This window comes from Acinetobacter sp. WCHAc060025 (assembly GCF_004209355.1).
Classification (GTDB): Bacteria; Pseudomonadota; Gammaproteobacteria; order Pseudomonadales; family Moraxellaceae; genus Acinetobacter; species Acinetobacter wuhouensis.
In genome coordinates this window covers 1-57,671 of the sequence record NZ_SGSX01000022.1, presented here as the reverse complement: position 1 = coordinate 57,671, position 57,671 = coordinate 1, and the positions used below count along the sequence as shown (strand labels likewise).

General features: G+C 38.2%; 52 protein-coding genes (1 of these 52 running past the window's edge). 37 read left to right on the top strand and 15 right to left on the bottom strand.

The window, feature by feature from the left end:
* A protein-coding gene (locus EXE09_RS16220) for an SseB family protein (RefSeq protein ID WP_130117942.1) crosses the window boundary here: on the top strand, window positions 1–36 show its final stretch. The gene continues 330 nt to the left of window position 1, outside the view; only the last 36 of its 366 coding nucleotides appear in the window; its start codon lies off the left edge, out of view; its stop codon occupies window positions 34–36.
* Between the two features lie 34 nt (window positions 37–70).
* Here EXE09_RS16220 and EXE09_RS16215 read toward each other — a convergent pair whose 3' ends face one another.
* The 4 genes from EXE09_RS16215 to EXE09_RS16200 form a co-directional block, all read right to left on the bottom strand.
* On the bottom strand, window positions 71–997 hold the full coding sequence (locus EXE09_RS16215; RefSeq protein ID WP_213073892.1) for a tRNA dihydrouridine synthase: 927 nt from the start codon (window positions 995–997) through the stop codon (window positions 71–73).
* 132 nt (window positions 998–1,129) lie between these two features.
* Window positions 1,130–1,324 carry a hypothetical protein gene (locus EXE09_RS16210; RefSeq protein ID WP_068974132.1) on the bottom strand — a complete coding sequence of 65 codons (195 nt, stop codon included), beginning with the start codon at window positions 1,322–1,324 and terminating at the stop codon, window positions 1,130–1,132.
* Window positions 1,325–1,688: 364 nt separating this feature from the next.
* Window positions 1,689–1,937, bottom strand: coding sequence for a hypothetical protein (locus EXE09_RS16205; RefSeq protein ID WP_130117941.1), 249 nt, complete (start codon window positions 1,935–1,937; stop codon window positions 1,689–1,691).
* Between the two features lie 27 nt (window positions 1,938–1,964).
* Window positions 1,965–2,774, bottom strand: coding sequence for a cytochrome C assembly family protein (locus tag EXE09_RS16200; protein ID WP_068974130.1), 810 nt, complete (start codon window positions 2,772–2,774; stop codon window positions 1,965–1,967).
* A gap of 144 nt (window positions 2,775–2,918) precedes the next feature.
* Between EXE09_RS16200 and ffh the strand changes: the two genes are divergently transcribed.
* Together ffh and EXE09_RS16190 are read left to right on the top strand one after the other, a co-directional pair.
* Complete coding sequence (ffh, locus tag EXE09_RS16195; RefSeq protein ID WP_068974129.1) at window positions 2,919–4,325, top strand: signal recognition particle protein; 1,407 nt, start codon at window positions 2,919–2,921, stop codon at window positions 4,323–4,325.
* A gap of 170 nt (window positions 4,326–4,495) precedes the next feature.
* On the top strand, window positions 4,496–5,065 hold the full coding sequence (locus EXE09_RS16190) for an RBBP9/YdeN family alpha/beta hydrolase (RefSeq protein ID WP_130117940.1): 570 nt from the start codon (window positions 4,496–4,498) through the stop codon (window positions 5,063–5,065).
* Between the two features lie 173 nt (window positions 5,066–5,238).
* Here EXE09_RS16190 and EXE09_RS16185 read toward each other — a convergent pair whose 3' ends face one another.
* The 3 genes from EXE09_RS16185 to EXE09_RS16175 all read right to left on the bottom strand — a co-directional run bounded on the left by EXE09_RS16185 (window position 5,239) and on the right by EXE09_RS16175 (window position 7,612).
* On the bottom strand, window positions 5,239–5,994 hold the full coding sequence (locus EXE09_RS16185) for a membrane-binding protein (RefSeq protein WP_130117939.1): 756 nt from the start codon (window positions 5,992–5,994) through the stop codon (window positions 5,239–5,241).
* 94 nt (window positions 5,995–6,088) lie between these two features.
* Window positions 6,089–6,820 (bottom strand): type III pantothenate kinase, encoded by a 732-nt coding sequence (locus tag EXE09_RS16180; protein WP_130117938.1) that lies wholly within the window; start codon window positions 6,818–6,820, stop codon window positions 6,089–6,091.
* Window positions 6,821–6,838: 18 nt separating this feature from the next.
* Complete coding sequence (locus EXE09_RS16175; RefSeq protein WP_130117937.1) at window positions 6,839–7,612, bottom strand: biotin--[acetyl-CoA-carboxylase] ligase; 774 nt, start codon at window positions 7,610–7,612, stop codon at window positions 6,839–6,841.
* Between the two features lie 30 nt (window positions 7,613–7,642).
* On the opposite strand from EXE09_RS16175, the gene EXE09_RS16170 reads away from it, so the two are divergent.
* The 9 genes from EXE09_RS16170 to EXE09_RS16130 all read left to right on the top strand — a co-directional run bounded on the left by EXE09_RS16170 (window position 7,643) and on the right by EXE09_RS16130 (window position 19,264).
* Window positions 7,643–8,452, top strand: coding sequence for a sulfite exporter TauE/SafE family protein (locus EXE09_RS16170; RefSeq protein ID WP_130117936.1), 810 nt, complete (start codon window positions 7,643–7,645; stop codon window positions 8,450–8,452).
* A gap of 66 nt (window positions 8,453–8,518) precedes the next feature.
* Window positions 8,519–9,355 carry a PAAR domain-containing protein gene (locus EXE09_RS16165; RefSeq protein WP_130117935.1) on the top strand — a complete coding sequence of 279 codons (837 nt, stop codon included), beginning with the start codon at window positions 8,519–8,521 and terminating at the stop codon, window positions 9,353–9,355.
* Window positions 9,356–9,362: 7 nt separating this feature from the next.
* Window positions 9,363–9,842 carry a hypothetical protein gene (locus EXE09_RS16160; RefSeq protein ID WP_130117934.1) on the top strand — a complete coding sequence of 160 codons (480 nt, stop codon included), beginning with the start codon at window positions 9,363–9,365 and terminating at the stop codon, window positions 9,840–9,842.
* A 144-nt stretch (window positions 9,843–9,986) separates the two neighbouring features.
* A complete protein-coding gene (locus tag EXE09_RS16155; RefSeq protein ID WP_130117933.1) occupies window positions 9,987–10,463 on the top strand; it encodes a hypothetical protein in 477 nt (158 codons plus the stop codon).
* Window positions 10,464–10,775: 312 nt separating this feature from the next.
* Window positions 10,776–11,471 (top strand): GntR family transcriptional regulator, encoded by a 696-nt coding sequence (locus EXE09_RS16150; RefSeq protein WP_087553731.1) that lies wholly within the window; start codon window positions 10,776–10,778, stop codon window positions 11,469–11,471.
* A gap of 27 nt (window positions 11,472–11,498) precedes the next feature.
* Complete coding sequence (gene smc, locus EXE09_RS16145; protein ID WP_130117932.1) at window positions 11,499–14,951, top strand: chromosome segregation protein SMC; 3,453 nt, start codon at window positions 11,499–11,501, stop codon at window positions 14,949–14,951.
* Between the two features lies 1 nt (window position 14,952).
* Complete coding sequence (locus EXE09_RS16140; RefSeq protein WP_130117931.1) at window positions 14,953–16,002, top strand: cell division protein ZipA C-terminal FtsZ-binding domain-containing protein; 1,050 nt, start codon at window positions 14,953–14,955, stop codon at window positions 16,000–16,002.
* Window positions 16,003–16,370: 368 nt separating this feature from the next.
* Window positions 16,371–18,401: an NAD-dependent DNA ligase LigA gene (gene ligA, locus EXE09_RS16135; protein ID WP_130117930.1), complete on the top strand. Its 2,031-nt coding sequence runs from the start codon at window positions 16,371–16,373 to the stop codon at window positions 18,399–18,401.
* A gap of 71 nt (window positions 18,402–18,472) precedes the next feature.
* Entirely contained in the window at window positions 18,473–19,264 is a 792-nt protein-coding gene (locus EXE09_RS16130) for a hypothetical protein (protein WP_130117929.1), read from the top strand.
* Window positions 19,265–19,325: 61 nt separating this feature from the next.
* Here the strand turns inward: EXE09_RS16130 and EXE09_RS16125 are convergent, their stop codons facing one another.
* The gene (locus tag EXE09_RS16125; protein WP_130117928.1) at window positions 19,326–20,393 is read right to left on the bottom strand and encodes an SDR family oxidoreductase; all 1,068 of its coding nucleotides are present in this window, start codon (window positions 20,391–20,393) and stop codon (window positions 19,326–19,328) included.
* 345 nt (window positions 20,394–20,738) lie between these two features.
* On the opposite strand from EXE09_RS16125, the gene EXE09_RS16120 reads away from it, so the two are divergent.
* The 4 genes from EXE09_RS16120 (at window position 20,739) to ftn (ending at window position 25,944) form a co-directional block, all read left to right on the top strand.
* On the top strand, window positions 20,739–22,952 hold the full coding sequence (locus EXE09_RS16120; protein ID WP_130117927.1) for a TonB-dependent receptor: 2,214 nt from the start codon (window positions 20,739–20,741) through the stop codon (window positions 22,950–22,952).
* Window positions 22,953–23,288: 336 nt separating this feature from the next.
* A complete protein-coding gene (locus EXE09_RS16110) occupies window positions 23,289–23,579 on the top strand; it encodes a hypothetical protein (RefSeq protein ID WP_068974113.1) in 291 nt (96 codons plus the stop codon).
* Between the two features lie 2 nt (window positions 23,580–23,581).
* On the top strand, window positions 23,582–25,216 hold the full coding sequence (locus EXE09_RS16105; RefSeq protein WP_130117926.1) for a PepSY-associated TM helix domain-containing protein: 1,635 nt from the start codon (window positions 23,582–23,584) through the stop codon (window positions 25,214–25,216).
* 263 nt (window positions 25,217–25,479) lie between these two features.
* Window positions 25,480–25,944, top strand: coding sequence for a heteropolymeric bacterioferritin subunit Ftn (ftn, locus tag EXE09_RS16100; protein ID WP_130117925.1), 465 nt, complete (start codon window positions 25,480–25,482; stop codon window positions 25,942–25,944).
* Between the two features lie 295 nt (window positions 25,945–26,239).
* Here ftn and EXE09_RS16095 read toward each other — a convergent pair whose 3' ends face one another.
* Window positions 26,240–26,809, bottom strand: a complete 570-nt coding sequence (locus EXE09_RS16095; RefSeq protein ID WP_130117924.1) for a peroxiredoxin — start codon at window positions 26,807–26,809, stop codon at window positions 26,240–26,242.
* Window positions 26,810–27,182: 373 nt separating this feature from the next.
* On the opposite strand from EXE09_RS16095, the gene EXE09_RS16090 reads away from it, so the two are divergent.
* The 11 genes from EXE09_RS16090 (at window position 27,183) to EXE09_RS16040 (ending at window position 37,054) form a co-directional block, all read left to right on the top strand.
* The gene (locus tag EXE09_RS16090; RefSeq protein ID WP_130117923.1) at window positions 27,183–27,911 is read left to right on the top strand and encodes a hydrolase; all 729 of its coding nucleotides are present in this window, start codon (window positions 27,183–27,185) and stop codon (window positions 27,909–27,911) included.
* A gap of 215 nt (window positions 27,912–28,126) precedes the next feature.
* Window positions 28,127–29,449: an adenosylmethionine--8-amino-7-oxononanoate transaminase gene (bioA, locus tag EXE09_RS16085; RefSeq protein WP_171478639.1), complete on the top strand. Its 1,323-nt coding sequence runs from the start codon at window positions 28,127–28,129 to the stop codon at window positions 29,447–29,449.
* Window positions 29,446–30,606, top strand: a complete 1,161-nt coding sequence (locus tag EXE09_RS16080) for an 8-amino-7-oxononanoate synthase (RefSeq protein WP_171478638.1) — start codon at window positions 29,446–29,448, stop codon at window positions 30,604–30,606. The genes bioA and EXE09_RS16080 overlap by 4 nt, the downstream gene beginning before the upstream one ends.
* 19 nt (window positions 30,607–30,625) lie before the next feature.
* Window positions 30,626–31,429 carry a malonyl-ACP O-methyltransferase BioC gene (gene bioC, locus EXE09_RS16075; RefSeq protein WP_130117920.1) on the top strand — a complete coding sequence of 268 codons (804 nt, stop codon included), beginning with the start codon at window positions 30,626–30,628 and terminating at the stop codon, window positions 31,427–31,429.
* Entirely contained in the window at window positions 31,426–32,073 is a 648-nt protein-coding gene (gene bioD, locus EXE09_RS16070; RefSeq protein ID WP_130117919.1) for a dethiobiotin synthase, read from the top strand. Before bioC ends, bioD begins: the two co-directional genes overlap by 4 nt.
* A 32-nt stretch (window positions 32,074–32,105) precedes the next feature.
* The gene (locus EXE09_RS16065; protein ID WP_130117918.1) at window positions 32,106–33,113 is read left to right on the top strand and encodes a hypothetical protein; all 1,008 of its coding nucleotides are present in this window, start codon (window positions 32,106–32,108) and stop codon (window positions 33,111–33,113) included.
* Window positions 33,114–33,386: 273 nt separating this feature from the next.
* Window positions 33,387–33,833, top strand: coding sequence for a hypothetical protein (locus tag EXE09_RS16060; RefSeq protein ID WP_087553745.1), 447 nt, complete (start codon window positions 33,387–33,389; stop codon window positions 33,831–33,833).
* Window positions 33,834–34,062: 229 nt separating this feature from the next.
* On the top strand, window positions 34,063–34,404 hold the full coding sequence (locus tag EXE09_RS16055) for a YegP family protein (RefSeq protein WP_087553746.1): 342 nt from the start codon (window positions 34,063–34,065) through the stop codon (window positions 34,402–34,404).
* Between the two features lie 460 nt (window positions 34,405–34,864).
* On the top strand, window positions 34,865–35,329 hold the full coding sequence (locus tag EXE09_RS16050) for a YybH family protein (protein ID WP_068974102.1): 465 nt from the start codon (window positions 34,865–34,867) through the stop codon (window positions 35,327–35,329).
* A gap of 113 nt (window positions 35,330–35,442) precedes the next feature.
* A complete protein-coding gene (locus tag EXE09_RS16045; protein ID WP_087553747.1) occupies window positions 35,443–36,612 on the top strand; it encodes a low temperature requirement protein A in 1,170 nt (389 codons plus the stop codon).
* A gap of 37 nt (window positions 36,613–36,649) precedes the next feature.
* A complete protein-coding gene (locus EXE09_RS16040; protein ID WP_087553748.1) occupies window positions 36,650–37,054 on the top strand; it encodes an NUDIX hydrolase in 405 nt (134 codons plus the stop codon).
* Between the two features lie 131 nt (window positions 37,055–37,185).
* On the opposite strand, the gene EXE09_RS16035 is transcribed toward EXE09_RS16040, so the two are convergent.
* The 3 genes from EXE09_RS16035 to EXE09_RS16025 all read right to left on the bottom strand — a co-directional run bounded on the left by EXE09_RS16035 (window position 37,186) and on the right by EXE09_RS16025 (window position 42,512).
* The gene (locus tag EXE09_RS16035) at window positions 37,186–39,582 is read right to left on the bottom strand and encodes a glucose/quinate/shikimate family membrane-bound PQQ-dependent dehydrogenase (RefSeq protein ID WP_130117917.1); all 2,397 of its coding nucleotides are present in this window, start codon (window positions 39,580–39,582) and stop codon (window positions 37,186–37,188) included.
* A 151-nt stretch (window positions 39,583–39,733) separates the two neighbouring features.
* Window positions 39,734–40,987, bottom strand: coding sequence for a carbohydrate porin (locus EXE09_RS16030; protein ID WP_130117916.1), 1,254 nt, complete (start codon window positions 40,985–40,987; stop codon window positions 39,734–39,736).
* A gap of 406 nt (window positions 40,988–41,393) precedes the next feature.
* On the bottom strand, window positions 41,394–42,512 hold the full coding sequence (locus EXE09_RS16025; protein ID WP_130117915.1) for a CaiB/BaiF CoA transferase family protein: 1,119 nt from the start codon (window positions 42,510–42,512) through the stop codon (window positions 41,394–41,396).
* 211 nt (window positions 42,513–42,723) lie between these two features.
* Between EXE09_RS16025 and EXE09_RS16020 the strand changes: the two genes are divergently transcribed.
* From EXE09_RS16020 to EXE09_RS16000, 5 genes are all read left to right on the top strand, one after another.
* Entirely contained in the window at window positions 42,724–43,734 is a 1,011-nt protein-coding gene (locus EXE09_RS16020) for an AraC family transcriptional regulator (RefSeq protein ID WP_068974096.1), read from the top strand.
* Between the two features lie 85 nt (window positions 43,735–43,819).
* A complete protein-coding gene (locus EXE09_RS16015; protein ID WP_130117914.1) occupies window positions 43,820–44,335 on the top strand; it encodes a GNAT family N-acetyltransferase in 516 nt (171 codons plus the stop codon).
* A gap of 242 nt (window positions 44,336–44,577) precedes the next feature.
* Window positions 44,578–45,783, top strand: a complete 1,206-nt coding sequence (locus EXE09_RS16010; RefSeq protein WP_130117913.1) for an acetyl-CoA C-acetyltransferase — start codon at window positions 44,578–44,580, stop codon at window positions 45,781–45,783.
* 11 nt (window positions 45,784–45,794) lie between these two features.
* Entirely contained in the window at window positions 45,795–47,927 is a 2,133-nt protein-coding gene (locus EXE09_RS16005; protein ID WP_130117912.1) for a 3-hydroxyacyl-CoA dehydrogenase NAD-binding domain-containing protein, read from the top strand.
* A gap of 281 nt (window positions 47,928–48,208) precedes the next feature.
* A complete protein-coding gene (locus EXE09_RS16000) occupies window positions 48,209–49,204 on the top strand; it encodes a DUF2804 domain-containing protein (RefSeq protein WP_130117911.1) in 996 nt (331 codons plus the stop codon).
* Window positions 49,205–49,228: 24 nt separating this feature from the next.
* Here the strand turns inward: EXE09_RS16000 and EXE09_RS15995 are convergent, their stop codons facing one another.
* Both EXE09_RS15995 and EXE09_RS15990 read right to left on the bottom strand, forming a co-directional pair.
* Window positions 49,229–50,119 carry a metal-dependent hydrolase gene (locus EXE09_RS15995; protein ID WP_130117910.1) on the bottom strand — a complete coding sequence of 297 codons (891 nt, stop codon included), beginning with the start codon at window positions 50,117–50,119 and terminating at the stop codon, window positions 49,229–49,231.
* Between the two features lie 63 nt (window positions 50,120–50,182).
* Entirely contained in the window at window positions 50,183–51,058 is an 876-nt protein-coding gene (locus tag EXE09_RS15990; protein WP_130117909.1) for a metal-dependent hydrolase, read from the bottom strand.
* 167 nt (window positions 51,059–51,225) lie between these two features.
* Between EXE09_RS15990 and EXE09_RS15985 the strand changes: the two genes are divergently transcribed.
* Window positions 51,226–52,257 carry an AraC family transcriptional regulator gene (locus tag EXE09_RS15985; RefSeq protein ID WP_130117908.1) on the top strand — a complete coding sequence of 344 codons (1,032 nt, stop codon included), beginning with the start codon at window positions 51,226–51,228 and terminating at the stop codon, window positions 52,255–52,257.
* Between the two features lie 5 nt (window positions 52,258–52,262).
* Here the strand turns inward: EXE09_RS15985 and EXE09_RS15980 are convergent, their stop codons facing one another.
* Window positions 52,263–53,039, bottom strand: a complete 777-nt coding sequence (locus tag EXE09_RS15980; RefSeq protein ID WP_087554434.1) for a hypothetical protein — start codon at window positions 53,037–53,039, stop codon at window positions 52,263–52,265.
* A gap of 637 nt (window positions 53,040–53,676) precedes the next feature.
* On the opposite strand from EXE09_RS15980, the gene trpA reads away from it, so the two are divergent.
* From trpA to EXE09_RS15960, 4 genes are read left to right on the top strand one after another with little or no spacing between them, the layout of a single operon-like run.
* A complete protein-coding gene (trpA, locus tag EXE09_RS15975; RefSeq protein WP_130117907.1) occupies window positions 53,677–54,480 on the top strand; it encodes a tryptophan synthase subunit alpha in 804 nt (267 codons plus the stop codon).
* Window positions 54,477–55,373, top strand: a complete 897-nt coding sequence (accD, locus tag EXE09_RS15970) for an acetyl-CoA carboxylase, carboxyltransferase subunit beta (protein WP_068974087.1) — start codon at window positions 54,477–54,479, stop codon at window positions 55,371–55,373. Before trpA ends, accD begins: the two co-directional genes overlap by 4 nt.
* Window positions 55,370–56,680 (top strand): bifunctional tetrahydrofolate synthase/dihydrofolate synthase, encoded by a 1,311-nt coding sequence (gene folC, locus EXE09_RS15965; RefSeq protein ID WP_130117906.1) that lies wholly within the window; start codon window positions 55,370–55,372, stop codon window positions 56,678–56,680. The genes accD and folC overlap by 4 nt, the downstream gene beginning before the upstream one ends.
* Window positions 56,671–57,654 (top strand): SPOR domain-containing protein, encoded by a 984-nt coding sequence (locus EXE09_RS15960; protein WP_068974085.1) that lies wholly within the window; start codon window positions 56,671–56,673, stop codon window positions 57,652–57,654. The genes folC and EXE09_RS15960 overlap by 10 nt, the downstream gene beginning before the upstream one ends.
* Window positions 57,655–57,671 lie beyond the last annotated feature (17 nt).

Below are 57,671 nucleotides of genomic sequence, written 5' to 3'. Positions count from 1 at the left end.
CAAATTCTAGAAATACACAAAAATGAAGCAGAGTAAATTGAGGTGGTAAAGAGGATATAAATTAGAAAGACTAAGCTTTTAATTTTTCTAAAACTTCATCAATTTTTTTAAGACGTTTTACTTCCCCCCATAAGGCATTGGCTTCAGGATAATGTTTCGACATCATTCCAAGCCATTGCTTATAACGTCCGACCATATTCATTTCTTTTTTATAAGTACCATTTAAGAAACGGATTTGCAGACCGAGCAATTCATTCCACGTGATAAGCGCTTGATCTGTATTTTGACGGATGCATTGGGTTAAATCAGGCGTTGTGACAGCACCACGACCAATCATGAGATCTTCACAACCAGATTCAAGCTGACATTGCTTGGCATCTGCATTGGTCCAAATTTCACCATTAGCAATCACATTGATTTTTAAAGTTTCACGAATCGGATGCAATAAATCCCAAAAAGCGGGTGGGGTATAACCATCGGCTTTGGTACGCGCATGGACGGTAACCCAAGACGCACCAGCATCTTCGATGGCGTGTGCATTTTCCATAGTGAAATTACGATCAAGATAACCTAAACGCATTTTCGCTGAAACAGGTATATGAGCAGGAACAGCATCACGTACAGCTTTAACCAATTCATAAACCACTTCTGGTTCATCTAAAAGCACTGAACCGCCACGATGACGATTGACTGTTTTGGCAGGACAACCAAAATTCATATCGATCGCAGGTGCGCCGAGTTCAGCAGCACGTACGGCATTGGCAGCCAACATTTCAGGGTTATTTCCTAAAAATTGCACATGTACAGGTGTGCCTGCAGCTGTTTTGCTGTCATTTTTCAGTTCAGGACAATACGTATGGTAGATATGATCAGGCAATACAGAATCCGTCACCCGAATAAACTCAGTTACACACCAGTCAAAACTTCCCACAGACGTAAGAACATCACGCATAATTGGGTCAGTTAAGCCTTCCATTGGTGCAAGGATGAGTTTCAAAGTCACTACCATTGAATCGTAAAAAAGTGCGTTATACGCACTTTTCAAGCAACTGTCTAGTTGATTGTGATAATTCAGAACAATACATCTATGATTTATTTTTCCTTAAATGCTCATGCAATGAAAATACGTTTACTGTGTCTCGTCATTTTCCGAAATACATGAAAATTTACAATAGCTGTCATTGCTATGTGTTGAAACAATACCTTCGTAGTTTGGATCCAAATTTTGAATCGGTAAAACGTCTTCGCATTGACGACATTTTTCAGCTGTGAGGGGATTATAATTATCTTTATCATCCTGTTGAGTGTTGACTGGAATATTCATCACAAAATCCTTTTGTATAAAATATAAACACATAATTTAAATAAGACATTAAATGTATTATGTTGAATAAGCAAGAGGAAATAATGAATATATTTAGATGGTTAGCTTTTAATGATAACTAATTTGATTTTGTAGAAAATTTTATCCATAAGTTATCATCATCAAAATGTTCGATATAGAGTTGTATTTGTTGGTGTGGATACATTTGATTTTCACCTAAAATTGCTTTGCAGTCATTATAATTTACTAAACCATAAAAAATTTCACCAAATTGGACAATAACTCCAAGTGGTGGAAAAAAAGAAATACTAGTTTTTATTGATTGATTAATCTGATACTTATTTTTTAAATTTTCCCAATGGGTTTAGTACTTTTTGTTAGAATCATTCCACTTATTTTTAAACTGTTCCTGAGAAATAGGGCTGAGTTCATCAATAAAATCTAAGAAGCTACCTTCTGGTAGAAATAAGTGAGCGGGAGTTAGTGGAGAGTTAGTACTGAATATTCCATTTGCTGTTTGAAAAGTTGCTCGTATACAATATAACTCTTCATCCAACTCACAGAATGTTGTTATATCTTCTTCTTTATCATAATAATAGTAATATGTTTTCACAATTCATTTCCAAATATCAGAAACGATTTACCGATGTAAAATCATTTCCAACACAAACTTAGAGCCAATAAAGCCAATCGCCAATAAAAAGAAGCCGATAATGGTAAAGCGAATTGCTTTTTGTCCACGCCAGCCAAATTTATAATGTCCAATCAATAGCGAACCATAGACAAACCATGACACGATACTGAACGCAGTTTTATGGGCCAAATGTTGTGCGAAAAAGTTATCTATGGTGAAGAAACCAAAACTTAGAGCAACAGTTAAAAGCACAAAACCTGTAATTAACATATCAAATAATAGGGATTCCATTGCTTGATAAGCTGGTAGGAAATTTACCCAAATACGTTTTTTTTGTTTCTTTTTGAGTTCTCGGTTCTGGAACCAAATCAGTACGGCTTGAATGGTCGCCATCAGCAACACCGCATACGCAGATAAGGACAGAATAATGTGAATGTCTAAGCCCAAAGAATGTTGTTCAATAAATTGTTTTGATTTGCTAAAGCAAAAACCAAGGATTAAACCAAAGGCAGCAACAGGAATGCCGATTAAATTCAATGAAATAACAGGTCGATAAGTGCTGTATAACATGCTTAGCAATAACATTAACCCAGAGGTAAATGACATCAAATTAAAGACGTCATAATTAATCCCCAGTGGTGTAAGCATATCGTTATACAGTACACTTGCATGTAAGATCAGTCCTAAGCCAGACATGATGCCGATAAACCACGGGTTTGCAGGACGTTTTGACATTAAATGCATAAACAGATACCAAAATGATGAGGTATAGGCAATTAATGCTAAAATCGTATAAACCAAGGGTAGGCTAATCATGTCAAACCTTTTTCAGGATGATGAATAATCATGTTATAAGATATAAATTCCATGTGAACTACAGTATCCTATAGCATCTTGAGCACAAATTTTCTATTTTAAGAAAGATTTTTTTGCTACTAGCTATTTTAAGCGGATTTTGCAATGTTTGATACCTTAACAGAACGACTCACGCAGAGCCTCAGAAATGTTACTGGCTCTGGGCAGCTCACCGAAGATAATATAAAAGATACCCTACGTGAAGTGCGTATGGCACTTCTTGAAGCCGATGTTGCTTTGCCTGTAACACGTGAATTTATCGCGAAAGTTAAGGAAGAAGCATTGGGTCAGGAAGTGATGACTCAGCTTTCACCGGGTCAGGCTTTTGTGAAAATCGTCTATGACGAACTCACAAAAATGATGGGTGAGGCCAATGAAACACTAGATTTAGCGGCTAAACCACCTGTTGTTATTCTTTTAGCAGGTTTGCAAGGTGCGGGTAAAACCACAACCGCTGCAAAACTTGGTCGTTTCTTAAAAGAACGCCAAAAGAAAAAAGTTGCAATGGTTTCTGCCGACGTTTATCGTCCAGCAGCAATTAAACAGTTACAAACTGTTGCGGGTGAAGTTGGTGTTGATTTCATCGAGTCAGATGCATCAGAAGATCCAATCAAAATTGCACAACGTGCGATTGGTCAAGCCAAGATTAATTTTAACGATGTCTTGATCGTCGATACCGCAGGTCGTTTGCATGTCGATGACGACATGATGGACGAAATCAAAGCATTACATGCAGCGATTGGCCCAACTGAAACTTTGTTCGTTGTCGATGCAATGACTGGTCAGGATGCGGCGAATACAGCTAAAGCATTTAATGATGCATTACCATTGACTGGTGTAATTCTCACCAAAACGGATGGTGATGCACGTGGTGGTGCTGCGCTTTCTGTACGTGCGATCACAGGTAAGCCAATCAAATTCTTAGGTATGGGTGAAAAACTCGATGCCTTAGAGCCATTCCATCCTGAGCGTGTTGCACAACGTATCTTGGGTATGGGTGACGTACTTTCTCTTGTCGAAGAAGTTGAACGTAAGATCGACAAAGAAAAAGCCGAAAAAATGGCGAAAAAACTGCAAAAAGGCGGAAGCTTCAACTTTGAAGATATGCTGATGCAGTTTGAACAAATGAATAAAATGGGTGGCATGATGGGCTTCTTAGACAAGTTGCCTGGCATGAGTAATTCAGGGATTCAAGATGCGATTGCGCAAGCGAACCCTGAAAAGCAAGTGAAAAAGATGGAAGCAATCATCCAGTCGATGACCATCAAAGAACGCCGTAACCCAGATTTGATGAATCCGAGTCGTAAAAAACGTATTGCTGCGGGTTGTGGTATGGATGTGGTTGAAGTCAATAAATTGATCAAGCAACATGCGCAAATGGCAAAAATGATGAAGAAATTTGCTAATCCATCAGGTATGGCAAAAATGATGCGTTCATTGAGCGGTATGCAAAAACAATTCGGCGGTGGTGGTGGTATGGGACCATTGTTTGGAAATAACGATAAGAAGTAATAGCTTATAGCTAAAGTTACTCATTTAATTGAATACTTCTATCACAAGAGACGCCCAAGGGCGTCTTTTTTGTTAAATAAAATATACATACATGGTGATTAGTTTCACATATTATTGGATGAGTTTTAATTTGTTTTAATTGTATGTAATTGATAAATAAGAAAATATATATGAGAAAAGTTTTTATTGTACATGGTTATAATGCCTCACCGACTGATCATTGGTTTCCGTGGTTGAAGAGGCAGGTGGAATCAATAGGGCATCAATGTGACATACTCTATTTAGAAGATTCTGAACATCCAAAATATGATGCTTGGAAGCAGAATCTTGTTCAACAGATTCAGACCTTAAACGAGGAGGTGATTATCATTGCTCATAGTTTAGGCTGTATCGCCAGTTTAGGATTTTTATCTGAGGTATTAGCAGGAAGAAAGCTTTTTGCATTATTTTTAATTGCAGGCTTTAAGAATAAATTACCCATTTTCCCCGAGCTAAATGTATTTATAGATCAAGCACATTTTGATGAAGCTCAGTTAAGAATGGGCATTTGCCATAGAGTGCTATTTTTTTCAAATAACGATCCTTTTGTACCTGCACCTTTTAGTATTCAGTTAGGACATTTGATGAATTCACAAATGGTCGAGGTAAAAAATGCAGGGCATTTTATGGCTTCTGATGGTTTTAGTGAGTTTCCACAGCTTTGGGACAAACTATCTGTTTTATTGAAATCAGCACCTTAGCCTATATTCATGTTTTATGATTGTACTAAAATTTTAAGTAACCATCATTTTGTAAATATCAGTGAAATCAAAAAACTTATGAGAAAAATTATGACCCCCTATAGCAATACGTATATTGCGATAGAGGATTTGGCGAATAGTTTGATTTTTCTGTGTCTTCGTTTTCCAGTATTTTAGTTTTTAGTGGTATCTAACTGTTCATAAATGTTATCAATGACTTTTTGTCGCTCATCTTCATCTTCAATGATATTGCCTTGTTGGTCCCAAGCTTTGCCTGAAAGTATTGAAAAATCATAAGGATCAACGATTAGGTCAACCGCTTGTTTGCCAGTTGAATACCACAGCTTATGCGTTTTATGCTCCTCATCAAGTTTATTTTCTAAGGAAGCGAGTTGACCATTGCTGTAGTAGGTTTTAGTCTCACCCACTTCAACATCATCTGCATATTCAGTCACCATATTGAGTTGACCATTTTTATAATACAGCTCAGATTTTCCCTGTAACATGTAGTCTTTATAGTGTTCTTTGAATTCTATTTGACCATTGTCATAGTAACCAATCACATCACCATCTGTATATTTACCATCAAAACTATTTAAACCTTTTGGATCTTTAACCCAAAATGGACTGGTTTGAGGTTGACCATTACTTTGGTAGAAGTCTTGTAGTAAGAAGCGACCTTCTTGATCTCGACCCAATAATTTACGGAAATAACCATTTTCAACAGGTGTGAGAGAGTAGCCTTTATCCATAGTTGAACCACAAGCGCATTCTTCTTCGCCTGCATCGGGTGCAAAATAGGCAATAATTGCTTCAGAGGTTACGACCTTGCCTGAAACAGGTTGTGATGGTGTGCTTTGTAAACTCGTACAGCCCACCATGGTGAAGCTAAGTAAGCATGAGCTCAGGAATAAGGGAAGTTTTTTCATTAGCATTTCTCTTTATGCGCTGTTATGGCATTTATCATTTTTTATCATGAATAAAAAATAGGGCTTTTGAGCCCTGTGTAAATTGTATTTATTTTCAACTATTTTGTCGATTGATATAAAACTGCAAACCTTTGAGTAATAAATCACTTTCAATCTGTGGCTGATATTTTTCAAGAAATTTTGCAAATAGTTTGGCATCGCCACCTGTGAGAATCAATTTACGAGGCTGTTGCTCCATCACTTTTTCAATGGTGCTTAATAATCCTAAAAAGATGCCATGATGCACTGCATCAATGGTATTTCTCCCTGGACAAAGCTCTTCAAAAGCAACATCAGGGATTTTAATGCCTTTGGTGTTTTGAATCAGTGAATCACGTTGTAAATAAAGATTTGGCAAAATATAGCCACCAAGATGCTGAAAGCCTTGGGTCAAATCAATGGTCAATGCTGTACCACAACTAATGACACATAGGTCTTCATCGGCATTGGCAACTGCAAGAACTTGAAGCCAACGGTCGATTCCCAATTGTTCAATATGGTCATAACCACATTTTAAACCTGCATATTCGGCATGAACTTTGGCAAAGCTCACTGGAATATCAAGGAGTTTGAGGATTTGGATAATACGTTCATTGTTCTTTTTGTCTTGAACCGATGAAATACCGACTTTATCTAAATTTAGACTACGGAAATGTTGGATTAAGCCGAGCAAGAGATCAGCAGGGGATTGTAAGTGTAATTCCGCAGCTTGTTCTGTGATTTGGTCATTTTCAGTGATCCAATATTTAAGTCGGGTATTTCCAATATCTAACCAAAGTGCTTTCATTTGCGTACCTAAATGTCTTTATTGTTCTGCATCTGTGGATGATTCGATTAAACGTAAACGCCCTTGATATACATTCACTGAACCATTTGCTGTCAGTAAGTTGACCGAACCATCATCATGAATCCCTTTGAAAATGCCTTCAACTGAATCGTTGATTTGTTCAAAATGCACCGCTTGATCAAGAAATGCCGCATAGTGGTTAAAACGTGCAGCGAGGTTGTAGCAACCATGATTAAACCATTGTCCAGCCTGTTGAATAGCAAGATAAAGTTCACTGATCATTTGAATACGATTCGGATATTGCACACCCAATTGCACCACTGACGTGGCTTGTTGGCTGACGTCTTGCTCAGGAATGGGCAATAAATTTATGCCTACACCGACAATCGCTTGATTGGGGGAAATCGGTTCAACTAAGATGCCTCCCCATTTTCCTTGTGTGCTGTAAAGGTCATTGGGCCATTTGATTTGCAGATTTGTTAAATGCTTCAGGGATGGCATTTGTAAGATATTTAAGGCAATTTCTAGTGCTAAACGTCCATCAATGGGTGTTCGAGTTTCAAGCAATGTGCTTAAATAAATATTCCCGATCGGGGAAACCCATTCCCTTTGGTGCTGACCTCGTCCCTGCGTCTGTGTTTCACTACAGACCAGCACCGTGTTTACACCGCTTTGAGCAATATCACGGACATCATCATTGGTTGATGTTGTGGTCTGATTTAATAACAGAATTTCAGGAAGTTGGTTGGCTTGTGTAAGCAGTTGTCTAAGATGACGAGTCTCTAAATCCATGTTGAATCTGAGAAATGTAAAGGAACATTTATGGAGTTAATCATATATCTAGGTATTGGTGCAATCGCTGGATTTGCCGCAGGACTATTTGGTGTGGGTGGTGGATTAATTATTGTACCGATTCTCTATGTGGTTTTTACCCAAATGGGCTATGACCCGAATGTGATTATGCACATGGCTTTGGGCACTTCACTGGCAACGATTATTGTTACTTCGATCAGTTCTGTATCCGCGCATCATAAAAAAGGCGCAGTACTTTGGAATGTGTTTAAGAATCTCGCACCAGGCTTAGTGGTTGGTTCATTTATTGGAGCTGGTGTTGCTGATATTTTGTCAGGACAGCATTTACAACTCATTATCGGAGCGTTTGCGCTGTGGGTGGCTTTTAAAATGTTTAAAGGTGCAAATGTTCAAGTGGATGAATCTAAACATTTACCTTCTGCACCGATGCAAATGATGGCAGGTGGTGGAATTGGAATTGCTTCTGCGATTTTTGGAATCGGTGGTGGTAGTTTGACTGTGCCGTATTTAAATAAAAATGGTGTGGTGATGCAAAAAGCCGTTGCCACTTCTGCTGCATGTGGTTTACCCATTGCCATCGCAGGTGCACTCGGTTTTATGTTCTTTGGTTCGCAAGAATCCACTGAAATTAAAAATGCGATTGGTTATGTGCATATTTATGCATTTATTGGTATCAGTGTCATGAGTTTTATTACAGCAAAATTTGGGGCAAAAGTTGCACATAAATTATCTCCAGCAATGTTGAAAAAGTGTTTTGCAGGCTTGCTGACAGTAGTGGGTTGTTATTTTATTTTGAAAGGTGTTATGCCATTTTTTTAGATGGAAAATTTGTGGTTATTAGATTGTTATGCTTTAATTATATTTTAGTATAATTAAACTTTAATAATGAAACCATTAATAACAATAGGTTGTAAAACTGATCATGGAGGGATTGTTGCAGAAACAGATCCTTCTTTCCAAATTGAAGGAAAGCCAGTTCATTTAGAAGGGATGAAACATTTTTGTCCTAAGTGTAAAAAAGTTGTGTCAGCTGTTTCTTTGGGTAAAAGTTTTTTAGTTGTTGGTTCTAAAACAATTATTATGGCAGGCGATAAAACTACATGTGGAGCAACTTTCTTACCTCAACAGAGTTTAGTTGTACGAGATGCAGGGAGCGGTTCGGGTAAGGGGAGTTCGACTAGTTCTTCATCACCTATTTTTGAGACAAGCCCACAAAATGAGATGATGGAAAGTTTTTCTAAAACTCCTAAGAAACCTTTAACAGAAGAGGAAAAGATTCTTACCCAAGAAGAATGTAAAATGATTCTATTACATGTTTGGGGTAATTTAATTATTGATAGTAATAAGCTAAATAGTTTTTCGAAACTTTCTCTTACAGATAGGAAGTATATTACTGAGCATATTTATTTTAGGTCTGTAAACAAAGATGAGTCATTAAGTGTTATTACTTCAATTATGGGAAGTTTCGGTAATTTAACCTCTAAAGCAGCAGTTGCAGTAATTGAAAGAGCTATTGTCACAGATATAGCGAAGATGGAGGCTGAAAGTGCAGTTGGTAAATGGTGGAATAATGAAGTTAGGCAAAAATATTTTAAGGTTGGTTGGAGTGAAAATCCAGTTGATCGGTTTAAAGATGTAAATACGGCAATATTAATTTCTCTAAAACGTGATGAACGTTCACATATTACAAATATGCTTTCAATTGTTGATAGTGGTTTTTAAGAATAGTATGAAAAAAATAATAGTTTTTCTGATCGTTTTATTACTTATAGTCTCTTTCTATTTTTTCAGTACAAATTCAGAATATAAAAAGAACCTTACAACTACTGATGAGGTTGGACTTGCAACTGATCTGTATCTACTTAAAATGCATTCATATCCTGCTTGGTATAGTGATTACTTATTTAATAAATATGAAAAAAATAATCTTACTTTAGTTGCAGACCAAAGCCCTAAACCTTATTTACATATCATGAGTTTTATTTTTGCAATTGAAAGAAAGGAGGATTTAGACTCCACATATATTCAAAGAACGTATGATATTGAAGCTTTATTAATTTGTCATGGTTTAGATCACAAACGTCTCGAAGTTTATAAGAATAAAATTAAAGGTATGCCAACTAACGTTTATTTCCAAAAAAAATATAATAATTTTAACGATGATAGTGCGATAAAGTATTGTATTCAAAAGGCTATTAACCGGTTATAGGGGGTAGCTGAGAAACTATTGTTTATCAATCTAAATAGAAGAGAGAATATAGAGGAAACTCAGTGATTAAGTCATTTTAAGCATTATCAATATGGTTTTTGTATTTAAAACCTTCTACTTAGAAAGCTTTAGAGATCGAATTAGATGAGTAAACTTTTAAAAATTGTGCTGGTTTTAGTTTTTATTGTCACTATTTTCTTAATTTTTAATATTTTTTCATCTTATCAAAAGCAGCTCTCTGTTGAAAAAGGTGATGATACTGTTGGTGTGGCAACGACTAAATATATTTCTAAATTTGATGTTTACCCAAATTTTTTAAGCGCATATTTATTTAATAAATATGAAAGAGATAACTTATATCTAATTCAAAAAAACACACCTTATCCATACTTATTTATTTTAAATATATTATCTGAATTACCTAAGCATAGTGATGATTATAAAGTTGATCGAGTTAATGAAATTGAAGATGAACTCGTTTGTATTGGTTTATCTAAAGATCGCGTAAAAACTTATCAAGAACGCATTTTAAAATTAGGTGGAGTTAACTATTTGATTGATAAATATAGGAAATTTGATTATGAAAGTTTATTAATTCATTGTAATGACAGACGTGGTTAATGCTTATTATTGATTTAAAAAGATATATACGAATTCACGAAGATCATAATGCTGTAAAAGTTAATAATCATGGAGTTATGATTTATTAGTATTGTCCCAATGGAAATGAATTGAAAAATTATCTAGCGTATCAGTAAATTACTTAATATTTCCCGACCAACAACACTTCTTCAAAAAATAAAATTGACCTAAAATGCTTTAAAATTGTCTGACAATGTCATGGATTTGATCGAGCTAAATCGAGTAAAACTTAAAATATGACAATTAAGTATGTCTATGCTTTTGTGAAAAATAAAAAATCAAAAAGGAGATATGCATTTGGAAGAAGTGGATAGCCTCTCGGAACAAATTGCCAAACATATTAGCGAACAAATTATTAGTGGCGAGTTGGTTGAAGGGGAACGTATACAAGAACTACGCATCGCCAAAGAACTGGATGTCAGTCGAGGCTCGGTGCGCGAAGCGCTATTGCTTTTAGAAAGAACCCACCTGATTGAAATCTATCCACGCCGTGGCGCGATTGTTTCCGAAATGTCAGCACAACAAGTTCGTGCGCTATTCGATACCAGTGCATTACTCCTTGGGCAAGTTGTTTCACGTATGAGTGAAACGTGGCGCAATCATGAAGCCGAAGCCATTCAAAATATGATGAATCATCTGGTCGAACAGGTGAAACAAGGCAATACCGAAAAATTCTACGATGGCATCTTCCAATTCCTTGCTGAACAACAAGATATGGTCGGCAATCCATACTTGATGAAATTTTATAAAGAATTATTACCTTCTTTGCGCAGAAGTTATTTTTTAACGCTAAATACTTCAAGACGTGAGCTTCAAGAAGCTTTAGAATTGCTGAAGTTAGTGATTGATGCAATTTTAATCCGAAAATCACAACAAGCTACTTTATTTATGGAAGATTTTTGTCGACACTTGCGTAACTTAGTGTTGGAATCTCTGACACGGATGAAACAAATCGAACTCGCTTGGGCGCGGAGATCGCGTCGCTAAGTAGCGTTAGCAAGTAACTAGGACATTATGCGTTTAAGCAGCTTAAAACTTTCAGGCTTCAAATCGTTTGCCGATAGTACAACATTACAATTCAAAGATAACCGTACAGCAGTGGTTGGTCCAAATGGCTGTGGTAAATCCAATGTGATTGATGCCATTCGTTGGGTCATGGGGGAGTCCAGTGCGCGCCAACTGCGTGGTGGCAGTATGCAAGATGTTATTTTTACAGGAACGGCAAAACGTAAACCTGTGGGAATGGCAAGCGTAGAACTTCGTTTTGAAAATACCTACGGCAAACTGGGTGGCGCATACAATGCCTATAGCGAATTAGCTGTACGCCGTCAGGTCAATCGTGATGGTAAATCTGAATATTTTCTCAATGGCACCAAATGCCGTCGCCGTGATATTACCGATATTTTTCTGGGTACTGGCTTAGGTCCACGTTCGTACGCAATTATTGAACAAGGCATGATTAACCGTTTGGTCGATGCCAAACCTGAAGAAATGCGCGTCTTCATCGAAGAAGCTGCAGGGGTTTCTCGTTACCAAGCCCGTCGTCGCGAAACGTTACAACACTTAGAACATACCACGCAAAACCTAGATCGTTTAGAAGATATTGCGTCAGAATTAAAATCACAGCTTAAAACCCTTAAACGTCAGTCTGAATCTGCGGTTCTTTATAAAACTTTAGAAACTGAAATTCGTACTCTAAAAATCGAAATTCTATCATTCCAATGTGAGCGCAGTTCGCGGTTGCAAGAAGAATATACGGTTGAAATGAATGAGCTAGGTGAACATTTCAAACTGGTTCGTTCTGATATGAGTACATTGGAACATGATTTAACCTCGACTAATGAATTGTTCCAACGTCTGATTCAACAGTCCACGCCTTTGCAAAATGAATGGCAACAGGCTGAGAAAAAGCTTTCTGAATTGAAAATGACTTTGGAGCAAAAACAAAGTTTGTTCCAACAAAATTCAGAAGCATTGAGCAATTTTGAACAGCAAAAGGTGCAGACCAAAGAAAAGATTCAATTGATCGAGTTGCAATTGGACACTTTGCACAATCAATTGGAACAGCAGTCTGAGCAATTACACAATTCTGAATCTGAAACTCAGCAACGTAGCCAAGCGTTTAGTGATGTAAAAGCACAGCAACTCCAAGCGCAACAACAATATGAACAAGTCAAAGTTCAGGTTGAAAAGCAACAGCAACAAAAAGCGCAAATGCAGGCGCAGATTGAACAGCTTGCTAAAAATGTGGCGCGAATCGAACAGCAAAAAGATACCTTAAAAACTCAAGCCACGCAGATTCAAAGTCAGTTTCAAACTGAAGATCTAAGTCAACTTGAGCAAGAGAAGTCATCTGCGCAACAACAGATTGTGCAACTGGAACAAAAACTGACTGATACCAAAGCACAGTTAGAACAATTGCAAGAACAAATTAATCAACAGAAAGCGCAAATTTCGAGTTTGAAATCAGAAGTGCAAGTGTTGCTATCTGAACAGAAAAACTTGAATCAACTCATGGCGAAAAGTGCAGTGAAAACTGATACCAATGCTGTGCAATTGATGCAAATATTGAAGTTGAATGCGCAAGGCAAAGAACACGCGACGTTGATTGAAAAGTTTTTAGCGAAATGGCTTTCTGCGCAAATTATTGATTCAGCATCGACATTTACTGAAAGCATTGCACGTCAGCTTAAAGCTTCAAATTCACAAGATAAGATTCAACTCAACTCATTACCGTGTTTGGCAGACTGGATTGAATCTCCGCAATATTCACTGTGGAATCAAGTGGCAATTGTTGAAAATCTTGCTGATGCATTGGCAATTCAAAACCAATTAAAAGCAGGGCAAAGTCTGCTCAGTCTAGATGGTTATCACATCGGGCAAGATTGGGTCATCGGTCTATATTTCGATGAAGCTAGCCAAGCGGCGCAAGGTGCATTGAGTCATCGTATTCGCTTAGAAGAAATTGAAGCACAGCTTGAAATTTTACAGCCTCAATTACTTGAAGCGGAAAGCGTTTTACCGCAATTAAATCAGCAAATTGGTGATATTCAAAAGCAGATTCAATCTGATCAAGACGTTTTAAAAAATCAGCAAAAAAATCTACAACAATTCGATGTACAAATTGCCAAACAGCAAAGTGCATCACAAGCTTTTGAGTTGCAAAAAGTTCAGTTAAACAGCCAATTACAGCAATTGGATGAGCAACTTGAAGAAGATGCGATGCAGAAAGATGATCTTGAAATCGACATGCATTCGGTCATTCTCAAACTTGAGCAAAATTTACCTGAATACAAGACTTTGCAATACAAGCTTGATGAGTTAAATGAACAGGTTGAAGAACAACAACAGCAATTGCAGTTGAAACAACAAGATTTTGAAACCACACGTCGTTTGGCTGAACAGAATAAGCAGCAAATTGAATTATTGGAAAAAGATTTAACTTTCTCGAAAGCACAATATCAGCAAATCATTGCACAGATGGAACAGGCAAAGAAATTTGTTGATCCGATTCAATTGGAATTGCCAAGTTTAGAATCGCAATTCACAGAACAATCGCAACAAACTGAGAAGTTGCAAAAGACATGGTCTGAATGGCAAATTGAATTGAACAATGTTCAATCGAAACAGCAACAACTGACTGAGATGCGCCATTTACATCAACAAAATGATGAACAATTACGTACCAAGTTGGAAGAGAAGCGTTTATCTTGGCAATCGGCGAAATCGGATTTACAGCATTATTCAGATCAACTCAAAGAGATGAATGCTGAAATCAAACAAGGTGTGGTAATTGATCTGCCTGCGCATCAAGAAAAGTTTGAAAAAGCACAACGTCAGTTTGAAAAATTGGGTGCTGTGAACTTGGCTGCTTCTGAAGAATATGAAGAAGTATCCAAGCGTTTTGATGATTTAAGCCATCAAATGCAAGATTTGGAAAATACGGTTGGGCAATTAAAAGATGCTATGAAGACCATTGATCAAGAGACCAAAAAATTATTTATGGGCACTTTTGATCGCGTCAATTCAGAATTAAAAGTGTTGTTCCCGAAAGTATTTGATGGTGGTGAAGCAAGTTTAAGCTTGGAAGATGATTGGCAATCAGGCGTCAAATTAATGGCTCGTCCACCTGGTAAGAAAAATAGCTCATTGGCTTTGTTGTCTGGTGGTGAAAAAGCATTGACGGCATTGGCTTTGGTCTTTGCAATTTTTCGCTTAAATCCTGCGCCATTTTGCGTTTTGGACGAAGTTGATGCGCCATTAGACGATGCAAACGTCGGTCGGTTTTGTAATTTGGTAAAAGAGCTTTCTGATCAGGTTCAATTCATTTACATTACACATAATAAAGTTGCAATGACGATGGCAACCGATTTGCTAGGGGTGACGATGCCTGAGCCAGGCACATCAAAACTCGTCACTGTGAATTTGGAAGAGGCAAGAGAATACGGTTTAGCCGCGGAGTCGTAGTATGGAAGTCACCACAATTATTGGAATTGTTATTGCAGTAATCATTATCCTAATTGGATTGCGAATGGTGCTACGAAAGCCCAACGATGCTGCACCATCTTTAGAATCTGAATTGCATGTCAATGAAGACTGTAATCAACCTGTGATTCCACGCCATGTGCGTGATCAGTTGCAGGCGGATCGTGAATCTAAAGAACCAGCGCGCGTAGAGCCAAATTTAAATGCTTTGGATGCAGTTGAAGTTGCGGAAGAAAAGCAACAAAAGATTGATGATCTTCAGGAAAATGCTGCAACGGATTTATCGACAACTGAACATGTAGAAACTGTTAAAACACCTGTTGCAGATGAAGTAGTGACAATTGATTCAGTAAAAGCTGACGGTGAAAGCGCTACGGAAGAAGTAGAAACTACTGAATCAGTTAAGAATGTTGAAGTTGATACAGCTAGTCCTCTAGATGCTCAATCTGTTGCGACTGTTGAAACGGCAGAAGCTAAAAAAGAAGAGTTTCAGTTGAATCAGAATGTGGAAACGGCTGAAATTAAAGAATTTGATGAAGAAAGCAGTATCTTGGATGTACATTTAACAGCACAGCAAAAGTATGATGATGAAAGTGTATTATCGAATGCAGAAACCATCATTGCTTTGAATGTTTATCCAAATCCTCGCAAAGCTTTGTCTGGTGATAAAACTTTAAAAATGTTGTTGAAATATGGTTTACGTTTTGGTGAGTTATCATGTTTCCATCGTTATGAGAGTCCTGAAGAGGAAAGTCATCTCTTGTTTTCTGTGTTGCGTGTAACAGAAAATGGTCCTGATGGTTTTGACTTAGAAAATTTATCAACTGAGCAAGTTCAAGGTTTAGCATTCTTCTTAGCTTTACCACATTCTGATGTGCAAAAAGGCTTTGATACGATGGTAAGTATTGCGGGTCTTATTGCGCGCGAGATTGATGGTACGGTTTATGATGAAAATAATCTTGAGTTTACACCGCAGTTAAAAGAGCACTGGCGCCATAAGGCGATAGATTATCGCTCAGGGCAAGAAGCTTAATATATTTTTAAGTCTTTCTTTTGCAAATATAGATTATTAAAGCGTATTTGATCTATTAATGATTGGATACGCGAAAAAGTCATCCGCAACGTGTTCGAGGCAGGACACTAAATTCGATATAGAATGTTTCTGCGATATTTAATTCAAAAGTTGGTGGTTGCCGAGTTTTGCGGATGACAATGGTTTTGCCTACTTTTCCCGAAAGAAAAGTAGGTCGAGCCGAAGGCTAATCCCTAAATTAAAATGATGGATATAAGACTCCGATGAGTAATTATCTATTTTTTATTTTAGTAAAATTTTGAATACACAATAATTGTGGTGATGAATTTAGGCGGAGTTTTCCGCCTTTTTAAATGGTGAAATATTGTATGGAAAATAATCCTGTCGTGATGCAAATGCGTCAACACATTCAACTGATTGCAAAGCATAACCACGCTTATTATGTGATGGATGAGCCGAGCATTGAGGACAGTGAATATGATCAGCTATTTCACCAACTCAAAGCATTAGAGCAACAACATCCCGAATTAATCCAAGCGGATTCACCCACTAACAAAGTTGGCGGTAAGGCATTATCTAAGTTTGAAACCATTACCCATACCGTTCCAATGCTGTCTTTAGGCAATGTCTTTAATCAAGAAGAACTGTTTGCTTTTGCACGCCGTATTGAAGAGCGTTTACCGAATCAAAAAATACAATATGACGTTGAATTAAAGTTCGATGGATTAGCAATTTCTCTTTGGTATGAAAATGGCGTCTTGGTTCGTGGCGTAACCCGTGGTGATGGTGAAACAGGGGAAGTGATTACCCAAAATGTTAAAACCATTCGTAATCTACCAAAAGTGCTTTCATCAGACAAAGTTGAAGTCCCACGTTTGTTAGAAGTACGTGGTGAAGTATTGATGCCTAAGGCTGGCTTTGAAAAGCTGAATGCTGAAAATGAAGCCAAAGGTGAAAAAACCTTTGCCAATCCACGTAATGCTGCAGCAGGAAGTCTACGTCAACTTGATCCCAGTATTGCGGCTTCGCGTCCATTGGCATTTTATGCCTATGGCATTGCGCAATGCGAGCCGAACCACGGCATTCACTCCATGTCTGCAAGTTTGGAATGGTTGACCAATTTTGGATTTGCAGTCGGTGAGCGTCATTTTGTATGTGACAGTATCCAAGAAGTCCAAGAAAAGTACGAGCAGATCAATCAAGAGCGCCCAGATTTAGCCGTTGAAATTGATGGGATGGTCATCAAAGTAGATGATTTGCAACAACAACAAAAGTTAGGTTTTTTAAGTCGTGAACCACGTTGGGCAACTGCTTATAAATTCCCAGCAGTTGCAGCATTAACCACTGTTGAAAATATCGACTGGCAAGTTGGGCGTACAGGGACATTGACGCCTGTAGCACGTTTAAATCCTGTCGCTGTCGGTGGGGTAACTGTTTCCAATGTAACTTTACATAACATTGGTGAAATTCATCGCCTGGATGTTCGCGTTGGCGATACTGTCAGTGTTTATCGTAGTGGTGACGTGATTCCAAAAGTTGAAAAAGTTTGGTTAGAGTTCCGTCCGAATGATGTGGTCGAAGTACATTTACCTGAAAATTGTCCAGTATGTTCTTCACCAGTGGTGATGCCAGAGGGTGAGGCTTTGGCGCGTTGTTCAGGTGGTTTGTATTGTTCAGCACAACGGATTGAAGCAATTCGTCACTTTGTGTCACGTAAAGCCTTAGATATTGAAGGTTTGGGTGATCGTTGGGTTGAATCATTACTGCATCTTGATTTACTCAAAGATGTCGCTGATATATATCACTTATATGAACATCGTGAGCAACTACTCACGATTGAAAAAATGGGTGAAAAGTCGGTTCAAAACCTGTTTGATGCCATTGAAAATAGTAAGAAAACGACGCTTGCTGCTTTTATTTATGCGCTTGGTATTCGTGGTGTCGGTGAAACGACTGCACGGATGTTGGCAAATACGTTCCAGACTTTGGATGCAATTCGCAATGCGGATTTAGAATCATTGAAAAAGACGCCAGATGTGGGTGATATTACCGCTGAATGGATCGTCGATTTCTTTAATGTACCGCATAATTTAGAAGTGGTAGATCGTTTATTGGCAGCAGGGATTCATTGGGATGCGCCAATTGCACCAACTCGTCAGCCGTTAAATGGTGAAAGTTGGGTAATTACGGGGACATTGGCTACCATGGGACGTGATGATGCCACGCAAATGTTGCAAGCTTTGGGTGCACGTGTGAGTGGTAGTGTGTCGAGTAAAACCAAGTGTGTGGTTGCAGGTGAAAAAGCAGGTTCTAAGTTAGAAAAGGCTGAAAAACTGGGTGTTGCTGTTTTGAACGAGCAGGAATTTTTGGCTTTGATGGCTGAGTATGGGCAGGCTTAAGTAAGTTTGTATTGCTGATTGATTGGTTGTAAAGGTATAGTATTTATGCCTTTACAATACAATTTCTAAAAATGAAAATAATCAAAAAAATATTTCTAATCATTATGTTGGTGCTCTCAATAACTTCTGCTTTTGCGAAAACGGAATGTGATAACCCTATTATTTTAAAAATGCTTAAAGATGAATTCAGCCAATCCGTTGAAAAAAATTTAGATCTTTATTTTTATTATCGTCAAAAACTCTTTAATCCTTATTTTGCTGAATATATGGATGAAGAGAAAGAAAAGTTAGATGATTTGGCTCGATCACAAAAGTATAGTCCAGAAGAATTTAATCAAATATTAAAGGAAAAAATTAAGAATATTTATAAAGATGCGAACAGCAAGTTTATTGGTATTGTTAAGCAACAAAAAGTTGAGGAAGATGATTCTACATATCAATATAATCAAGCATTTGAAAAGTTATTAGACCCCTATATTGATTATCAATTGAGTAAACAACAACAAGCAATGATGAGGGAATATGATGGGGAAGAGGATGCAATGATCACATCACATTTTAAAACAGATCCAAGTGATGAAAAATTATTTGAAGAAATTGTGCAGAATAGTTTCAATATTCAATTTACAGACATACAGGAATTAAGTAAGGCGAAAGTATCAACTTTTGAAATTACATCTTGTTATATGACTTTAAATTTAAAGCAAAAAAATACGACAAAAAATGTGAATTTTAAATATTCAGTCTATTTTGATTCTTTGAGTAATGAAATGCCTCTTTTTCCATCGAATTTTTATATCAATGATCGTGAGAGTGATTTCAAAGAGTTGGGGCATTATTTGATTCAGGAGTATGGGAACTAAATTTTAATTTCAAATAGAAGCCATAAATATTATGGCTTCCCTTTTTGATATTCACTCAGTTTTAAGGAATATACTTCTTCACTACACCATCATCTAACAACTGTTGAAAATGCTCTGTGAGACTGGTTTCAATATTGCGATAGCTCATGCCCAATTCTTTTTTACTCTTATTCGCATTAAAAAAGATCGGATAACCCATATTCTTTTCAATAAAATCTTTTGAATATCCAAAGATAGGACCGATGAATTTAAATGCTTTTTTAGGTACTTGATTACGCGGGAACGGGAATTTTTGTCCGAAATGCTGACGTAAAATTTTCCCCATTTCCAATAAACTGAGTGAACCACCTGAAATGATATAACGCCCAGATGCATTGTCATTCAATGCTGCCAAAATATGCGCATCAGCCACATCACGTACATCGACAATGCCATTCCACATTGGCGGAACACCGAGCAGGGTCATCCCATTGGCAAACTGTTCAAGCACTTCCACACTGCCAGATTGTGTATTCGCCGTGAGTGATGGACCAAGTACCAAGGCTGGATTAACACAGACCAAAGACCAACGATCTTGCGCCTCAGCCATTTCCCAGGCTTTACGTTCAGCCATCACTTTAGAATAAGGGTAGGGTTGATGAGTGGTTGAACTGGTGGTATTCCAATGCGATTCATCAAATTCATTATGTTCAGTATTTAAAATATCAACTGCATCGCCATAAGTTGAGGCAATACTTGAGGTTACGACAACACGTTTGACGGATTCAGTTTTGTTGACACTGTTTAAAACATTTTCAGTCCCTAAAATCGCAGGTTCGATAATATCTTTAACCGCATCTTTAAAGTTGGTCACAACAAAAGGCGAGGCCATGTGCAAAACAATTTCACAGTCTTGCATCGCTTCATCAAATGAACCATTTTCAAGTAAATTGGCTTTGAATAGCTTTAATGTACCTGATGTTTTTTCTGCGATTTTTTCTAAATGTGCAAAACTTGGTTTTTTATTTAAATCACGAACCGTGGCATGCACTGTATAACCTTGTTCAAGGAGTTGTTGAATTACCCAACTGGCAATATAACCTGTTGCACCTGTCACGAGAATTGGCGCTGATGTTTTTCCCTGAGACATCATCTTTTCCTTTCAATGTGGATTTCAATAAAGATTTAAAGTGAGCGATTTTTTCGATCTATATCACTGTTATTTGGCAGAGACCAATGGTTTGAATTTAATTAAATAATTCATATTTTCGCGCACTTTTATTTCTATTCATCTTAGTTTGAATAGATATGAATATCTAGTGAGATATGTGAAGAGGTGTGACTGGTAAGGAAACAGATTAAATTGATTTAAATGCTAATAATTATCATTTATCGAGTTTTACTATTAAACTTAATTTAACATTAAAATTTACAATACTTAATAATAATCACGGTGTATATAATAATCATTCTCATTATGTCGGCTTGCATTTTTATGAATCATTTTTCAAAGAAGTTATTGGTCAATTCAATTACATCCGCAATTTTTGGGGTTGGATGTGTACAAACAATTTGGGCGAATGATACGACAACCTTGCCGACGATTACTGTAAATGCAGAACAAGAACAGTCAAAGAAAACTTTTAATAATGGTCGGTTATCACAAAGTGCAGATCTAGGTGCGTTGGGAAATAAAGAAGTTATTGATACTCCTTTCTCTTTTAATCAATATACAAAAGCAGCGATGGAGGATTTTCAATCAGCGACGATAGGAGATGTCCTCAAAAATGATCCGAGTGTGCGTGCGACAACAAACTCAGGACATTTAAATGAAAATTTTCAAATTCGTGGTTTTTCAGTAAATTGGGAAGATATGAATTTGAATGGTTTTTATGGGGTTGCACCGTCAGGACGAACTTCAACTGATATTTTAGATTCTATAACTGTTTTAAAAGGACCAAGTGCCTTAACTACGGGTATGTCGCCAACGGGTAGTGTTGGTGGTGTTGTTATGGCACAAACAAAACGTGCAGGTAAAGATTTAACTCAAGTTTCTGCAACATATGAAGATGGCGGTTACTACAAATCTGGCTTTGATGTTTCAAGACGCTTTGGACAAGACCGTGAGTTTGGAGTTCGTGCAAGTGGAAGTTATGGGCAAGGCGAACGTCTTATAGATGGTATGGACGATCAAAATGCTTCAGGTGTTTTTGCTTTAGATTATACGACTGATCGATTAAAAGTGAATTTTGATGCGTATGCTGTACGTGATAAGCGAGAGAATGGTTCTCCAGCCATGATTTGCTTTACTTGCTCAAACCCGTCCTTAGGGATTACGGGATTAGGCACTGTGCTCAAAGCACCCGATGGTGATTCTAATTATTTCAAGAGTTTACAGGGGCAAGAATCTAGCCAATATGCGGGTTTATCTGCTGAGTATAAAATCGTACCGGATTTTAAAGTATATGGTGGCGTAGGTTATGCTGAGCGTGAGTATAGTGGGCATTTGTTTGGCACACGTATGATGGTTGGCAGTATTACTGGGACAAAAGGAAATGGATTAACTGGAAGTTATGCAGGCACTGATCATTATGCATTGGCGCAGTATTATCGAGTAGGTTCCCAAGAACATAATGTTGCCGCTAATTTAGGTTTTGAAGGTAAGTTTGCAACAGGCTCAATCAAGCATACCTTAGGCTTACGTGCGGATTATCTAACACGTAAATTTGATCAACATTATTCACCTGTTACAAAGTATTTTGTGACTAATATTTACGATACAAATGTTGGATCAGGTGTAACAATGCCTTCAACTTATCCAGTTGTAGGACCATATGGGGATAATAAGTACGTTAGTTATACATTAACAGATCAATTATCGATGTTAGATGATCGCTTACAATTGATTTTAAGTGGGCGTTATCAGGATATTGATACCAAAAATTTATATAAGAAAACGCAATATTCATCAGACAAAGTTTCACCGAGTGTAGGTATCGTTGTAAAACCATTTGATGCAAATCTATCTTTTTATGCAAGCTATGTTGAAGGCTTATCTGAAGGTGTGACTGTGTCTGCCTTAACTTATCCAACAGCAACAAATCAAGGTGAAACATTTGAACCATATCAAACAAAGCAATATGAGTTAGGTAGCAAATTCCAAGTGGGTTCTTGGATGAATACACTTGCTTTATATCAAATAGAAAAGCCAGAAGTTTATTTGGATACCGTGACAAAAGCGGTAAAAGATGATGCACAAACACGATCACGTGGTGTGGAGGTATCTACCGCTGGAAATATAACTGATGATTTAAGTCTATTGGCAAATTTGGCTTATACAGATGCGGAATATACTAAATCAGGCACTGCCAATAAAACAGGTAAAACAGTTTATGGTGTTCCAGACTTTACAGCAGGCTTATCATTTGATTATAAAATTCCTCAAGTAGAGGGATTGAGTGTAAATGGGCGTGCAACCTATGTAAGCAAGCAATATTTAACCTCAGATAATAAGTATGAAATTCCAGATTTTACAATTGTTGATTTGGGTGCGAAATATGCAACTAAAATTGGTGGTGTCGCAACAACCTTTAGAGCAAATGTAAATAACATTGCAGATAAAAATTACTGGTCAGGCGTTTTTAATGATGCTTACGCAATTGTGGGTGAAGGGCGTACCTATAAACTCGGTGTGACTTTCGATTTCTAAAAAATGATCAGCCCTTTGTGATGCAGAGGGCTTTTTGCATTTTATAGATTGAGATTTGTATTAAATACATAGAGTGTATGGCAATGAAATTATTCGCAATATTTTTATGCTTTTTGGGGAGCGTGTTGATTTATAGCAGTCATGCCAATCAACAAATTTTTAAAACACCGCTTACAAAAAAATTCTTCTATTTGGGTGTCGTCCTAGTCTGTGTATCACTACCTATATTGATTTACGCATTGCCAAAATTGGTGGCGATATTGATGTGGTGTATGACTCTGATTGTAACTTGGTCTTTTATTCCCTTCATTCCCTTACTGAAAAGGTATATTCCGTATGAAGATGCGATCCGCTCAAAAGATACAACCTGATTGGTGGAGTAAAACTTTTGTCGGTTTATTTTTAGGATTAAGTTTTGCATTTGCCTGTTCTGCATTAATTACCATGTGGGGCATTGAACACATTGATCGTGGCGTTGCGCCACAACTCGGGATGTGGTCGATTCCGTGGATTTGGTGTCCATTGTTTTTTATCGCCTATTTTATTCCACGTGGATGGCAGGCTTTTCTACTTTATTTAGGACTGAATATCATCGCTTATAGTCTTGTGTTTTGGTTGCGGAGATAGATATGAAAGTTCGTACGGACATGATCCGATTAGCCAAAGAATTACATACTTGGGTCGGTATAACTTCAGGAATCCTCTTGTTCATCTGTTTCTTTGCAGGTGGATTGAGTATGTTTCAACACGATTTGAGTCGTTGGGCATCTCCGCCTTCGCAAAATTTAGCCATGATTCAGCCGAATCAATATAATGAATTGGTAAGCAAAGTTCAGGCTGATTACCCTGAAACCTTAAAAAGTTTTCAATTGAACTTAAACTCGAAAGAACTTCATCAAGCACCCATCCAATGGAAAGCACCTGAGAAGAAAGGGCAAGATGATCATGATTTTGATACCCATCAAAATGCCATGCTTGCGACCTTAAATGCAGATGGCACTTTAAATGTTGAGCAGGAGAATCTCTCCAAACTCGGTTGGCTCATCGAACAACTACATGAAACAGCAGGGATTCCAGGCATGTTGGGACATCATGCATTGGGCGTTTATGTGATGGGTGTTGTGGCAGTATTGTACTTTTTAGCTATCATGACGGGCTTGATTGTCTTATTGCCTACATTGGTAAAAGATTATTTTGCGATCAGAAAGGGCAAAAACAAAAAACGTTTTTGGCTCGATGCGCATAATGTTGTCGGCATCACCAGTTTACCATTTCATATCTTGATCAGTGTTTCAGTCATCGTATTTGCATTTCATGACTTATTTTATGATGCGATGGGGACTTTGGTCAGTAAAAACAAGCCACTATTTGAACGACCTGCCGCAGTTAAAATTGTAGATCCCGCACCAAAGTTGGATGTTGAAAAAGTTTTACAACGTATAGGAGAGCAGGCGCAAGGTTATCAAATCTCTTCAATTAGTTTTAATAATCTCGACAAGCCAGCGAAAGCCTCTGCCCGTGCCAATGTGTATAGTCCAGATCAAATGCTGCGTGGGGAAAGTTTTGATGTGATGATGTTCAACCCCTATCAAACTCAAGCTTATAATATCAATAACTTAAATACCCATAGCAGCGCAATGGACAAAGTCATTCGCTCGATGTTCAGTCTGCATTTTGGTAATTATGGTGGAAATATTACCCGTTGGCTCTATGTGATTCTTGGGATTGGTGGGGCATTTTTGTTCTATTCAGGCAATATTTTATGGATCGAATCACGGCTTAAACGGCAAAAAAATCCAAACTTAGCTCCACCGCAACAACGTAAAGATGTACGTTTCATTGCTGCACTGACTGTGGGTTCGTGTATCGGCTGTGTCGGTGCAATTGCAGGTAGCATGCTGTTTGGGAAATGGAGTTTTGTCATTCAGCCGAACTTAAACAGTATGAATCAGGTGTTGATGTATAGCTACTACACCATCTTTGTCTTTGCGGTGATTTATGCATTTGTTCGAGGTGCGGCGACGGCATTGCCACATTTATTATTGATGACAGCAATCCTATTGTTGCTGTTACCATTCACCTCACTGCTTGCATTGTTAATGCCTAATATTGGTTTATGGGCTTCACATGGGAATTTGTGGTGGATTGATCTTGTTGCCATTTTATTCGCTCTGGCTTTTCTGCGCTTTTACCAACAAGCAAAGACCAGACAACAACATGCTGAGCTTGGATCAATTTGGTCAAATGTGAAAATTGAACGGTAATTTGCATGCATCTTGCTTGAAATAAGAACCATTAGTAATGGTTACAAAATTAAGCAGTCGCGAATTAATACATAAATAAGTCTTTGCAATGTGAGCTAAACCTTGCAAGGGCTTATTTTTTATCTAAAAAATTTATGAATGTGACTGTAAATGCGTATGTTTCTCATTTTAAGTTTATAAAAATCATAAACTTACACATTTTAAATTTTGCAATCTTAAGCGAACTTGTCCATAATATTGTAAAAGGGTATGGAGTTTTTGAAATGCGTGGCAATCCAGAAGTTGTAGACTATCTAAACATGTTGATCGGTGGTGAACTGGCTGCTCGTGATCAATATCTTATCCATTCTCGTATGTACGAAGATTGGGGTTTAAGCAAAATTTTCGAACGTATTGACCATGAAAGCCAAGAAGAAGGCGCACATGCTGATGCTTTAATTCGCCGTGTCTTGTTCCTTGAGGGAACACCAAACATGGATCGCGATAATATCGAAGTTGGTACAGATGTCGTGACTTGTTTAAAAGCAGACTTGGCACTTGAATACCATGTACGTGAAAAATTAGCGCAAGGCGTGAAGCTGTGTGAAGAAAAAGGCGATTATGTCACTCGTGATATGCTTCGTCAGCAAATGTCGGATACTGAAGAAGATCATACTTATTGGTTAGAAAAACAAATGCGTTTGATCGAGCTGATTGGTCTACCAAATTATATTCAATCGCAAATGTAAGATGAATAAATCAGCATTTTAAATCTGACGTAAGAAAAGCCTTTAGGTGGAAATCTAAAGGCTTTTTTATTGGATATTGTCCGTCAGTTAAGTTTTTAAATCCTCCCCTTGCGGAACATGTTCCTCACCTTTTTCAAAGGAGGGATGAGTAGCATAGCTACGCAAGATTACTAAAATTATTTTAGTTACAATAAGTTCCCCTCTTTTCCTTGCGCCATATATGGCTCAGGGTTAGGGGAGATTTTAGGAATTTTTCCAATAATTTTGCTTAACTGATCAGCATTCTTTTTATTGGCTATTTTTTCGAAAACTTTTGAATATCTGCTAAAACCTGTCCTGCATGGGTTTGCGTGTTTACACTGCTGTAGTGGTAAACAATCGTTCCTTGAGGATCAATTAGAAAGGTTTCTCGTTTAGCAATTTTCGCTATACCCAGATTTCGAACAATGCCAAATTGTTCTGCTAACTTATGGTCATTATCTGCAAGAATCGGAAAGTTTAAACCTAATTTCTCTGAGAATTTTTGATGTGATTGAACATCATCTAAACTAACACCTAAAACCACGGCATTATTTTTAATAAATTGCGGGTAAAGTGTTTTGAACTGATTGGCTTCTTGGGTACAGCCTGGTGAGTTATCTTTTGGGTAAAAATATAAAACGACCCATTTACCTTTATATTGGCTGAGCTCATGCCATTTTGCATTTTGATCTTGTAGTTTAAAACTTGGTGCTGGTTTGCCTACCCATTGTTTTTGATCAGCATCGACTTTGGAAAAAATTGAGTTTTCAGCCTGAGCGAAATTGAATATGCCTAATGTAGAAATGGAGAGTAGGCTCATACTCACAAGTTTAACGAATTTCATCACAGATCTTTCCCTACATTTAAGCTGTTTTGATCTTAGCAAATTTTAGATCGTATGCGAAATGCGAAATGCGAAATGCGAAATGCGAAATGCGAAATGCGAAATGCGAAATGTTGGTATTTGCGATGGGGCGGATTTAAGATGATTGGTATGAGACTATATTTTTTAGTCGAAGAAAATTGCTATCGCGTTAAGCGACATGGATGTCACCGTTAGACAAGGGTATCATGGATGTACCCTTTGTCTAACAGAGGATTTTTGTCACTTTTGATCCTTCAAAAGTGAGGCATTGCCTACGCAGTCTTAATCAAAATTAGATTGGTAAGTTAAGGCTGTGCTGAAAATAGTTAATCATTTTCATAATGGAATCACTTTGAATCAAAAAATTTTACTCATCACAGGTTGGGGCGGTGGTACAAAACTGTTGGTATCACTTAAACAGGCTTTAGAAAATAAAGGTCATACAGTTGAGCTGATCAATATTTTCAATGCTTTGGATGATGCCGAATTACAACGCCAAACTGAAAAAGCCAAAGATTATGATGTGATTATTGGATGGTCATTGGGCGGACAACTTGCCACATTGCTGGTTGATCAAATTTCCAAGCAATACCAACAACACAAAGTGCTGATTACCTTAGCTTCTAATCCTTGTTTTGTTGCCAGTGATACGTGGCAAACAGCTATGCCAAAAGCGACATTCCAAAGTTTTAAACAGTCTTTTGAAACTGACGCTATTGCGACCTTAAAGAAATTTGGCTATATGGTCTGCCAAGGTGTAGAAAGTACTAAAGCCGATTTTGTAAAGTTACAAAGTTTGATACAGGCACAGAAGATTGAGCTATTACAAGATGGGTTAAACTTGTTAGAAAATTTAAATCTTGTCAATATCCTGAAAAATTATACTGGACATCAATACCATATCTTCGGAAAACAGGATTATTTAGTTAGTTACAAAGTCTTGGATAATCTGCAAAAATTAGATGCAAAGTTTTTTGAAGCTGAGTTAATCAGTGGCTCACATGGCTTGCCTGTTTTCCAAGTTGAGCTCATCACTGACAAAATCTGCCAATATTTACAAAAAATAAAGCAAACATCCTGATAAGTGGTGCATCTCGCAATTTATTTATCATTCACGCAGGTTTAAGATTTAGCACATTCAATTAAAACAGTTCATCTTTGTTGAATCCCTCATTCATTTTCTCCCTGAGGGATAAATCACAATGAATGATGAAAAGTTTTAATCGTGTTGTGCTAGATAGCTGTGATAGATAAAGGAAGTTAAGGATGACCGATTCAAATACTGAATCAAACCAAATGCTCAGTGATTCGTTGAATGATCAACTCAGTGATCAGGCATTTGATCAACAACATATCTGGCATCCTTATACGTCTATGACAAATCCTTTGCCGATTTTTAAAGTGAAAAGGGCGCAAGGTGCAATCATCGAACTTGAAGATGGTCGGCAGTTGATTGATGGCATGTCCTCATGGTGGTGTGCGATACATGGTTATAACCATCCTGCGCTGAATCAGACAGTGACAGATCAACTGCAAAATATGTCGCATATCATGTTTGGTGGCTTTACCCATGATCCTGCGATTCAACTCGGAAAATTACTGCTCAAAATTACCCCACCAAGTTTAGATAAAATTTTCTATGCCGACTCAGGTTCAGTCGCAGTTGAAGTCGCTTTGAAAATGGCAGTTCAGTATTGGTCATCACTTGGAAAATTAGAAAAAACTAATTTTGTTACACCACGCTCGGGCTATCATGGTGATACATGGAATGCGATGTCGGTGTGTGATCCTGTCACAGGTATGCATCAGATTTTTGGTTCAAGTTTACCGAATCGGATTTTTGTTCCTGCGCCACAAACAGCTTTTGATGAAGAATGGAATCCATCGGACATTGCCGAACTCGAAAAAACTTTAGCAGAACAACATCATAATATTGCTGCGCTCATTCTTGAACCAATTGTACAAGGTGCGGGGGGGATGCGTTTTTATCATCCTGAATATTTACGCCAAGCCAAATTACTGTGTGAAAAATATAATATCCTGCTGATTTTCGATGAAATCGCCACAGGTTTTGGACGCACAGGCAAGCTTTTTGCATGGGAATGGGCAGGTGTAGAGCCTGACATTATGTGCATTGGCAAAGGTTTGACAGGTGGTTATATGACTTTATCCGCGACGCTGACCACAAAAAAAGTGGCGGAAACCATCAGTCAGGGGGAAGCGGGTGTGTTTATGCATGGCCCAACTTTTATGGCAAATCCCTTGGCATGTGCGGTGGCGGTACGAAGTACAGAATTGCTTATTTCACAGGATTGGCAAGCGAATATTCAGCGCATTGAACAGCAATTATCAAGTCATTTACAGCCTTTGGCACAGCTCGATTTTGTCAAAGACGTGCGTGTTTTAGGTGCGATTGGCGTGGTGGAATTGACCTTTAACGTCGATATGAAAACCCTGCAACAAGAGTTTGTGCGCCGTGGGATTTGGATTCGTCCATTTGGCAAACTGGTCTATGTGATGCCACCTTATATTATTTCTGAAAATGAATTGAAAACACTGTTAGAACAACTGGTTGAAGTGGTTGTAAATATGAAAAGCAGTATGGAGAATGCATCGTGAGTCATTTACTGGAGCATTTTTCAGCACAACTTGATCAACTGAAACAGCAAGGCAATTTTCGTCAATTCACCACCAATATTCAGCAAGATCGTTATATTCAAATCAATGATCGACGCATGTTGAATCTCGCATCCAATGACTATTTGGGCTTAAATTCTGATCCGCAATTGCGTGAACAATTTTTTGATGAAACACCGAATGATCAACGCTGGATGAGTTCGACGTCATCACGCTTACTCACTGGAAATTTTCCTGAATATGAACAGCTTGAAGAGAGTTTAAGTCAGGCTTTTTATGGTCGGTCTGCACTGTTATTTAACAGTGGTTATCACATGAATATCGGGATTTTACCTGCGCTTGCAGACAGTAAAACGTTGATTCTTGCGGACAAACTGATCCACGCAAGTATGATTGATGGTATCCGTTTATCCACAGCAAAATACGTGCGTTATCGTCATAATGACTTGGTTCATCTGACTCAACTTTTACAGAAATATCATGATGATAAAGCCTATGATCGAATTATTGTAGTGACTGAATCCATTTTTAGTATGGATGGTGATGAAACCGATTTGGCTGAACTGGTTCGGATCAAAAAGCAATTTTCCAAAGTGATGCTCTATGTCGATGAAGCGCATGCAATCGGTGTACGTGGCGAGCAGGGTCTAGGCTGTGCGGAACAATATGGCGTGATCAATGACATTGATCTTTTGGTTGGGACATTTGGTAAAGCGATTGCTTCAGTCGGTGGATATTTGATTTGTCATGCAATTATTCGGGATTACTTGGTCAATGCGATGCGTCCGTTAATCTTCAGTACTGCACAACCACCGATCTGTATGGCATGGACAAATTTTATATTTCAGAAAGTGCTGAACTTAAATTCACAACGTCAGCATTTACAACAACTCAGCACATATCTACAAGATGCAGTGAAAAATCAAGGTTTTGAATGTCCTTCGAGTTCGCATATCGTGCCTGTGATTATTGGTGAATCTACAAAAACAGTGGCAAAAGCCAAAGCGTTGCAGGATGCAGGTTTTTACATCATGCCTGTGCGTCCACCGACAGTGCCACAAAACAGTTCACGTTTACGCATTTCACTCACTGCACAAATCAAGCAATCTGAGCTTGAGCAACTTGTGGCATTGTTGTGAATTGATGATAAATATTGCAATGAAAAATCCACAAAGCATTGATAAAACTCAAGTGGCGTTACGTTTTGCACAAGCAGGGCAAAGTTATCCTGAACATGCAGTTGTACAACGTAAAATTGCACAGCAATTATTTGATTTAATGGCGCAATATAGTCCTGAAAAATTGAATCAGGTTTTTGAAATGGGGTGTGGTTCAGGCAATCTAAGTCATCTACTGATTGAAAATTTGCAGATCAAGCATCTGATTTTGAATGATCTCTATTTCGAAGTTCAGCAACATTTTCAGTCAGATCGGATTCAAGCGATTCAAACTCAGCAAAAGATTGAGTTCCTGATTGGCGATATTGAACAGTTGAATTTTCCACAAAATAACGAACTGATTGTATCAAGTTCTGTTCTGCAATGGATGGGTAATTTAGATGCTGTATTCGCCAAGGCACGACACAGTTTAAATCCTCAAGCCTTGTTATGTTTTTCGACTTTTGGGCAGCAGAATTTACAGGAAATTAAAACCTTAACAGGGCAGGGGTTGGATTATTTAAGCCTTGAAAATATTCAGGAAAAACTGCAACAAAATGGTTTTGAAATCCTGCATATTTCTGAACAGATTGAAGCTTTAAATTTCGAACATCCAAAGCAAATTTTGCAACATTTAAAAGCCACAGGTGTCACGGCTACGGCTTCTAACTTTCGTTGGACAAAGCAAAGTTTGCAGGATTTTTATCTGAATTATCAACAGTTTTTAACACAGGATGAATCGGGTAAATCATCATATCCTTTGTCCTATCATCCGATTTATTGTATCGCGCGGAGAATGCCATGACAGGTTCAGTTTACTTTATCAGTGGAATCGACACAGGCATTGGCAAAACCTACACCACGGGCTATCTGGCAAAGCTGTGGAATCAGCAAGGCAAGAAAACCATCACGCAAAAACTGATCCAAACGGGTAATGTGAATATTTCAGAAGACATTGAACAGCACCGTGAAATTATGGGCATGGGCTGGTTTCCTGAAGATGAAAGCAAACTGACCATGCCCGAGATTTTTACTTATCCAGCTTCGCCACATTTAGCGACCAAAATTGATGATCGTGAAATTGATTTTCAAAAAATAGAGAATGCGACTGCTCAACTTGCTAAAAAATATGAGGTTGTATTGCTTGAAGGTGCAGGCGGTTTGATGGTGCCGTTGACTACAGAACTGCTTACAATTGATTATGTGGCAGAGAAAAAATTACCTGTGATTCTCGTGACCTCAGGGCGTTTGGGCAGTATTAACCATACGATCTTGAGTCTGGAAGCCTTGAAAAGTCGTGGTTTAGAACTCTATGCATTGGCTTATAACTTAAAAGATCAATCTCAGGATAAACTGATTTCCAAAGATACTGCGGATTATTTAAAAGCTTATTTAGCAAAACATTTTCCAAACAGTTTATGGATGGATATTCCTAATATTTCTGTGTAACTTGACTGTTAAAAGAACAGAAGTTAGCTGAAATGCCTAGAATTTATTATAAATCTGAACAGCTTGCAGGGCAGGCACTGGATCAGACGATTTTGAGTTTATCTGAGTTTGATGAAATTTTCACTCAGGCTGAACATCGATTTTATGAGTTTTCCTCACCTGAATCAGGTTTTTTTCAGCGACTGTTTGGGAAAGACAACGCCTACTTTCACTATGTTCAACTTTCTAAGGATGGTATTCCCTATACCACACAGGAAGGCAGTTTTTTTCTACCTGTTTCACTGATTTTTTATGATGTGGATGATGCCAATTTTCCTACACTGTTTTACTTTATCGCGAAACTGCATGATCAGCTTGAACTTCGCCAGTGTCAGGCAGGTCAGGGTGTGCAATGGTTTCAGATTCCTGATTTACATGAAGAAGTGACTGATCCGAAGATTATTCATAAAGTTAAAAGCAGCCTGAGTGCTTTAAAGGAAAAAACTGCCATTGAGTTTGCAAGTCGTCCTTCTGTTGAACATTCAGAGATTGAGGCGGATTTTGAAGAATGTTCTGAAGAGTATCCTGAACTGGATGAACATCTGAAACAGGCGTATGCGCAACTGGCTGAGATCTGTCTGAAACAGCATCCTCGTAAAAGTGTTGTACTGGATTATATTCAGCAGATGAAAAATATAGATGATGATTTTTTCAGTAGTATCGGGCAGTTGATGGATGATTTATGGCAGGAAAATATCCGTTTATTTGTGTCTATGGACTGGAAGCAGGAAGTGACAGATCTGGAGTGGCATTTACAAAGTATGCTCAAGGATAACTGGCAACTGGAATTAACATTGCCCGATCTTGCGCTAATGGGTGATGATGCCGTGGTTTCAGAGGATGGTGTTTTTGAGCAGTATCATCAAGTCTTGTTGCAACAGGGTTTAAAGCTGGGTTTTGTGGACATGGATTCTGACAGTTATATATTTATGCTGCATCCTGTAGATGAAACAGAAACAGTAAAAAAATATGTAGAAATAATAGGTTATCGGTATTTATAGCCAGATTTGTTAATTTGGCGTGAAAATAAAATGTCGTGATTTATATTTTATAAAAAGAATAATGAGATAGAGATCGTGGATGATGATTTATGTGTGTATTAAAAATGCGCGCTTTGATGAGGTTGCTGGTTATTCTAGCAGTGTAAGAATTTTAGCATTTTATCGCTTTTTGTTTAATTTTATTGCGTTTTTGGTGTAATAATTCAATTCAGGTCTCATAAAGAATTAGAACAGCTCGATTGGATCGCGAATTTAAATAAAAAGGTCAGGGATATGGGTTATAAGATTAGAATTGAATTATTTAAAGAATTAGAAATGAGTTTGTTGGACTTTGAGAGTAGTTCGGCAGTGCATATTCTCAATAGCTTTGATCAAATTAATTGGATACAACAGGCAACTTGGGGCTTTATGGAGGAGAACCATGGTACATTTCCCTATTTCGAAATCCAACATATTCATTCAGAACGGAAAATAGGTGGACTTTTTGTGACCTATACACCGAATGATTATAATTTTATTTGTCATGCTGAGATCTATCAAAAACAGCCAAAGTCACATTTATTTGGGTTATTTAAGTCAGAAGTTATGCCTAGTTTTGACAATGAACAGACTCCATTCGATGTTTTTCGTCATAGTTTAGAGCGATTTTTACAAGGAAATGATGCTGAAGTCGAACGATTGTTAAATATTGAATATCCTCAACTTGGAGGAAGAAGATAGTCCTATATTTTTTACATGTACTATGTGTTGTCTCGTTTTATCTTATTGAAAATTAATTATTATAAAATATAGTGTGGTGTGAATACATACAGTTACATTAACCATAAAGTTATAACAAAATAGTCTTTTTAAAAAAGACAAAGTCATTTATATTTCATATCAATAGCGTAATTTTTATGCATTCAACGCTGTGTAATACAATAAACTGAAAATAATCAAGAGGTGAGCCATGTCAGGATGGTATGAAATTAGTCAAGCAAAAGACGGTCAATATCGATTTGTGTTAAAAGCTGGAAATGGAGAAGTGATTCTGACCAGTGAGTTATACAAAGCAAAAGCTTCTGCACAAAATGGTATAGCATCAATACAGAAAAACAGCCCAGATGATGCACGTTATGACCGCTTAGAAGCGAAGAATGGAAAACCTTACTTTAATTTGAAAGCTGCGAATCATCAAATCATTGGCACCAGCCAATTTTACTCAGGTGATGCAGCACGTGACAATGGTATTGAATCTGTAAAGAAAAATGGACCCTCAGATAAAATTAAAGACTTAACTGTTGAGTCTTGATCTTGAATCAAAAAAGGCATGCACTTGGCGTATGCCTTTTTTGATTTAGAACAGAAATAACTACGTAATGATTATGGCTTTTGGTATGAAATGTAATCAAAAGTAAATTTTTGGAGGAATCTTAAGATAGGTTTTCAAAATTTTTTGAAGTTGATTTGAATAATAAAAATAAATTAGGACTGGTTTTTGACTATTTGTTAAAGCTATCTAAATAATAATTATGAATATATAAGCTTAGATTTCACTTTTATCATTATTAATATCCTTTTATTGGTTATAACTAATTGAAAAAAATAATGTTATTTTACCTTTTATTCTGTGATTTAAAAAAATATTCTTGTGATTCGAATAAGTAAATAAAGTTGATGATTTTATTACCAAAAAATAACATTTAATTATTTAACTAAAAACATATAAAGTGTTAAATTCATCACAAATAAAAATAACTGAGGTGTTTTTTATGAAAGTTGAAATCGATGGTAATCAAAATATTGCGAATGAAGTCATTTCACAAATTAAATTATGGGATGCCGCTGTCATTGGTCAAAAGATTGAGAACCTCGTAGGCAAGTGTGCTGATGATGTCAGCATGTTCGATGTTAGCTCACAACTTGATGGCGTAGATGAATATAAAAAAGAATGGGAAAAATTGAGCCCATATTTCAATGAACATATGCAAATCGTACGACGTGATATGAAGATTCATGCATCAGATGATTTGGCTGTATTGCATTGTCATTCAAAAGTAGAAAACGCTTTACTCAAAGATAAATTACAAATGCCTTGGTGTAGAACGACATTGTGTCTACAAAAGAAAGCAGGGCAATGGTTGGTTGTGCATCAACATATTTCTATGCCAATCGATATGGCAACAGGTAAAGCAATTGTACTTAAAGATAAGCCAAAATTGAGATTGGTGGTTTGATACCGAGAATTTTTTGTCTTTATCAGATAAGCCCTATTTAGGGCTTTATTTTTGTTGATTGATTGCTGATTTTTTGAAAAAATTAGTAAAATAACCTCAAAAATGCACCAATAATGTCAAATTCATGCTTAGAAAAATATGGTTGGCTAAAACCGCTTAGTCCACGAGATCCGAAAGAAAATTATCGTGTTGCGACATCGCTTGAGTTACTCTTTGATTTGATCTTTGTGATTGCCATTGCAACAGCGGGGCAGCAACTACATCATAGTATTGTGGAAAATCATTTGTCACATGGGCTAACACTATATTTTATGGTGTTTTTTGCATTGTGGTGGGCGTGGATGAATTTTAGTTGGTTCGCTTCCGCATACGATAATGACGATGCTTTTTATCGAATTGTGACGTTTGTTCAGATCATTGGTTCATTGGTGATCGCTGCGGGAATTCCGTTAGCATTCCAACAGCAAGATTTTGATGTGATTATTATTGGTTATCTCATCATGCGGGTCGGCTTAGTGACACAGTGGTTCCGTGTTGCTCATAATGATCCTGAACGTAAAGGTACTGCACTACGTTATGCATATGGAATCATTCTTGTACAAATTGGCTGGTTACTTTTCCATTTTACACCGATTAATTTCACAATCTATTTGTTTTTACTACTGGTTGTTGCCGAACTTTTTGTACCAGTTTTTGCTGAAGCAAATAATATGACGCCGTGGCATCCGCATCATATTTCAGAACGTTATGCTTTATTGACTATTATCGTTTTGGGTGAGGCGATTATTGGTTGTTTTAATGCCATATCAGATGCGATCAACCATCAATTATTGAGTACAGAACTGATATTTCTCTGTATCGGTGGTTTATTGATGATGTTTACCATGTGGTGGGCATATTTTGATCATGATGTTGCTGAGTATTTAAATAGTCGTAAGCGCGCATTTATATGGGGCTATGGGCATTTTTTGATTTTTGTCAGTATTGCTGCTTTGGGCGCAGGTTTAGCTGCTGCAGTAAATGTGGTGACAGGGCAAGCAGAAGTCTCCTCACAAGTTGTATGTTATTTTATTGTATTTTCGCTCATCGTCTATGCTTCGAGTTTGTGGTTACTTCAAGATATTCATCATTTGTCAGGTATCAAGCGATGGCTCTATCCAATTTCTGCAGTCATTATCTGTATGATTCGGATGTGGTTTGAACATATCGGTTATGCAATATTTGCAATTTCGATTGTTTATGCTTTGCGTTTAGTTTTTTCTAAATGCTTTTTGGCACGTTAATATTTCTTCGTAGGTGAATGATTTGTGAGATAAGACTATGGGATTCCATGATTTTTATCGTTTAAGCTCGCATGCCGTGATATTGAATGATCAACAACAAGTTCTATTGTTAAAAGCCACTTATGCAGATTGTGCTTGGGGGCTACCTGGTGGTGGTTTGGATCAAGGGGAAACCATACATGAGGCTTTGGTTCGAGAATGTAAAGAAGAGCTTGGTTGCGATATTTCAATTGAATATTTATCGGGTGTATATTTTCATTCCGCTGTAAATTCTCATGCATTTATTTTTAGATGCACATTGGCAGAAGGGCAGATGATTCAGCTGAGTGATGAGCATTCTGAGTATGAATGGTTTGATTTTGATGCGCTATCACCTATTCAAAAAATACGAGTTGAAGATTGTTTTTATTTTAATGGTGAAGTGAAAAGTCGAAGCTTTTGATTTTTAAAATGATTAACGAAAAGCATATAAGCTTTAAGTAATGTTTTATTGAGCGTAATAAAAAACAGGTCCGAAGACCTGTTTTTTATATGTATCTAAATGGAATGTTTAGTCTTTAGTATCTCAATAGATTACTTTTTATCAGGAAGTGCATAAGCCACTAAAGCATCACCCATTTTAGTACCAAATGAACCATGACCACCCGCCATGATCACAACATACTGTTTACCATTTGATTCATAGGTCATCGGGGTTGCTTGACCACCAGCAGGAAGACGACCTTTCCAAAGTTCATCACCATTGCTGACATTGATCGCACGGATGTAGTTGTCTTGCGTAGCACCAACAAACATCACGTTACCCGCTGTTGAGATTGAACCGCCCAACATTGGCACACCCATTTTGAATGGAGGTAATGGAATACCTGGTAAGCTGTCGCGAATGGTACCGATACGGCGTTTCCAAGCGATGTCATGGGTTTTTAAATCTACACCCGCTACATAACCCCATGCAGGTTGTTTACAAGGCAAGCCAAATGGTGAAAGGAATGCACTGATTTCAACACCATATGGAACGCCATACATCGGTTGCACACCTGCTTCTGTACCTGCACCTTTAGCAGTTTGTTTACGGTTTGGATCAGCTGGGATTAGTTTGGTCACAAATGGTAAACCGATTGGATTCATCACCGCAATTTGACGATCAGGGTTGACGGACATACCACCCCATTCAAACACACCTAAGTTACCAGGGAAAACCAATGTTCCATTTTCTGAAGGTGGTGTATAAATACCGTCATAGTTGAGTTTGTGGAAAGACACACGACAAATCAACTGATCAAACATGGTTGCGCCCCACATTTGCTTATCGGTTAATTTATCTTTTGGTGCTAAATCAAAATCTGAAAATGGCTGTGTTGGAGAATAATGTTCACCTTTGGTTTGAGGACCAAGTTTTACTGTTTGTGGCACTGGTTTTTCAGTGATCGGAACAATTGCTTTACCTGTACGACGATCTAGAACAAAGGCATTCCCTGTTTTTGTTAAGACATAAATTGCAGGTACGGTTTGACCTGATTTGTCTTGAATGTCTGCAAGGGTAGGTTGCGATGGTACATCCATATCCCATAAATCATGATGAGTGGTTTGGAAATTCCATACCAATTTACCTGTAGTCGCATTGATCGCTAACATTGAATTTGCATAGCGTTCATGTAACTCAGTACGGTTACCACCCCAAATATCCGGTGTACCTACACCTGTTGGTACATACACGATGTCCAGTTTTGCATCGTATGCTAAAGGTGCCCACGCATTTGGAGAGTTCTGAACATATTTTTGACCTGGACCAGGGATTTTATTCGGATCTTCAGCGCCCGTATCAAATACCCATAACAATGCGCCAGTATTCACATCATAACCACGGATCACACCCGATGGTTCTTCAGTTGAATAGTTATCTGTGGTTGAACCTGCAATGATAATGGTTGTACCTGTGACAACTGGAGGGGAGGTTGGGATATAACCACCTGGATATGGGAATGGCATATCTTTTTGCAGATCCACTTCACCATTATGACCAAAGTCTGTACATGGTTTGCCCGTCGTTGCATTGATCGCAACTAAACGACCATCATTGACAGGTAAAATCACTTTCTGTGGACATTGTTCAGAAGTGGATTTCTTCGCAGCTAAACTCGCTTCAAAACCAACAGTATTGTTGGCATCAAAATAAGATACACCACGACAAGTTAAGTGTTGGAAGGTATTGTCTGCTTTAAGCTTAGGATCAAATGTCCATTTTGCTTTACCTGTTGTTGGATCTAAAGCAACCAATTTTTGGTGAGTTGTACAAATGTACATATTGTCACCGACTTTAATTGGCGTTACCTGATTGGTGGTTTCACCTGAATCCTGATCCGTTTTAAAGTCACCCGTGTTATATGTCCAAGCGACTTTTAAATCTTTAACATTCTCAGCATTAATTTGTGTTAATGGGGAATAACGTAAACCTGATTGAGTACGACCATAAGCAGGCCAGTCACCCTCTGCAACGCCTGCAATTGCTTGCGCTGTTGCTGGTTGTTGACTGCTCAATGTCCCACGAATTTCTTGAGGATCATTGAAAATTGAATAGATCATCACAGCAATCGTGATTGCCAAAGAACCTGTTAAGGCAACTTTTGCACCTTTACTATTCACAAAGCCATGGGTAATTGCAGGGATGAGTAGCCATAAACCAAATACGCCCAAAATATCTAAGCGAGGGGCAAGGGCGAAGAAGTCAGAACCGACTTCCCATAAGCCCCATACCACAGTACCTAACACCAAAATGGCATAGACCCATAATGCGGAACTTTTTAATTTGCGTAATAAAATTGCGGTAATTAAGAATAGTAAACCTGCAATGATGTAATACCAAGACCCACCAAGCACTGCAAGATATATCCCGCCGATCAATAGAACCAGTCCAAATACGATTGCAATCGCAACCGTAAATGTTCTCAGCCCTGAAGATGGAGTTTGCATAATAGACCACCTATATATCTGATTAATAATTGAAAGCTTGATTCATCCTTCACAGGATTGATTAAGCATAGTTTTTGAATTTTTAGATTTTAAATATCTTAGTATGGATCGCAGCATGCAACTTCACACCAAAATATTTATTATCTATAAACTAGAATGCGGTTTGCAGTTTGATCCCGCCAACCCACGCATTTTCACCATCTTCATATGCGCCAACATGGCGGATATATTGAATATTTGGACGCACAGTTAACCAATTGGTTACATGAACACCGTAGTAAATTTCGGTGTTGTATTCTTCATTTTGTTGGCGAGTTTCAATGTCATTGACATCGTCGTTGATGCTGATACGAGAAAAACCGATTGCGATATCATCTTTTGGACGAGCATCGAAAGGACCTTTATAGACCAAGCCAATATTTTGCATATTGTCGACTTTATTGGTGTCCGAATCATGGAATGTTAAGTTGATGAAACCTGTTAAGCCACGATTTGCATCACCATTGTGTGCAGTGAGTTGTTGTTTCGCTACAACCCAAGCACCTTGTTTATGATCAGTCTTGTCTGAGTTTTTGATGGTGGTCGCATCTGCTGTACTGTAGTAATAGCCTAAGCGATATTCACCAGATAATTGAGCTGGACTGAGCTTTGGTTGCCATACGATTTCAGCAGGAATAATTGCACCTTTTGAACCATCCGTACTTAAATTAAAGCCTTTACCACGTTCAAGATTTTCAGGGTTATATTCATAAACCCCAACTTGTGCATATAAGTCTGGTTGGAGGTTGTATTTGACACGGGTTGCCCATTGGCTGACTGGCCAGTTATACCATTGATCACCCACCCAGTTGCCGACTTGTGAACCACAGAGTGCAAGATTTTGGAAATCACAATCAAAAGTATTGAAGTCTTCACCTTCGCCAAAACGCCCGATTTTCACATCTAGTTTTTGATCAAAGAATTTTTTCTTGATCCAAAAATCAGTTAAACGCCACGTTTGACCACGCCCCCAGACTTCTTGAGTAGAGCTTAAATGTCCTGCTAGAGCATCTGAGGTTTGTGAAAGTGCACGACCATTACGTTCAGTGATGGTGATTTGAGCTTCGGTATCTTTCCAGCCTAAGACTTTGTCTAAATCGACATGTGCACCTATCGCAAATTGATCAGCATATTCTGTGCCATGGCTTGAGTGGTGACTTGCATCGAGTAGATTGGCGAGTTCACCTGTATAGCCAAAACTGAAATCATAACCTTTTTGTTGAAGTTCGGTACGCTTGCCATTCCAATCACCAAACATCCATGGACTTTCAACATCAAATGCTTCAGCAGCATGAACGGTTTGAAAAGTACAACATAGAGAGAGAAGGCTTGTCGCCCAAAAAAAATGATCTTTAGATTTATTCATATTTGGTGACCTTAATAACACTTTGTAACTTAAAATATATAGTACTCTCATTTTTGTATAAAATTATAATAATATTTACAGTTATTTTGTATATTTGTAATATTTTTATCATACTGTGACATTTTTGCTTGTAATTTTTAGATAATAATTAGTCGAGATAATTTAACTTTATATTTGATTTTGTTGATGAATTTATTATTTTGTAAAAGATTTTAACTTGGCTTAAGGTAGGCTTATGAGCTGATATTTATGGTTGGGAAATATCTAAAATTAAAAAAGCGACATAATCTTTTTAGGTAGACTACATCGCTTTTTATGATTACAGATTATATAAATTGTAAATAAAATAACCAATTTGTAAGTAAGATTCACACAAAAATCAGGATTTTATTTTTGAATTTATATTTCACCATATTCCTTCACCAAGTTGTTGTCCAATGTATTGATATTGCATTTGTGAGCGTGAGAATTTGATAGGGCAAGCCAATTGAGGTTCAGTTTGCTCAGAATTTTCTTTTAAAGGTACATTCACTACCCATTGACGTTCTTTGGCAATGTTTGAATCTAAAGCTTCTTCTAAGTTTAAAACAGGTTCTACACACACATCGAGTTGCGCAAAGAGTTGATTCCAATCTTCAAAATTTCGGGTTTTAATTTTTTCACGCAGTGCTTGTTTCACTTCTTTTCGATCCTCAGGATCAAAAGAAGCGCCTTTTGCCATTAAAACAGGCAATTCAAGTGCTGTTGCGAGACCTGTCATAAACTGCGGCTCCAAACTCCCAATCGACAAATAGCGACCATCTGCTGTTTCATAATAGTCATAAAATGTGCCGCCATTGAGTTGCTCTGATTCGCGACGTTGATGTTGACCGCCAGCCAAACTTGCTGCAGCTGCCATATTGTTTAACCCAACCACGCAATCGGTCATGGAAATATCAATATATTGCCCAAGATTACTTTGTTGGCGCTCTACAACCGCTGAAAGAATACCGATCACTGCATGTAAAGAACCACCTGCAACATCTGCGACTTGGATTCCCATCGGTGGTGGGCCACTGTCTTGGCGACCGCTATGACCTGCAACACCAGATAAAGAAATATAGTTAATATCATGTCCAGCTTTGTCTTTATACGAACCTGTTTGTCCATAACCTGTGATTGAACAATAGATCAAACGAGGATTAATTTCAGCCAAAGTTTGATAATCCAGGCCTAATCGTTGCATTACTCCTGGACGAAATTGTTCAACGACGATATCGAATTCAGAAATTTTTTGTTTTACCAATTCAACACTGGCAGGGTCTTTCAAATCCAAAGTCACAGATTGTTTATTTCGGTTCAAATAACTATGCGATGTGGCTTGCCCATTGGCATAAGGAGGGAAGAGACGAACCAGATCTGGACGAGTTGGAGATTCGATATGGATCACTTCTGCACCTAGGTCTGCAAGATATAAAGTTGCAAATGGTCCAGGTAATAAAGTTGAAAAATCGAGAACTTTCAATCCCTTTAAAGCTGCTGTCATAATTGTTTTTACCAATATAGTGTTGATTTTATACCTATATTAGAAATATAAAATTAACAAAACAATGTCATGTTCAGCCATTTACCTTGATCATTTCGGCAATTTATGATGTGATTCGGCAATTCACACTGTTGTAAATCGCCAATCAAATATTTTTTAGCGTCATTTAGGTCAATTGTTAGTGAACATCAGAGAGACTGAAGGATTAACCATGAGTCGTGATACGATTAGTATCCATTTTGTGAATGCAGCCTTAACCGGTGTTAAGCGCTTAGGCATGGATGTAGACACTTTACTGTCACATGTGGGCATAGAAGCTGAGTTGCTTCGTCAACCTAAAGCACGTATTTCGCCAGAGCAATATACTCGCTTTGTGAAAATGTTGTGGATGGTGACTCAGGATGAGCATGTTGGATTTGATATTCAACCACGTCGTTTGGGTTCTTTTGCCATTATGTGTCAACTGATTATTCACGCGAAGACTTTAGGTGAGGCTTTAGAATTATCTTCACAATTCTATAAATTATTTGGTGATGAATGGTCGGTTGCAGTAGAACGTGATAAGCATGAAGCGCGTCTAGTTCCGCTCATTCCAAAAACCATGGATCCAGATCATTTCATCACAGAAAGTATGCTGATGATTTGGCATGGTTTGGCATCGTGGCTCATCGAGCGTCGTATTCCTTTGGAGCGTGTTCACTTTGGTTATCCACGTCCGAATCATGCAGATGAATATGATGCATTGTTCTTTGCACCAGTGATGCAATTTGACATGCCACGTACAGAAATTACTTTTGCAGCGGATTATTTAGATTTACCGATTCGTCAAGATGAAGCTAGCCTAGAAGAATTTTTAAAAGCTGCACCTGCACAATTGTTGGTGAAATTCAAAAATACCAACTCTTTAACTTCGCGTATTCGTGAAGTTTTAAAGAGCCAAATTGGTGAGGAAATGCCAACTTTGAATGATGTGGCTTCAATGTTGTATTTATCACCACAAACTTTACGTCGTCGTTTGGCGGCGGAAGGCAAGAGCTACCAAGGTGTTAAAGATGCTTTACGCCGTGATGCAGCGATTCACTTATTGTTAAATCCTGATTTAACTTTGGAAGATGTTGCACAGCAAGTTGGTTTTAGTGAAACCAGTACTTTCCATCGCGCATTTAAAAAGTGGACAGGTGTGACTCCAGGTCTGTATCGTCAATTGCATGGTTATCTCTAATTGATGATTTGAATCTGTAAATATTGTTGGTGAATAGAAGCTCAAGTTAATCTTGGGCTTTTTTATGTTTTTAGGTTGAATTGAAATGCTATACCAAATAAGAAGAACGGAATTGTCAGATATTGAACAGTTGATTGACGTTGAAAAATCAGCAACGCAAGCATTTTTAAGTATTCCAGATTTAAAGTGGCTGATTGATGCTCCTGTCTTATCTGTTGAAACTCATTATGAATTAATCACTCATGTTTATGCTTTCTCTATAGTGAATGAGCAAAATCAAGTGGTGGGCTTTTTATATGCCGAAAAGCAAGATCAAGATTTTTATATAATTGAATTTGATGTGAGGTCGGATTTGCAAAGGCAGGGCATTGGGCGAAAGTTGATTGAGCATGCAATTACTTTTGCAACAACTGAAAATTTCAAAGCCGTAACCTTAACGACTTTTATCGATGTGACATGGAATCGCCCATTTTATGAGAAATTAGGTTTTATCATTCTCGAAAGTTTTGAACAGCCAGATTATTTAAAACAAACTTTGGAGAATGAAGTGAAATTCGGCTTTAACGCTGAGACACGTTGTGCAATGCAATTAAAACTGTGATGCTTAAGATGATCTAAATTGAACGCTATAGTGTAAAAAGTGGCTGATTTGCTATTTCTACCAAATATTATTTTAAATGAATTTTATAAATTAATGATTTATTGTAAAAATTAGAAATTGAGTCCCATGATGCATTGACAAAAAATATCATTGAACTGTTTCGTTCTCGTCATTGAACTTCACCTTTTATAAAGTACACTCGAAGCACCATAACAAATTTAAAGTCATAAAAAGGAACAGCTATGAGCGAGGCTTACATCATTGATGCCATTCGCACACCACGCGGAAAAGGAAAGAAAGATGGTTCACTGTATAGTGTCAAACCAATTACCTTACTCACCACATTACTCAATGAATTAAAAGATCGTCACAATCTTGATACATCTAAAGTAGACGACATCGTATTGGGCTGTGTGACACCGATTGCAGACCAAGGTGGGGATATTGCCAAAACTGCTGCGATTGCTGCAGGTTGGGACAATGATGTTGCTGGTGTGCAGATCAACCGTTTCTGTGCATCTGGTCTAGAAGCTGTCAATATGGCTGCGCAAAAAGTCCGTTCAGGCTGGGAAGATGTCGTGGTTGCTGGTGGCGTAGAGTCTATGTCACGTATCCCGATGGGTTCAGATGGCGGACCGTGGGCGCTTGATCCTGAAACTAATTTAAAATCCAACTTTGTACCACAAGGCATTGGCGCAGATCTTATCGCAACTTTGGATGGTTATACGCGTTCCGATGTAGATGAATTTGCTGCAAATTCACAGCGTAAAGCAGCAGCTGCACAGGCGGCAGGTCATTTTGATAAATCTATCGTGGCTGTAAATGACAAAGCAGGCGTAGTGATTTTAGATAAAGATGAATTTATCAAACCAACGACAACTGCTGAAGGTTTAGCAAAACTCAATCCAAGTTTTGAAATGATGGGTGGCATGGGCTTTGATGCGGTGGCTCTTCAACAATATCCTGAAGCGCAAAAGATCAATCATGTCCATCATGCAGGTAACTCATCAGGCATCGTGGATGGTGCTGCGGTGGTGCTGCTTGCTTCAGAAAAAGCTGTCAAAGAACAAGGTTTAAAACCACGTGCCAAAGTTTTAGCGACCGCACTTGTGGGAACAGACCCGACAATCATGTTGACAGGTCCTGCACCTGCTGCACGTAAAGCATTGGCGAAAGCAGGATTAACGATTGATGATATTGACCTGTTTGAAGTGAATGAAGCCTTTGCATCGGTGGTGATGCGTTTCATTAACGAATTAAATGTTCCTGTGGAAAAAGTCAATGTAAATGGTGGCTCGATTGCCATGGGTCATCCATTGGGTGCAACAGGTGCAATGATTTTAGGTACTCTGCTTGATGAGCTTGAACGTCAAGGCAAAAAACGTGGTTTAGCAACATTGTGTGTGGGTGGTGGCATGGGTATTGCGACCATTATTGAGTTGGTATAAGGAGAATAAGAATGAGCGCAATTCAATACGAAAAAAATGCGGATGGCATTGTTATTCTGACTATGGATTCTCCAAACCAGTCTGCCAACACCATGAATGCAGACTTCCAAAAAGCCTTGACTGAAACTGTAGAAAAATTTAAAGCGGATTCAGGTGTAACAGGCGTTATTTTCCGTTCAGCGAAAAAGACTTTCTTTGCAGGCGGTGATCTGGATGATTTGATTCAAGCTCGCCCTGAAGATGCCAAAGAGTTCATGGCAATCGTTGAGCTGATGAAAAAAGAACTGCGTTACATCGAAACTTTGGGTGTACCTGTGGTTGCAGCTTTAAACGGTACAGCGCTTGGCGGTGGTTGGGAAATTGCTCTCGGCTGTCATGCACGTATTGCCTTAAATGATCCAAAGTCTAAGTTTGGTTTACCTGAAGTAACTTTAGGTTTACTGCCAGGCGGTGGTGGAATAGTGCGTATGGTACGCCTTTTGGGCTTACAAAATGCATTCCCATTCCTGATGGAAGGCAAACAGTTTGGTGTGGATAAAGCCAAATCTCTAGGTTTAATCCATGACACGGCAGACTCAATTGACGAATTGATGGAAAAATCAATTGCATGGGTCAAAGCCAATCCAAAATCACAACAGTCGTTTGATGTAAAAGGTTATAAAATTCCGGGTGGTGATCCTAAAACCCCTGCGGTGGCTCAGATTCTTGCGATTGCCCCTGCAATGCTGCGTGACAAAACCAAAGGTTGCTATCCTGCGCCTGAAGCGATCATGGCTGCTGCGGTTGAAGGTGCTCAGGTTGATGTTGATACTGCGTTAACCATTGAATCACGTTATTTCACTTATCTTGCAACAGGGCAAGTGGCGAAAAACATGATCGGTACATTCTGGCATGGTCTGAATGCGATTAAAGCAGGTGCGAGCCGTCCGAAAGATGTCGCAAAATGGCAAGCGACTAAAGTGGGTGTGCTTGGCGCAGGGATGATGGGTGCAGGTATTGCTTATTCAACTGCTTCAAAAGGCATTGCTGTTGTACTGAAAGATGTTTCTGTTGAAAATGCAGAAAAAGGTAAAGCCTACAGCCAAAAACTTTTGGACAAAAAAGTGTCTCAAGGTCGTATGACCGCTGAGAAACGTGACCAGATCTTAAATCTGATCACTGCAACGGCTGATGCGGCTGATCTCAAAGGCTGTGATCTGATTATCGAAGCGGTCTTTGAAAATCAGGAACTCAAAGCCAAAGTGACTCAGGAAGCAGAAGCATTCCTAGCTGATGGTGGTGTGTTTGCTTCAAATACTTCAACATTGCCAATCACAGGTTTAGCAAAAGCTTCTAAAGATGACAAAAACTTTATTGGTCTGCACTTCTTCAGTCCTGTCGACAAAATGCCTTTGGTTGAAATCATCAAAGGACAAAACACCTCTGCTGAAACTTTAGCTAAAGCCTACGATTATGTTCAGCAAATTGGTAAAACACCAATCGTGGTGAATGACAGCCGTGGTTTCTTCACCAGCCGTGTATTCGGTACCTTTGTGAATGAAGGTCTGCGTTTACTTGCAGAAGGCGTACACCCTGCACGTATCGAAATGGCTGCACTCAAAGCAGGTATGCCTGTGGGGCCATTGGCGATTCAGGATGAAGTTGCATTGACCTTGTCTGAGCATGTGACCAATGAAACCCGTAAGGCACTACAAGCTGAAGGTAAAGACTTGCCACATTCTCCATCAGAAGATGTGCTGAAAACCATGATTCATGAGTTTGGACGTAAAGGTAAGGCGGCAGGTTCAGGTTTCTATGATTATCCAGAAGGTGGCAAAAAACATCTTTGGGGTGGTTTGAGCCATTGGAAACAGGATGTTGATATTTCTGAACAGGAAATGATTGACCGTATCTTGTTTGTTCAGTCACTCGACACATTACGTTGCTATGAAGAAAACGTCCTTGAATCTGTAGTGGATGCCAATATCGGTTCGATCTTCGGGATTGGTTTTGCGCCGTGGACAGGTGGTGCGATTCAGTTCTTAAACCAATATGGTTTAGACAAAGCTTTAGCACGTGCCAATGAACTTGAAGCCAAATACGGTGAGCGTTTCAAAGCGCCACAAAGGTTGAAAGATGCTGTTTCACGTGGAAAAATTGATTAAGACATTTGAATCAATTTTAAAGTGGCAATTGAACAGATGAATTTAAAAAAGTAGACAAAAGAAAAGAGGCAAAAGCCTCTTTTCTTTTTTTTGATTATTGAATGTATTGTCATAGTTGTACTTTTATTCATTTCATGGTGATTGGGGGGAAATCCTAGAATAATTATTTAACATGATATATTTTGAGTGATCAGGATGTTGCTAAATAGCTAAAAATAGTAATAATCAAAAGATCGACTAAAGTCTAATAATTTCCCTTAAATAAAGGATTGGGAATTCACATGGATTTAATACAAAGTAATGGTCAACCACGCTATGGACGTTTTAAAGAGCTTCCATCTGCGATTGGGGTCGATCAATATATTTATAAAACGCCCTACGGAAAAGTCTTAACAGGATGGCGTAAGCAATTAAAATATAAAAAATTTAAATTTTGTAGTATTCAACATGAACATTATTCGATTGGTATTGCGATTGCTGATATCGGTTGGGCAGGGCATGGTTTTATTTATTTCTATGATCATTCAAATGATGAGGTTTTGGAATGGAATGCCAATACGATTTTAGGTCGTGGCACAGTTCTAGATGAACAACCGCAATATAGCCATAGTCATTTTAGTAAATCGCCTTTTGAGTTTGAAATACAACATGCTAATGGTGTGCGTTATATACAAGCGACACGCCATGGAGAGGTGCAACTTAAAGCACGAATTTTTTGTGCGGGCACTGAGCCGTTAAGCTTATGTAGTCCAAATGGTATCAATGGTTGGACATATACGCAGAAGAAAACCACTTTGGCGGTTGAAGGTTTTTTTATTAATAAAAATAAAGAGATTATTCATTTTAATGAGAAAACTTTAGCTTCATTAGATGATACGTGTGGCTTTTTAAGACCAGAAACGGCATGGTTTTGGTTGTCGTGTAATTTTTGGGATCAAAATGGTCATCGGATTGGGTTAAACCTTGCTTCGGGTGTCAATGAAAGTTTTGGCAATGAAAATTGTCTTTGGGTGAATGGTCAATTATTTGCAATCGCAGACGTATTATTTGAAAAGATAGATAGCAATATTTGGTCAATTCGCTCTTTGGATCAGCGATTAAATCTAACGGTTGAAACAGGTTGGCGTAGATTTGAAAATTTAAATCTGAGATTAATTGGTAGTCAATTTAGTCAGTGGCAATCTCGAATTAGTGGCTCAATAGAGATGGAAAATGGAGATGTTATTCTGTTAAATCATGAGTATGGTTTATTAGAACAACATTATGCCAAGTGGTAATGTTGTTCTAATATTTTGATTTGATTAAAGCGCAGCTTTCCAGAATGCTTCACCTGCTGCAATCGGGTCATCGGTTTCTGCCAAAGTGTCCACCCAAACTTGATACTGGCGAATAACAGGATGCTGGCTCGGGTGAAAGTCAGGTTTGAACCAATCCATATATTGCTCACGCATAGCGGATAATTTTCCGTCTTTGCCAAAGAACCAAGGTAAACCTTTTATTGCCATTTTTGCACGTTGTAAGCGAGTAAAACCGTCATAGCCTAGCATGACATTGGTACGATAAAAGGTAAAACCAAACATCAGTACCGTGGTAAAAGCCAAAGCAAATTTCCTTAAATATTCGGGAACTTCACCAACTTCTTGCATGACATCAAAAGCCACATCACGATGTTCCATTTCTTCAATGGCATGCCACGCAAACAAAGCACGAACAAAAGGATGAACTTCCGCTAAGGTTGCTTTTTTACTGTAAAAGGTTTCAGCCATCAGCGCTGTCAAATGTTCAGCTGCAGCGGTCATGGCGATGTTGTACTGCTTAGATCGATTTTTTAAAATATGATCAAAATGAGCACTCATGAATTTAACAAATTGATCAACAGGCATGCCTTGGCGTTGCATTTCCTCATTCATTTTGTCATGGGCAATACCGTGTTGCGCTTCTTGTTTAATAAAATCTGAAACACGCTGTTGTAAGTCAGCATCGGTAATTTTGTCACGAAGCGCACGAACACTTTGAATGAAATAGCGCTCACCGACGGGAAAGGTCAGGCTTAGAGCATCAAACATTCGAGTGCGGAATGGATCATTATTGAACCAAAAGCGGGGCACTTCATTTAATTTAAAATCGAGGTTGCTACGAACAACAGGATCAACCTGATGTTGTTCATTTTTTCCTTTTACATATGCATTCATTGTTTTATTTCTCGCAATTATTCAAAATTCAAACCAAGCTTTATGATTTACATCATTGAGTTGTTATAAACCTGCTTGCCAAAAAGCTTCACCCGCTTGGATTGGATCATTGGTTTCAGCCATGGTATCCACCCAAACTTGGTATTGACGAATAACAGGATGCTGACTGGGGTGAAAATCTTTTTTAAACCAATCCATATATTCAGTTTTCATGGCAGAAAAAATGCCTTTCTGACCAAAGAACCACGGCAAGCCTTTGGCTGCCATTTTCAAACGTTCTATACGACTAAAACCATCATGCCTTAACATGACATTGGCACGGTAGAGTGTGAAATTAATCATCATAAATGTGGTAAAAGCCAAGGTGAACTTTCTTAAATTTTCCGGAACTTCACCGACTTGTTTCATCACATCAAATGCCACATCACGATGTTCCATTTCCTCAATAGAATGCCAAGCGAGCAAGGCACGGACATAAGGATGAGCTTCAGCTAAGGTTTCCTTTTTACTGTAAAAAGTATCTGCCATTAATGCGGTCAAATGCTCAGCCGCAGAAGTCATGGCAATGTTGTATTGTGGCGAACGTTGCGTCAGTTCAAATTTAAAAATTTTATGTAAAAAAGTAATGAATTGATCAACAGGCATGCCTTGATCTTTCATGACTTGATTCATTTTGTCATGGGCAATGCCATGCTGTGCTTCTTGACGAATAAAATCGGCAACACGTTGTTGCAAATCAGGATCAGTGATTTTGTCACGAAATAAACGCACACTTTCGATAAAGTAACGCTCACCATCTGGAAAGGTCAGGCTGAGTGCGTCAAATAATCGAGTACGGAATGGATCACCACCGAACCAGAAGCGTGGTACTTCTTCTAGTTTAAAGTCGAGCTTGGTGCGAACCACAGGATCAACTTGATATTTCACTAATGCATTCATTTTGTTTTACTTGCATCACTTTAGATGATTTCAGTATGTCGCTTATTTACAAGTTTGTTTTGACAGATGTTGCCAATTTTTATACATTTTACGACAGAATGAAAATGTGTAATGTCAAAATGACCAGTGCGATAAATTGATCCTAAGAATTAAAAGAGTGTAGGAAAATGCAAGATTTACAGATTCCGAATGGTTATTTTCATCTTTGGCAGATGTTTGTGTCTGAACGAGGAATGGAAATAGCAACACTTGAGTTTCTAAATGTTGATGAAAAAACACGCTTACTTGAAATTTTATCCCTGCCTATAGATACCCAATCTTCTTATTTATTCTTCCATCAGCTGATGGAAAAGACCAAACAGGCTTTGGATTGTCCACAATTGGTTTTTGAAATTGCGGAATATGTGCGCCCTGAGCATTTTGGTGTGTTGGGCTATATGGCTTCACGGAGTACGACTGTCGCTGAAGCACTGCAAAATGTGTTGCGATTTAGCCGTTTAGTGATCGATGGGGATGAAATTATTCCGATGCAAATGGTGCAACAAGGGACAGATGTTCACTTGATTTGGCCTTTTCATCATGAGCGCTATATTTTAATCAATGAGTTTACCAATGCGTTGATGATGCATTTGGCACGTAAAATTGTTCCCGCAGATCAATTTCCATTGTTGAGTGTGCATTTTGCGCATCCACCGCAAAAGGCGATTTACCATTATCAAAAGTTTTACAATTGTGAGGTGTTGTTTAATCAGCCTGAGTATCGTTTTGTTTTGGGTTTAGAGGGTTTAAATCTTAAAATCCAGCAAGCGGATCCGTCTTTGATGCAACTTCTGGTGAGACAAGCTGAGGAAGCGATTGCATCTAAGCAAAAGTATGAAACATTGGTCGATAAGTTACATTTGATTGTGGCTGAATATTTAAAACTCAAAGAACAGGCACCGAAAATTGAAGATATTGCACAGGAATTACATATTTCTACCCGCACTTTACAGCGTCAATTGAGTGAATTAGATAGTTCATTTAAAAAGATTGTTGAAGTTGAAAGAATGAAACGTTGTGAGCAGTTATTAGAAAGTCATGTGCAATTGACCGATATTGCGATGCGTTTGGGGTATTCTGATCAGTCTGCTTTGGCGAGAGCGTATAAAGCGTTTAGTGGGCAGACTTTGTTGCAGAAAAAACAGCAGTTGAAAATGTAGAATGATTATAGTGCATTGTTGTGATGTAAAAATGAGGTGATATCTAATTCAAAACGTTGTTTATGATCTGGCTCAATGTAAATGATGATTTCAGGATGGGTCATTTTAAATGTAAATAATACTTCGATTTCAGAACTGATGTAGTGATAGGTCTGATTGTTGATGGCAACATGAACATATAATTTTATCAGTTGAAGATTGGTTTCATTTTTACTCGTATTTATAAATTGAACTTTATCTACTATTGCTTTTTCTCTTATCGTATTTCGCTTTAATATTTGAAATCTTTTCTGTATTCGAGTCCAATATAAATAATTAAAAGGAAATAAATGAAAAATCATAAATATAATAAATAGGCTACCAATTATCGCAATCATAGGAATAAACCAAAGTGCAGTAAAAGCATTGACCCGTAAATATTCAATGTCGCCTTGTGGATTTAAAATATATTTCACATCTACAATTTGATCCTGTTCCAATGAAAGTAGTTGAGTTTCATTGCCATAGGTTTCGTATTTTATGGTTTTCAAGGGGGTATAAACATCAAGAATTGGATGTTCAATGACTGTACCGCCAGCATGTCCTTGATTAAAGCCAATCACTTTGGCTTGAGTTGTATTCCCAATCAAATTTGAATAAATATCTTTGATCCCAAAAGAGGAAAAAAAGCCTAAAACTGTAATTGCCGTGCAAATAATTATTAGTTTGACAAATAATGATGAGAGGTATAAATCTTGAGAAGGTATATAGTCAGGCTGTCTTTTTTTTATCGAAATATTCATTTCACAATTCTTTTCATTATAGTTTCGGTTGTCGAATGCTAAACAAAAATAAGCCGTTTGTAGGGCTCATTTTATTAGTCAATAAAATGATTATGCAGCATTTAGTCTAAGTCGTAAATCACTGTTCAATTTCGCTAATGTTATTATAAATGGTAAGCACGGGTCAAAGCGCTTACATTTTATCGTGTGGTACATCAGTCAAATTTGAAAAATAAAAAGATTAGTATTCAAAGTGGAACAACTTTTGCAATTCATAAAAATAAATAGACGTATTTGAAAAGCTTTGAAAATCTATGTATTTATTTAATTTTAAATGTTTTTTTATGATTTTTGAGTGGATTTTTAAAGTCTGAAAATAGGTAACTTTGATCATTGTTCTGTTTTTGAAAATAGCGCTAAATGTATCCGTGGGTTGTTTTATGATTTTTGATGCAGAGTTGTGATATAAAACAGATACGTTTCGGCGTTCATGTGACTCTATCCTTTGGGTAAAAAATAGCGTTACAATGCTAAGCGATGTCTTGTATTTATACATTTGGATGATGAAAAGAATAAGTCAATGTATTCTAAAGTCTTCCAAACAATTTATTCATCTAAAACTCCTCAAGTTTAAACAATTCAAGGAATGTACAACCCTATGTCACGTTTAGCCACTCGTTTTGCACAGCTTAAATCTCAACAGCGTAAGGCTTTGGTTTCTTATGTTATGGCGGGTGATCCTCAACCACATGTAACTGTACCGTTGTTACATCAAATGGTTGAAGCGGGCGTAGACGTTGTAGAACTTGGATTACCATTTTCCGATCCAATGGCAGATGGTCCAGTGATTGCACTTGCAGCAGAGCGTGCGCTCGCAGCGGGTACCAATACCCTTGATGCTTTGAATATGGTCAAAGAATTTCGTCAAAAAGATACCGCAACACCTGTTGTTTTAATGGGCTATTTAAATCCTGTTGAAGTGATTGGTTATGAAAAGTTTGTGGCTTATGCGAATGACTGTGGTGTGGATGGTGTACTTCTTGTGGATTTACCACCAGAAGAAGCAAAAGATTTAGATGCAGTCTTACAAAAGTACGATATGAATCAAATTTTCTTGCTTGCGCCAACATCGACTGATGAGCGTATTCAACATGTGGTGAATCAAGCCAGTGGTTTTATTTACTATGTGTCATTAAAAGGTGTAACCGGTGCAGCAACATTGGATACCACAGAAGTGGCAGCACGTATTCAAAAAATCAAACAGGTGACAGATATTCCTGTCGGTGTTGGTTTTGGGATCAGTGATGCAGCTTCTGCAAAAGCAGTGGGTCAAGTTGCCGATGCTGTGATTGTCGGTAGTGCTTTTGTTAAACCATTTGCAAATCTTGCACCAGAACAAGCCGCTGAAGCCGCGGTGAATAAAGTCAAGGAGCTTCGAGCAGCGCTCGATGAGTTAGTATGAATCAAGAAGTGAAATCAGGGAAAATCCTCAGCGCAACCACGCCGTGGACAGATCGCACAGTTCCAGGCATTCATATGCCTGACCAACAACAGACACTTAAAGCGACGTTTACTGAACCGACCATTGAGTGCCCTGAATGTCATGCACTCGTGACGCGTACTGCGATGTCTTTCAATGCCTATGTTTGCCCATCATGTGATGAACATTTGAAAATGAAAGCACGTGATCGTTTAAATTGGTTCTTTGACAATGTTAGTTCTGAATTGGGTCAACAGTTCTTAGCTAAAGATCCATTAAAGTTTGTCGACAGCCGACCTTATCCAGAGCGTATGAAAGAAGCGCAGGAAAAAACAGGTGAAACTGAAGCGCTTGTGGTGATGCAAGGACAAGTTAAAAATATTTCTATGGTTGCATGTGCCTTTGAATTTGACTTCATGGGCGGTTCTATGGGGACTGTAGTTGGTGACCGTTTTGTCCAAGCTGCGGAAAAAGCCATTAAAGATAAACAACCATTGATCTGTTTTGCTGCTTCAGGTGGCGCGCGTATGCAAGAAGGCATGTTGTCTTTGATGCAAATGGCACGTACTTCTGCCGCGATCCAAAAAATGAAAGATGCACATTTACCTTATATCGTGGTGTTAACTCATCCTGTGTACGGTGGTGTAACCGCATCATTGGCAATGCTCGGTGATGTACATATTGCAGAACCTAAAGCAATGATCGGTTTCGCAGGTAAGCGCGTGATCGAACAAACTGTACGTGAAAAACTGGAAGAACCGTTCCAACGTGCAGAATTCTTGCTTGATCATGGTGTAGTCGATCAAATTGTCCATCGTCATGCATTACGTGATACTGTATATCGTATTGTAGCGAAACTGATGAATTTGCCTTGAACAATCAAACAGCACCATTAAATACTGACGATTTACAAACATGGCTCGATTATTGGAGCCATGTTCACGTTACAGGGATTGATTTAGGCTTAGAGCGCGTCATTCCTGTGGCTGAACAATTGGGTGTCATGAAGCCCAATGCAAAGGTTTTAACGGTTGCTGGAACCAATGGTAAAGGCTCAACGACAACAACGCTTGCTGCCATTCTAAATGCGCAAGGTTTTAATGTTGGCTTATATCAGTCACCGCATATTTATCGTTTTAATGAACGTGTCAAACTGGCAGGGCAAGAGGTTGATGATCAAACCTTAATTGATGCCTTTGTCCAAGTCGATCAAGCACGCCGTATCTGTGATTTATCCCTATCTTTCTTTGAAGCCACAACACTGGCTGCATTTGTCATTTTTAAACAAAAGGAATGTGATGTTTGGGTGCTTGAAGTCGGTTTAGGCGGTCGCCTAGATGTGGTCAATGTGATTGATCCTGATGTCGCAGTCATCACCAATATTGGTTTAGATCATACCGATTGGTTAGGCGATACCATTGAAAAAATTGCTTTTGAAAAAGCAGGAATCATTCGCCCCAATATTCCTGTGGTTTTTGGCGGTGTTCAGGAACTTCCACAAGCCATTCAGAATAAAGCAAATGAATGTAGTGCAAAACTATATGCCGTAAATCGTGATTATTTCTACAAAGATTCAAGTGATGGTCAAACATGGGACTTTGCAGGCTCAGGTGTGACTTTAAAATTACCATTGGGTCGTTTGGCAATTGAAAATATTTCGACTGCTGTGGCTGCAATTTTAGTGAGTGGGTTAAAAGTTTCACAGCAATCCATTGCTCAAGGAATTCAAAATGCGCAGTTACAAGGGCGTTTTGAAATACGAACAATTCAAGATAAATTCACAAAAACACAAGAAAAAACTGTTATTTTTGATGCGGGACACAATCCGCATGGTGTTGATTTTTTGTTAAAGCAATTGCGAAAATTCTTAGAATACAATAAACAGTACACAGAAGTTATCACTGTTTTTTCAATGCTGTCTGACAAGGATATAGATTCTGTGGTCAAGTTATTGAAAAATACTGTATTAAAGTGGAAAATTGCACCACTCACTGTGCCTCGTGCAGCGTCAATGGAGCAATTGCAAGCTGCTTTGCAGGGTGAGACAGTTGAACAATTTAATAGTGTACAAGCAGCATTTAAATCAGCGCTTGCAGAAACCAATAATAATCAGCTGATTTTGGTGTGTGGTTCGTTTCATACCTTAGAAGCGGTCTGGGAGTATTTAGAAGAATGTCAATGAATAACAAACAACGCTGGATGGGCGGTGTTGTTTTATTGAGTGGTGGCGTTTTATTGGCAGCATTGCTTCTCAAAGGCAAAGAAGAAATTCACCAAAATCAAACGGCACCACAGGCTGGGCAAGTACAGCCAAAAAAGGTTGAACCTGCGGGTGCACCCGTACAGTTACAACCATTAACAGTAGATGTCGCAACGGAAAAACGTTTGCTTGAAGAGCAAAAACGTGCCCGTGAAAAAGCTGTGGCTGAACAAGAAGCCAAAGCTGCCGAATTCTTACGTATGCAGCAACAGGCGGAAGCAGAAGCAGCACGTAAAGCTGCCGAAGAATATGCGGCTGCCAATGCAAGACGTGGTGCCGCTGCTCAAGAAGGTACAGACATTCCACCTGAACTCGTTCAGGATGAAAAAACCAAAGCGCAACAAAAAGCAGCAGAACAGAAAAAACTTGAACAGCAAAATGCGCAAGCCAAACAAAAAGCTGATGCTGAAAAAAAGTTAGCTGAGCAGAAGCGTCAAGCTACCGCAGATGCAGAGAAAAAAGCAGCAGAAGAAAAGAAACGTAAAGCTGAAGAACAGCGTAAAACTGAGGCAGAGAAGAAAGCTGCTGAAAAGAAAGCAGCAGATAAAAAAGCTGCTGATGAAGCCGCTGAGAAAAAACGTAAAGCTCAAGAAGCCGAGAAGAAAAAGGCTGAAGCGGATAAAGCACGTGATTTATTGGAAAATGGTGATAAGCAATGGATGGTTCAAGTGGCACTGGCTGCCAATGAAGCCAATGCTGATGCTGTTGCTGCAAAATTACGTGCCAAAGGCTATAAGGTGACCAAGAGCCCAACATCGAAGGGGATCCGTATTATGGTCGGTCCATCAAAAGATCGTGAAGCCGCTGATGCTATGCGTAAGAAAATTAATTCTGATGCGAGTTTAGGTATGAAATCGGCTTGGGTGAATGAATGGACACCTTTAGATCGCCGTTAATTCTCTTCTAAGTTAAT

Excerpts from the sequence above, each read along its gene's own strand:
- EXE09_RS16210 (WP_068974132.1), bottom strand. The coding sequence starts at position 1,324 with ATGAATATTCCAGTCAACACTCAACAGGATGATAAAGATAATTATAAT.
- EXE09_RS16200 (WP_068974130.1), bottom strand. The coding sequence starts at position 2,774 with ATGATTAGCCTACCCTTGGTTTATACGATTTTAGCATTAATTGCCTAT.
- ffh (WP_068974129.1), top strand. The coding sequence starts at position 2,919 with ATGTTTGATACCTTAACAGAACGACTCACGCAGAGCCTCAGAAATGTT.
- EXE09_RS16190 (WP_130117940.1), top strand. The coding sequence starts at position 4,496 with ATGAGAAAAGTTTTTATTGTACATGGTTATAATGCCTCACCGACTGAT.
- EXE09_RS16185 (WP_130117939.1), bottom strand. The coding sequence starts at position 5,994 with ATGAAAAAACTTCCCTTATTCCTGAGCTCATGCTTACTTAGCTTCACC.
- EXE09_RS16180 (WP_130117938.1), bottom strand. The coding sequence starts at position 6,820 with ATGAAAGCACTTTGGTTAGATATTGGAAATACCCGACTTAAATATTGG.
- EXE09_RS16175 (WP_130117937.1), bottom strand. The coding sequence starts at position 7,612 with ATGGATTTAGAGACTCGTCATCTTAGACAACTGCTTACACAAGCCAAC.
- EXE09_RS16170 (WP_130117936.1), top strand. The coding sequence starts at position 7,643 with ATGGAGTTAATCATATATCTAGGTATTGGTGCAATCGCTGGATTTGCC.
- EXE09_RS16165 (WP_130117935.1), top strand. The coding sequence starts at position 8,519 with ATGAAACCATTAATAACAATAGGTTGTAAAACTGATCATGGAGGGATT.
- EXE09_RS16160 (WP_130117934.1), top strand. The coding sequence starts at position 9,363 with ATGAAAAAAATAATAGTTTTTCTGATCGTTTTATTACTTATAGTCTCT.
- EXE09_RS16155 (WP_130117933.1), top strand. The coding sequence starts at position 9,987 with ATGAGTAAACTTTTAAAAATTGTGCTGGTTTTAGTTTTTATTGTCACT.
- EXE09_RS16150 (WP_087553731.1), top strand. The coding sequence starts at position 10,776 with ATGCATTTGGAAGAAGTGGATAGCCTCTCGGAACAAATTGCCAAACAT.
- smc (WP_130117932.1), top strand. The coding sequence starts at position 11,499 with ATGCGTTTAAGCAGCTTAAAACTTTCAGGCTTCAAATCGTTTGCCGAT.
- EXE09_RS16140 (WP_130117931.1), top strand. The coding sequence starts at position 14,953 with ATGGAAGTCACCACAATTATTGGAATTGTTATTGCAGTAATCATTATC.
- ligA (WP_130117930.1), top strand. The coding sequence starts at position 16,371 with ATGGAAAATAATCCTGTCGTGATGCAAATGCGTCAACACATTCAACTG.
- EXE09_RS16130 (WP_130117929.1), top strand. The coding sequence starts at position 18,473 with ATGAAAATAATCAAAAAAATATTTCTAATCATTATGTTGGTGCTCTCA.
- EXE09_RS16125 (WP_130117928.1), bottom strand. The coding sequence starts at position 20,393 with ATGTCTCAGGGAAAAACATCAGCGCCAATTCTCGTGACAGGTGCAACA.
- EXE09_RS16120 (WP_130117927.1), top strand. The coding sequence starts at position 20,739 with ATGAATCATTTTTCAAAGAAGTTATTGGTCAATTCAATTACATCCGCA.
- EXE09_RS16110 (WP_068974113.1), top strand. The coding sequence starts at position 23,289 with ATGAAGATGCGATCCGCTCAAAAGATACAACCTGATTGGTGGAGTAAA.
- EXE09_RS16105 (WP_130117926.1), top strand. The coding sequence starts at position 23,582 with ATGAAAGTTCGTACGGACATGATCCGATTAGCCAAAGAATTACATACT.
- ftn (WP_130117925.1), top strand. The coding sequence starts at position 25,480 with ATGCGTGGCAATCCAGAAGTTGTAGACTATCTAAACATGTTGATCGGT.
- EXE09_RS16095 (WP_130117924.1), bottom strand. The coding sequence starts at position 26,809 with ATGAAATTCGTTAAACTTGTGAGTATGAGCCTACTCTCCATTTCTACA.
- bioA (WP_171478639.1), top strand. The coding sequence starts at position 28,127 with ATGCTCAGTGATTCGTTGAATGATCAACTCAGTGATCAGGCATTTGAT.
- bioC (WP_130117920.1), top strand. The coding sequence starts at position 30,626 with ATGAAAAATCCACAAAGCATTGATAAAACTCAAGTGGCGTTACGTTTT.
- bioD (WP_130117919.1), top strand. The coding sequence starts at position 31,426 with ATGACAGGTTCAGTTTACTTTATCAGTGGAATCGACACAGGCATTGGC.
- EXE09_RS16065 (WP_130117918.1), top strand. The coding sequence starts at position 32,106 with ATGCCTAGAATTTATTATAAATCTGAACAGCTTGCAGGGCAGGCACTG.
- EXE09_RS16060 (WP_087553745.1), top strand. The coding sequence starts at position 33,387 with ATGGGTTATAAGATTAGAATTGAATTATTTAAAGAATTAGAAATGAGT.
- EXE09_RS16055 (WP_087553746.1), top strand. The coding sequence starts at position 34,063 with ATGTCAGGATGGTATGAAATTAGTCAAGCAAAAGACGGTCAATATCGA.
- EXE09_RS16050 (WP_068974102.1), top strand. The coding sequence starts at position 34,865 with ATGAAAGTTGAAATCGATGGTAATCAAAATATTGCGAATGAAGTCATT.
- EXE09_RS16045 (WP_087553747.1), top strand. The coding sequence starts at position 35,443 with ATGTCAAATTCATGCTTAGAAAAATATGGTTGGCTAAAACCGCTTAGT.
- EXE09_RS16040 (WP_087553748.1), top strand. The coding sequence starts at position 36,650 with ATGGGATTCCATGATTTTTATCGTTTAAGCTCGCATGCCGTGATATTG.
- EXE09_RS16035 (WP_130117917.1), bottom strand. The coding sequence starts at position 39,582 with ATGCAAACTCCATCTTCAGGGCTGAGAACATTTACGGTTGCGATTGCA.
- EXE09_RS16030 (WP_130117916.1), bottom strand. The coding sequence starts at position 40,987 with ATGAATAAATCTAAAGATCATTTTTTTTGGGCGACAAGCCTTCTCTCT.
- EXE09_RS16025 (WP_130117915.1), bottom strand. The coding sequence starts at position 42,512 with ATGACAGCAGCTTTAAAGGGATTGAAAGTTCTCGATTTTTCAACTTTA.
- EXE09_RS16020 (WP_068974096.1), top strand. The coding sequence starts at position 42,724 with ATGAGTCGTGATACGATTAGTATCCATTTTGTGAATGCAGCCTTAACC.
- EXE09_RS16015 (WP_130117914.1), top strand. The coding sequence starts at position 43,820 with ATGCTATACCAAATAAGAAGAACGGAATTGTCAGATATTGAACAGTTG.
- EXE09_RS16010 (WP_130117913.1), top strand. The coding sequence starts at position 44,578 with ATGAGCGAGGCTTACATCATTGATGCCATTCGCACACCACGCGGAAAA.
- EXE09_RS16005 (WP_130117912.1), top strand. The coding sequence starts at position 45,795 with ATGAGCGCAATTCAATACGAAAAAAATGCGGATGGCATTGTTATTCTG.
- EXE09_RS16000 (WP_130117911.1), top strand. The coding sequence starts at position 48,209 with ATGGATTTAATACAAAGTAATGGTCAACCACGCTATGGACGTTTTAAA.
- EXE09_RS15995 (WP_130117910.1), bottom strand. The coding sequence starts at position 50,119 with ATGAATGCATATGTAAAAGGAAAAAATGAACAACATCAGGTTGATCCT.
- EXE09_RS15990 (WP_130117909.1), bottom strand. The coding sequence starts at position 51,058 with ATGAATGCATTAGTGAAATATCAAGTTGATCCTGTGGTTCGCACCAAG.
- EXE09_RS15985 (WP_130117908.1), top strand. The coding sequence starts at position 51,226 with ATGCAAGATTTACAGATTCCGAATGGTTATTTTCATCTTTGGCAGATG.
- EXE09_RS15980 (WP_087554434.1), bottom strand. The coding sequence starts at position 53,039 with ATGAATATTTCGATAAAAAAAAGACAGCCTGACTATATACCTTCTCAA.
- trpA (WP_130117907.1), top strand. The coding sequence starts at position 53,677 with ATGTCACGTTTAGCCACTCGTTTTGCACAGCTTAAATCTCAACAGCGT.
- accD (WP_068974087.1), top strand. The coding sequence starts at position 54,477 with ATGAATCAAGAAGTGAAATCAGGGAAAATCCTCAGCGCAACCACGCCG.
- EXE09_RS15960 (WP_068974085.1), top strand. The coding sequence starts at position 56,671 with ATGTCAATGAATAACAAACAACGCTGGATGGGCGGTGTTGTTTTATTG.